This is a genomic window from Nitrosopumilus maritimus SCM1 (assembly GCF_000018465.1).
GTDB classification, from domain to species: Archaea; Thermoproteota; Nitrososphaeria; order Nitrososphaerales; family Nitrosopumilaceae; genus Nitrosopumilus; species Nitrosopumilus maritimus.
This window is the reverse complement of sequence record NC_010085.1, coordinates 681,146-734,127: the sequence shown is the minus strand read 5'-3', so window position 1 is coordinate 734,127 and position 52,982 is coordinate 681,146. Positions and strand designations below refer to the sequence as shown.

At 34.0% G+C, this 52,982-nt stretch carries 85 protein-coding genes and 1 tRNA gene (2 of these 86 running past the window's edge); 55 read left to right on the top strand and 31 right to left on the bottom strand.

Annotated elements, in window-relative coordinates; genetic code table 11:
* Positions 1-28, bottom strand: the start of a protein-coding gene (locus NMAR_RS04440; RefSeq protein WP_012215214.1) for a type II glyceraldehyde-3-phosphate dehydrogenase. It extends 1,025 nt beyond the left edge of the window; 28 of the gene's 1,053 nt are visible here — the first part of the coding sequence; its start codon is at positions 26-28; the stop codon falls past the left edge of the window.
* Between the two features lie 151 nt (positions 29-179).
* Here NMAR_RS04440 and NMAR_RS04435 point away from each other — a divergent pair, with 151 nt between their 5' ends.
* The 5 genes from NMAR_RS04435 (at position 180) to NMAR_RS04415 (ending at position 4,041) form a co-directional block, all read left to right on the top strand.
* Entirely contained in the window at positions 180-911 is a 732-nt protein-coding gene (locus NMAR_RS04435) for a hypothetical protein (RefSeq protein WP_012215213.1), read from the top strand.
* A 37-nt stretch (positions 912-948) separates the two neighbouring features.
* Positions 949-1,659, top strand: coding sequence for a DsbA family protein (locus NMAR_RS04430; RefSeq protein WP_012215212.1), 711 nt, complete (start codon positions 949-951; stop codon positions 1,657-1,659).
* 105 nt (positions 1,660-1,764) lie between these two features.
* Positions 1,765-3,159 carry a hydroxymethylglutaryl-CoA synthase family protein gene (locus NMAR_RS04425; RefSeq protein ID WP_012215211.1) on the top strand — a complete coding sequence of 465 codons (1,395 nt, stop codon included), beginning with the start codon at positions 1,765-1,767 and terminating at the stop codon, positions 3,157-3,159.
* The gene (locus NMAR_RS04420; RefSeq protein WP_012215210.1) at positions 3,159-3,707 is read left to right on the top strand and encodes a hypothetical protein; all 549 of its coding nucleotides are present in this window, start codon (positions 3,159-3,161) and stop codon (positions 3,705-3,707) included. The genes NMAR_RS04425 and NMAR_RS04420 overlap by 1 nt, the downstream gene beginning before the upstream one ends.
* 40 nt (positions 3,708-3,747) lie before the next feature.
* Entirely contained in the window at positions 3,748-4,041 is a 294-nt protein-coding gene (locus tag NMAR_RS04415; RefSeq protein ID WP_012215209.1) for a hypothetical protein, read from the top strand.
* Between the two features lie 15 nt (positions 4,042-4,056).
* Here the strand turns inward: NMAR_RS04415 and NMAR_RS04410 are convergent, their stop codons facing one another.
* Positions 4,057-4,920 carry a prohibitin family protein gene (locus NMAR_RS04410; protein ID WP_012215208.1) on the bottom strand — a complete coding sequence of 288 codons (864 nt, stop codon included), beginning with the start codon at positions 4,918-4,920 and terminating at the stop codon, positions 4,057-4,059.
* Positions 4,921-5,028: 108 nt separating this feature from the next.
* Here NMAR_RS04410 and NMAR_RS04405 point away from each other — a divergent pair, with 108 nt between their 5' ends.
* Complete coding sequence (locus NMAR_RS04405) at positions 5,029-5,430, top strand: hypothetical protein (protein ID WP_148680097.1); 402 nt, start codon at positions 5,029-5,031, stop codon at positions 5,428-5,430.
* On the opposite strand, the gene bioD is transcribed toward NMAR_RS04405, so the two are convergent.
* Complete coding sequence (bioD, locus tag NMAR_RS04400) at positions 5,431-6,117, bottom strand: dethiobiotin synthase (RefSeq protein ID WP_012215206.1); 687 nt, start codon at positions 6,115-6,117, stop codon at positions 5,431-5,433. It lies immediately after the preceding gene.
* Positions 6,118-6,197: 80 nt separating this feature from the next.
* On the opposite strand from bioD, the gene NMAR_RS04395 reads away from it, so the two are divergent.
* From NMAR_RS04395 to bioB, 3 genes are all read left to right on the top strand, one after another.
* Positions 6,198-6,383, top strand: coding sequence for a hypothetical protein (locus NMAR_RS04395; RefSeq protein WP_187146567.1), 186 nt, complete (start codon positions 6,198-6,200; stop codon positions 6,381-6,383).
* Positions 6,384-6,434: 51 nt separating this feature from the next.
* Entirely contained in the window at positions 6,435-7,748 is a 1,314-nt protein-coding gene (gene bioA, locus NMAR_RS04390; protein ID WP_148680095.1) for an adenosylmethionine--8-amino-7-oxononanoate transaminase, read from the top strand.
* Positions 7,749-7,821: 73 nt separating this feature from the next.
* Entirely contained in the window at positions 7,822-8,802 is a 981-nt protein-coding gene (gene bioB, locus NMAR_RS04385; protein ID WP_012215204.1) for a biotin synthase BioB, read from the top strand.
* A 40-nt stretch (positions 8,803-8,842) separates the two neighbouring features.
* Here bioB and NMAR_RS04380 read toward each other — a convergent pair whose 3' ends face one another.
* A complete protein-coding gene (locus tag NMAR_RS04380) occupies positions 8,843-9,523 on the bottom strand; it encodes a matrixin family metalloprotease (protein ID WP_238523215.1) in 681 nt (226 codons plus the stop codon).
* 221 nt (positions 9,524-9,744) lie between these two features.
* Here NMAR_RS04380 and NMAR_RS04375 point away from each other — a divergent pair, with 221 nt between their 5' ends.
* The 6 genes from NMAR_RS04375 (at position 9,745) to NMAR_RS04350 (ending at position 15,811) form a co-directional block, all read left to right on the top strand.
* Positions 9,745-10,869 carry an aminotransferase class I/II-fold pyridoxal phosphate-dependent enzyme gene (locus tag NMAR_RS04375; RefSeq protein ID WP_012215202.1) on the top strand — a complete coding sequence of 375 codons (1,125 nt, stop codon included), beginning with the start codon at positions 9,745-9,747 and terminating at the stop codon, positions 10,867-10,869.
* A 201-nt stretch (positions 10,870-11,070) separates the two neighbouring features.
* A complete protein-coding gene (locus NMAR_RS04370) occupies positions 11,071-11,805 on the top strand; it encodes a cytochrome c biogenesis CcdA family protein (protein ID WP_012215201.1) in 735 nt (244 codons plus the stop codon).
* A 4-nt stretch (positions 11,806-11,809) separates the two neighbouring features.
* Positions 11,810-12,919 carry a redoxin family protein gene (locus tag NMAR_RS04365; protein WP_012215200.1) on the top strand — a complete coding sequence of 370 codons (1,110 nt, stop codon included), beginning with the start codon at positions 11,810-11,812 and terminating at the stop codon, positions 12,917-12,919.
* Positions 12,920-13,010: 91 nt separating this feature from the next.
* Positions 13,011-13,661 carry a Snf7 family protein gene (locus NMAR_RS04360; protein ID WP_012215199.1) on the top strand — a complete coding sequence of 217 codons (651 nt, stop codon included), beginning with the start codon at positions 13,011-13,013 and terminating at the stop codon, positions 13,659-13,661.
* Between the two features lie 86 nt (positions 13,662-13,747).
* Positions 13,748-15,367 (top strand): cupredoxin domain-containing protein, encoded by a 1,620-nt coding sequence (locus tag NMAR_RS04355; RefSeq protein WP_012215198.1) that lies wholly within the window; start codon positions 13,748-13,750, stop codon positions 15,365-15,367.
* Positions 15,368-15,448: 81 nt separating this feature from the next.
* Complete coding sequence (locus tag NMAR_RS04350; protein ID WP_148680094.1) at positions 15,449-15,811, top strand: hypothetical protein; 363 nt, start codon at positions 15,449-15,451, stop codon at positions 15,809-15,811.
* Positions 15,812-15,967: 156 nt separating this feature from the next.
* On the opposite strand, the gene NMAR_RS04345 is transcribed toward NMAR_RS04350, so the two are convergent.
* Entirely contained in the window at positions 15,968-16,309 is a 342-nt protein-coding gene (locus NMAR_RS04345) for a hypothetical protein (protein WP_012215196.1), read from the bottom strand.
* 227 nt (positions 16,310-16,536) lie between these two features.
* Positions 16,537-16,953, bottom strand: a complete 417-nt coding sequence (locus NMAR_RS04340) for a DUF371 domain-containing protein (protein WP_012215195.1) — start codon at positions 16,951-16,953, stop codon at positions 16,537-16,539.
* A 52-nt stretch (positions 16,954-17,005) separates the two neighbouring features.
* Between NMAR_RS04340 and NMAR_RS04335 the strand changes: the two genes are divergently transcribed.
* From NMAR_RS04335 to NMAR_RS09715, 24 genes are all read left to right on the top strand, one after another.
* Positions 17,006-17,743, top strand: coding sequence for an archaeal proteasome endopeptidase complex subunit alpha (locus NMAR_RS04335; RefSeq protein ID WP_012215194.1), 738 nt, complete (start codon positions 17,006-17,008; stop codon positions 17,741-17,743).
* A gap of 31 nt (positions 17,744-17,774) precedes the next feature.
* Positions 17,775-18,587, top strand: coding sequence for a putative RNA uridine N3 methyltransferase (locus NMAR_RS04330; RefSeq protein WP_012215193.1), 813 nt, complete (start codon positions 17,775-17,777; stop codon positions 18,585-18,587).
* Between the two features lie 205 nt (positions 18,588-18,792).
* Positions 18,793-19,788, top strand: a complete 996-nt coding sequence (locus NMAR_RS04325; protein ID WP_012215192.1) for a 50S ribosomal protein L3 — start codon at positions 18,793-18,795, stop codon at positions 19,786-19,788.
* Positions 19,785-20,600 carry a 50S ribosomal protein L4 gene (rpl4p, locus tag NMAR_RS04320; RefSeq protein ID WP_012215191.1) on the top strand — a complete coding sequence of 272 codons (816 nt, stop codon included), beginning with the start codon at positions 19,785-19,787 and terminating at the stop codon, positions 20,598-20,600. Before NMAR_RS04325 ends, rpl4p begins: the two co-directional genes overlap by 4 nt.
* The gene (locus NMAR_RS04315; RefSeq protein ID WP_012215190.1) at positions 20,597-20,863 is read left to right on the top strand and encodes a 50S ribosomal protein L23; all 267 of its coding nucleotides are present in this window, start codon (positions 20,597-20,599) and stop codon (positions 20,861-20,863) included. The genes rpl4p and NMAR_RS04315 overlap by 4 nt, the downstream gene beginning before the upstream one ends.
* A 27-nt stretch (positions 20,864-20,890) precedes the next feature.
* Positions 20,891-21,286 (top strand): 30S ribosomal protein S19, encoded by a 396-nt coding sequence (locus NMAR_RS04310; protein ID WP_012215189.1) that lies wholly within the window; start codon positions 20,891-20,893, stop codon positions 21,284-21,286.
* A 5-nt stretch (positions 21,287-21,291) separates the two neighbouring features.
* Positions 21,292-21,750 carry a 50S ribosomal protein L22 gene (locus NMAR_RS04305; protein ID WP_012215188.1) on the top strand — a complete coding sequence of 153 codons (459 nt, stop codon included), beginning with the start codon at positions 21,292-21,294 and terminating at the stop codon, positions 21,748-21,750.
* 2 nt (positions 21,751-21,752) lie between these two features.
* A complete protein-coding gene (locus NMAR_RS04300; protein ID WP_012215187.1) occupies positions 21,753-22,508 on the top strand; it encodes a 30S ribosomal protein S3 in 756 nt (251 codons plus the stop codon).
* Entirely contained in the window at positions 22,505-22,711 is a 207-nt protein-coding gene (rpmC, locus tag NMAR_RS04295; RefSeq protein WP_012215186.1) for a 50S ribosomal protein L29, read from the top strand. The genes NMAR_RS04300 and rpmC overlap by 4 nt, the downstream gene beginning before the upstream one ends.
* Positions 22,708-22,974, top strand: a complete 267-nt coding sequence (locus NMAR_RS04290; RefSeq protein ID WP_012215185.1) for a ribonuclease P protein component 1 — start codon at positions 22,708-22,710, stop codon at positions 22,972-22,974. The genes rpmC and NMAR_RS04290 overlap by 4 nt, the downstream gene beginning before the upstream one ends.
* The gene (locus NMAR_RS04285; RefSeq protein WP_012215184.1) at positions 22,971-23,294 is read left to right on the top strand and encodes a 30S ribosomal protein S17; all 324 of its coding nucleotides are present in this window, start codon (positions 22,971-22,973) and stop codon (positions 23,292-23,294) included. The genes NMAR_RS04290 and NMAR_RS04285 overlap by 4 nt, the downstream gene beginning before the upstream one ends.
* Complete coding sequence (locus NMAR_RS04280; protein ID WP_012215183.1) at positions 23,294-23,716, top strand: 50S ribosomal protein L14; 423 nt, start codon at positions 23,294-23,296, stop codon at positions 23,714-23,716. The genes NMAR_RS04285 and NMAR_RS04280 overlap by 1 nt, the downstream gene beginning before the upstream one ends.
* Before the next feature lie 4 nt (positions 23,717-23,720).
* Positions 23,721-24,227 carry a 50S ribosomal protein L24 gene (rplX, locus tag NMAR_RS04275; RefSeq protein ID WP_012215182.1) on the top strand — a complete coding sequence of 169 codons (507 nt, stop codon included), beginning with the start codon at positions 23,721-23,723 and terminating at the stop codon, positions 24,225-24,227.
* Positions 24,227-24,943, top strand: coding sequence for a 30S ribosomal protein S4e (locus tag NMAR_RS04270; protein ID WP_012215181.1), 717 nt, complete (start codon positions 24,227-24,229; stop codon positions 24,941-24,943). Before rplX ends, NMAR_RS04270 begins: the two co-directional genes overlap by 1 nt.
* Positions 24,944-24,947: 4 nt before the next feature.
* Positions 24,948-25,469 (top strand): 50S ribosomal protein L5, encoded by a 522-nt coding sequence (locus NMAR_RS04265; RefSeq protein ID WP_012215180.1) that lies wholly within the window; start codon positions 24,948-24,950, stop codon positions 25,467-25,469.
* On the top strand, positions 25,469-25,648 hold the full coding sequence (locus NMAR_RS04260; RefSeq protein WP_012215179.1) for a 30S ribosomal protein S14: 180 nt from the start codon (positions 25,469-25,471) through the stop codon (positions 25,646-25,648). The genes NMAR_RS04265 and NMAR_RS04260 overlap by 1 nt, the downstream gene beginning before the upstream one ends.
* Positions 25,649-25,654: 6 nt before the next feature.
* Entirely contained in the window at positions 25,655-26,047 is a 393-nt protein-coding gene (locus NMAR_RS04255) for a 30S ribosomal protein S8 (RefSeq protein WP_012215178.1), read from the top strand.
* Entirely contained in the window at positions 26,037-26,594 is a 558-nt protein-coding gene (locus NMAR_RS04250) for a 50S ribosomal protein L6 (RefSeq protein ID WP_012215177.1), read from the top strand. Before NMAR_RS04255 ends, NMAR_RS04250 begins: the two co-directional genes overlap by 11 nt.
* A gap of 15 nt (positions 26,595-26,609) precedes the next feature.
* Positions 26,610-26,897 carry a hypothetical protein gene (locus NMAR_RS04245; RefSeq protein ID WP_012215176.1) on the top strand — a complete coding sequence of 96 codons (288 nt, stop codon included), beginning with the start codon at positions 26,610-26,612 and terminating at the stop codon, positions 26,895-26,897.
* Positions 26,898-26,969: 72 nt separating this feature from the next.
* A tRNA-Asn gene (locus NMAR_RS04240) sits at positions 26,970-27,046 on the top strand.
* A gap of 188 nt (positions 27,047-27,234) precedes the next feature.
* Positions 27,235-27,483 carry a hypothetical protein gene (locus NMAR_RS04235; protein WP_012215175.1) on the top strand — a complete coding sequence of 83 codons (249 nt, stop codon included), beginning with the start codon at positions 27,235-27,237 and terminating at the stop codon, positions 27,481-27,483.
* A 10-nt stretch (positions 27,484-27,493) separates the two neighbouring features.
* Positions 27,494-27,721, top strand: coding sequence for a hypothetical protein (locus NMAR_RS04230; RefSeq protein WP_148680093.1), 228 nt, complete (start codon positions 27,494-27,496; stop codon positions 27,719-27,721).
* Between the two features lie 125 nt (positions 27,722-27,846).
* Entirely contained in the window at positions 27,847-28,296 is a 450-nt protein-coding gene (locus NMAR_RS04225) for a DUF2299 family protein (RefSeq protein WP_012215174.1), read from the top strand.
* A gap of 60 nt (positions 28,297-28,356) precedes the next feature.
* Positions 28,357-28,509, top strand: a complete 153-nt coding sequence (locus NMAR_RS09715) for a hypothetical protein (RefSeq protein WP_187146565.1) — start codon at positions 28,357-28,359, stop codon at positions 28,507-28,509.
* A 505-nt stretch (positions 28,510-29,014) separates the two neighbouring features.
* Here the strand turns inward: NMAR_RS09715 and NMAR_RS04220 are convergent.
* Positions 29,015-29,608, bottom strand: a complete 594-nt coding sequence (locus NMAR_RS04220; RefSeq protein WP_012215173.1) for a hypothetical protein — start codon at positions 29,606-29,608, stop codon at positions 29,015-29,017.
* A gap of 149 nt (positions 29,609-29,757) precedes the next feature.
* Between NMAR_RS04220 and NMAR_RS04215 the strand changes: the two genes are divergently transcribed.
* Positions 29,758-30,246, top strand: a complete 489-nt coding sequence (locus tag NMAR_RS04215; protein ID WP_012215172.1) for a DUF4352 domain-containing protein — start codon at positions 29,758-29,760, stop codon at positions 30,244-30,246.
* 101 nt (positions 30,247-30,347) lie between these two features.
* The gene (locus NMAR_RS04210; protein ID WP_012215171.1) at positions 30,348-30,746 is read left to right on the top strand and encodes a hypothetical protein; all 399 of its coding nucleotides are present in this window, start codon (positions 30,348-30,350) and stop codon (positions 30,744-30,746) included.
* A gap of 76 nt (positions 30,747-30,822) precedes the next feature.
* Here NMAR_RS04210 and NMAR_RS04205 read toward each other — a convergent pair whose 3' ends face one another.
* The 9 genes from NMAR_RS04205 to purQ form a co-directional block, all read right to left on the bottom strand.
* Positions 30,823-31,227: a PPOX class F420-dependent oxidoreductase gene (locus NMAR_RS04205; RefSeq protein ID WP_012215170.1), complete on the bottom strand. Its 405-nt coding sequence runs from the start codon at positions 31,225-31,227 to the stop codon at positions 30,823-30,825.
* Positions 31,220-31,540, bottom strand: a complete 321-nt coding sequence (locus NMAR_RS04200) for a hypothetical protein (protein ID WP_012215169.1) — start codon at positions 31,538-31,540, stop codon at positions 31,220-31,222. The genes NMAR_RS04205 and NMAR_RS04200 overlap by 8 nt, the downstream gene beginning before the upstream one ends.
* A 37-nt stretch (positions 31,541-31,577) precedes the next feature.
* Positions 31,578-32,081: a winged helix-turn-helix domain-containing protein gene (locus NMAR_RS04195; protein WP_012215168.1), complete on the bottom strand. Its 504-nt coding sequence runs from the start codon at positions 32,079-32,081 to the stop codon at positions 31,578-31,580.
* A gap of 348 nt (positions 32,082-32,429) precedes the next feature.
* Positions 32,430-33,254, bottom strand: a complete 825-nt coding sequence (gene purC, locus NMAR_RS04190) for a phosphoribosylaminoimidazolesuccinocarboxamide synthase (protein WP_012215167.1) — start codon at positions 33,252-33,254, stop codon at positions 32,430-32,432.
* A gap of 33 nt (positions 33,255-33,287) precedes the next feature.
* The gene (locus NMAR_RS04185) at positions 33,288-33,674 is read right to left on the bottom strand and encodes a hypothetical protein (protein ID WP_012215166.1); all 387 of its coding nucleotides are present in this window, start codon (positions 33,672-33,674) and stop codon (positions 33,288-33,290) included.
* A gap of 34 nt (positions 33,675-33,708) precedes the next feature.
* A complete protein-coding gene (locus NMAR_RS04180) occupies positions 33,709-33,987 on the bottom strand; it encodes a DUF427 domain-containing protein (protein ID WP_012215165.1) in 279 nt (92 codons plus the stop codon).
* 2 nt (positions 33,988-33,989) lie between these two features.
* A complete protein-coding gene (locus tag NMAR_RS04175) occupies positions 33,990-35,459 on the bottom strand; it encodes an amidophosphoribosyltransferase (protein ID WP_012215164.1) in 1,470 nt (489 codons plus the stop codon).
* Positions 35,452-37,617 (bottom strand): phosphoribosylformylglycinamidine synthase subunit PurL, encoded by a 2,166-nt coding sequence (gene purL, locus NMAR_RS04170; RefSeq protein WP_012215163.1) that lies wholly within the window; start codon positions 37,615-37,617, stop codon positions 35,452-35,454. The genes NMAR_RS04175 and purL overlap by 8 nt, the downstream gene beginning before the upstream one ends.
* Positions 37,614-38,294, bottom strand: a complete 681-nt coding sequence (gene purQ, locus NMAR_RS04165) for a phosphoribosylformylglycinamidine synthase subunit PurQ (RefSeq protein ID WP_148680304.1) — start codon at positions 38,292-38,294, stop codon at positions 37,614-37,616. Before purQ ends, purL begins: the two co-directional genes overlap by 4 nt.
* A 77-nt stretch (positions 38,295-38,371) precedes the next feature.
* On the opposite strand from purQ, the gene NMAR_RS04160 reads away from it, so the two are divergent.
* Complete coding sequence (locus NMAR_RS04160; RefSeq protein ID WP_012215161.1) at positions 38,372-38,794, top strand: CBS domain-containing protein; 423 nt, start codon at positions 38,372-38,374, stop codon at positions 38,792-38,794.
* Here the strand turns inward: NMAR_RS04160 and purS are convergent.
* Entirely contained in the window at positions 38,791-39,051 is a 261-nt protein-coding gene (purS, locus tag NMAR_RS04155; protein ID WP_012215160.1) for a phosphoribosylformylglycinamidine synthase subunit PurS, read from the bottom strand. The genes NMAR_RS04160 and purS overlap by 4 nt on opposite strands.
* A 136-nt stretch (positions 39,052-39,187) precedes the next feature.
* On the bottom strand, positions 39,188-39,574 hold the full coding sequence (locus NMAR_RS04150) for a hypothetical protein (RefSeq protein WP_012215159.1): 387 nt from the start codon (positions 39,572-39,574) through the stop codon (positions 39,188-39,190).
* A gap of 317 nt (positions 39,575-39,891) precedes the next feature.
* Here NMAR_RS04150 and NMAR_RS04145 point away from each other — a divergent pair, with 317 nt between their 5' ends.
* From NMAR_RS04145 to NMAR_RS04135, 3 genes are read left to right on the top strand one after another with little or no spacing between them, the layout of a single operon-like run.
* On the top strand, positions 39,892-40,356 hold the full coding sequence (locus NMAR_RS04145; protein WP_012215158.1) for a hypothetical protein: 465 nt from the start codon (positions 39,892-39,894) through the stop codon (positions 40,354-40,356).
* 27 nt (positions 40,357-40,383) lie between these two features.
* Positions 40,384-41,175, top strand: coding sequence for a twin-arginine translocase subunit TatC (gene tatC / locus NMAR_RS04140; protein ID WP_012215157.1), 792 nt, complete (start codon positions 40,384-40,386; stop codon positions 41,173-41,175).
* A 28-nt stretch (positions 41,176-41,203) separates the two neighbouring features.
* Entirely contained in the window at positions 41,204-41,410 is a 207-nt protein-coding gene (locus tag NMAR_RS04135; protein WP_012215156.1) for a Sec-independent protein translocase subunit TatA/TatB, read from the top strand.
* Here NMAR_RS04135 and NMAR_RS04130 read toward each other — a convergent pair.
* The 3 genes from NMAR_RS04130 to NMAR_RS09710 are packed head-to-tail and all read right to left on the bottom strand — an operon-like array spanning position 41,407 to position 42,601.
* On the bottom strand, positions 41,407-41,835 hold the full coding sequence (locus tag NMAR_RS04130) for a type II toxin-antitoxin system RatA family toxin (RefSeq protein WP_012215155.1): 429 nt from the start codon (positions 41,833-41,835) through the stop codon (positions 41,407-41,409). The two genes, NMAR_RS04135 and NMAR_RS04130, sit on opposite strands and share 4 nt — an antisense overlap.
* Positions 41,836-41,842: 7 nt before the next feature.
* Complete coding sequence (locus tag NMAR_RS04125) at positions 41,843-42,400, bottom strand: UbiX family flavin prenyltransferase (protein ID WP_012215154.1); 558 nt, start codon at positions 42,398-42,400, stop codon at positions 41,843-41,845.
* Positions 42,401-42,457: 57 nt separating this feature from the next.
* Complete coding sequence (locus NMAR_RS09710) at positions 42,458-42,601, bottom strand: hypothetical protein (protein ID WP_187146587.1); 144 nt, start codon at positions 42,599-42,601, stop codon at positions 42,458-42,460.
* A gap of 97 nt (positions 42,602-42,698) precedes the next feature.
* On the opposite strand from NMAR_RS09710, the gene NMAR_RS04120 reads away from it, so the two are divergent.
* Complete coding sequence (locus NMAR_RS04120) at positions 42,699-43,790, top strand: formate--phosphoribosylaminoimidazolecarboxamide ligase family protein (protein ID WP_012215153.1); 1,092 nt, start codon at positions 42,699-42,701, stop codon at positions 43,788-43,790.
* 437 nt (positions 43,791-44,227) lie between these two features.
* The gene (locus NMAR_RS04115; protein WP_012215152.1) at positions 44,228-44,488 is read left to right on the top strand and encodes a hypothetical protein; all 261 of its coding nucleotides are present in this window, start codon (positions 44,228-44,230) and stop codon (positions 44,486-44,488) included.
* Here the strand turns inward: NMAR_RS04115 and NMAR_RS04110 are convergent.
* Positions 44,485-44,733, bottom strand: coding sequence for a hypothetical protein (locus NMAR_RS04110; protein WP_012215151.1), 249 nt, complete (start codon positions 44,731-44,733; stop codon positions 44,485-44,487). The genes NMAR_RS04115 and NMAR_RS04110 overlap by 4 nt on opposite strands.
* A 148-nt stretch (positions 44,734-44,881) precedes the next feature.
* Positions 44,882-45,274 (bottom strand): hypothetical protein, encoded by a 393-nt coding sequence (locus NMAR_RS04105; protein ID WP_012215150.1) that lies wholly within the window; start codon positions 45,272-45,274, stop codon positions 44,882-44,884.
* A 36-nt stretch (positions 45,275-45,310) separates the two neighbouring features.
* On the opposite strand from NMAR_RS04105, the gene NMAR_RS04100 reads away from it, so the two are divergent.
* Positions 45,311-45,502: a hypothetical protein gene (locus NMAR_RS04100; RefSeq protein WP_148680092.1), complete on the top strand. Its 192-nt coding sequence runs from the start codon at positions 45,311-45,313 to the stop codon at positions 45,500-45,502.
* Here the strand turns inward: NMAR_RS04100 and NMAR_RS04095 are convergent, their stop codons facing one another.
* Together NMAR_RS04095 and NMAR_RS04090 are read right to left on the bottom strand one after the other, a co-directional pair.
* Entirely contained in the window at positions 45,503-45,721 is a 219-nt protein-coding gene (locus NMAR_RS04095; RefSeq protein ID WP_012215149.1) for a hypothetical protein, read from the bottom strand. It abuts the gene before it with no gap.
* 40 nt (positions 45,722-45,761) lie between these two features.
* The gene (locus NMAR_RS04090; RefSeq protein WP_148680091.1) at positions 45,762-46,196 is read right to left on the bottom strand and encodes a bifunctional nuclease family protein; all 435 of its coding nucleotides are present in this window, start codon (positions 46,194-46,196) and stop codon (positions 45,762-45,764) included.
* Between the two features lie 149 nt (positions 46,197-46,345).
* On the opposite strand from NMAR_RS04090, the gene NMAR_RS04085 reads away from it, so the two are divergent.
* Both NMAR_RS04085 and NMAR_RS04080 read left to right on the top strand, forming a co-directional pair.
* Entirely contained in the window at positions 46,346-48,163 is a 1,818-nt protein-coding gene (locus NMAR_RS04085) for a potassium transporter TrkG (protein WP_012215147.1), read from the top strand.
* A gap of 36 nt (positions 48,164-48,199) precedes the next feature.
* Positions 48,200-49,012 carry a hypothetical protein gene (locus NMAR_RS04080; protein ID WP_012215146.1) on the top strand — a complete coding sequence of 271 codons (813 nt, stop codon included), beginning with the start codon at positions 48,200-48,202 and terminating at the stop codon, positions 49,010-49,012.
* A gap of 4 nt (positions 49,013-49,016) precedes the next feature.
* Here NMAR_RS04080 and NMAR_RS04075 read toward each other — a convergent pair whose 3' ends face one another.
* The gene (locus NMAR_RS04075) at positions 49,017-49,280 is read right to left on the bottom strand and encodes a hypothetical protein (protein ID WP_012215145.1); all 264 of its coding nucleotides are present in this window, start codon (positions 49,278-49,280) and stop codon (positions 49,017-49,019) included.
* A 75-nt stretch (positions 49,281-49,355) separates the two neighbouring features.
* Between NMAR_RS04075 and NMAR_RS04070 the strand changes: the two genes are divergently transcribed.
* Both NMAR_RS04070 and NMAR_RS04065 read left to right on the top strand, forming a co-directional pair.
* Entirely contained in the window at positions 49,356-49,589 is a 234-nt protein-coding gene (locus NMAR_RS04070; protein WP_012215144.1) for a hypothetical protein, read from the top strand.
* Between the two features lie 9 nt (positions 49,590-49,598).
* On the top strand, positions 49,599-50,165 hold the full coding sequence (locus NMAR_RS04065) for a hypothetical protein (protein ID WP_012215143.1): 567 nt from the start codon (positions 49,599-49,601) through the stop codon (positions 50,163-50,165).
* On the opposite strand, the gene NMAR_RS04060 is transcribed toward NMAR_RS04065, so the two are convergent.
* Both NMAR_RS04060 and NMAR_RS04055 read right to left on the bottom strand, forming a co-directional pair.
* Positions 50,162-50,434 (bottom strand): DUF5615 family PIN-like protein, encoded by a 273-nt coding sequence (locus NMAR_RS04060; RefSeq protein WP_012215142.1) that lies wholly within the window; start codon positions 50,432-50,434, stop codon positions 50,162-50,164. The two genes, NMAR_RS04065 and NMAR_RS04060, sit on opposite strands and share 4 nt — an antisense overlap.
* Positions 50,435-50,629: 195 nt before the next feature.
* Complete coding sequence (locus tag NMAR_RS04055) at positions 50,630-50,806, bottom strand: DUF1059 domain-containing protein (RefSeq protein ID WP_148680090.1); 177 nt, start codon at positions 50,804-50,806, stop codon at positions 50,630-50,632.
* Between the two features lie 144 nt (positions 50,807-50,950).
* On the opposite strand from NMAR_RS04055, the gene NMAR_RS04050 reads away from it, so the two are divergent.
* Together NMAR_RS04050 and NMAR_RS04045 are read left to right on the top strand one after the other, a co-directional pair.
* Positions 50,951-51,163 carry a hypothetical protein gene (locus NMAR_RS04050; RefSeq protein WP_012215141.1) on the top strand — a complete coding sequence of 71 codons (213 nt, stop codon included), beginning with the start codon at positions 50,951-50,953 and terminating at the stop codon, positions 51,161-51,163.
* Positions 51,164-51,165: 2 nt separating this feature from the next.
* Positions 51,166-51,372 (top strand): hypothetical protein, encoded by a 207-nt coding sequence (locus tag NMAR_RS04045; RefSeq protein ID WP_148680089.1) that lies wholly within the window; start codon positions 51,166-51,168, stop codon positions 51,370-51,372.
* On the opposite strand, the gene NMAR_RS04040 is transcribed toward NMAR_RS04045, so the two are convergent.
* Together NMAR_RS04040 and NMAR_RS04035 are read right to left on the bottom strand one after the other, a co-directional pair.
* A complete protein-coding gene (locus NMAR_RS04040; RefSeq protein WP_148680088.1) occupies positions 51,358-51,714 on the bottom strand; it encodes a hypothetical protein in 357 nt (118 codons plus the stop codon). The genes NMAR_RS04045 and NMAR_RS04040 overlap by 15 nt on opposite strands.
* Before the next feature lie 30 nt (positions 51,715-51,744).
* Positions 51,745-52,122 (bottom strand): DUF6659 family protein, encoded by a 378-nt coding sequence (locus NMAR_RS04035; protein WP_012215139.1) that lies wholly within the window; start codon positions 52,120-52,122, stop codon positions 51,745-51,747.
* Between the two features lie 95 nt (positions 52,123-52,217).
* On the opposite strand from NMAR_RS04035, the gene NMAR_RS04030 reads away from it, so the two are divergent.
* Complete coding sequence (locus NMAR_RS04030) at positions 52,218-52,835, top strand: O-methyltransferase (RefSeq protein ID WP_012215138.1); 618 nt, start codon at positions 52,218-52,220, stop codon at positions 52,833-52,835.
* Here the strand turns inward: NMAR_RS04030 and NMAR_RS04025 are convergent.
* On the bottom strand, positions 52,827-52,982 hold the 3' portion of the coding sequence (locus NMAR_RS04025) for a coiled-coil domain-containing protein (protein WP_012215137.1). Its footprint extends 1,326 nt past the window's final position; the window shows 156 of its 1,482 coding nt (coding positions 1,327-1,482); its start codon lies off the right edge, out of view — the gene reads right to left on this strand; its stop codon occupies positions 52,827-52,829. The genes NMAR_RS04030 and NMAR_RS04025 overlap by 9 nt on opposite strands.

The window sequence follows — 52,982 nt, the reverse complement described above, 5'->3', positions numbered from 1 at the left end:
CATACCCATTAACAAAAACTTGCTTCATATCATTTCACAATATATCCCGTTTTTTTAGTTATTGATACCAGCATTAACTCCAAATAAACATCCAGTCATAAATCCAAGATTTTTTTGAAAATAATCAACAGGATCATTCCATAAAAATTCTTTAAAGTAAGATTCGGTGTAGAAAAAATATGAAAAGGGAGATCATAGCAGGAATTTTCATTTTATCTTTTGGATTGTTTTTCAGTACCAATACATACGCTGAAGTAGACCCACTTACAGAAATTCCATTTTTGCAAACTGGCGCGATAAACACGGATGAAAATCAATTTCAAATAAGCAATGATATTCAGATAAGAGAATTCTCTAATGGGAAGATCATTAGAATGTCTGGACATACAATTGAAGGATTTCCATATATCACATATTCAAAAATTATAGACGACGAGATTAAAACACACGGAATAATCTATGTTGGAGGAGAGTTTATGCCATTATCATTTGAGGAAAAAACTACACAAGAAAATATTACAGAAGAAGATACAATGGAAAAAGAAGACGATTTACAGATTTTAGTTCAATATACACAACGAGTTTATTCAAAGCAATACGCTTCAATTGAGATTAAAACATATGACCCACAACAAAACAAATTAAATGATTTTAATCTAAACTATGGACATCTGTCAAACATCAACATCAATGTAATGGTTTTAGATGAAAACAATGAAGAATTTCATTCTGCAAACGGAATTACAAATGACAGGGGACTCTTTGAAACAGAATTTTACATTCCTGAAAGATACCCACGGGAAAACCTAACAGTTACAATTACTGCAGAAGATAATGATTCAAGATCATCAAAATTATTGCAAATGTTCACTTTAGGAGAAACACCTAGTGATGGAAGTTCATCACCATAACACAAAGACTAAATGAGCTAAAAAAATTTTAAAACTAGTGATACATGGTCCATCTTTGGCAATAGGTGCAGGAATTTCTGCAGTTGTTTTAGTCATTGTTTTTTTGGGTTTTGATGGAATATCTAATGAATCAGAACTAGTAATGCAACCTACCCCTACAATTCAACCAGAAGGACCAGCAAGAGTGACTATGGAGACATTTTTGGCCAATGGTTCTCCAATATTGGGAGATTCCAACGCTCCAATCACACTAGTTGAATTTGGTGATTATCAATGTCATTTTTGTAATGTCTTTTTCCATTCAACCGAAGGAGACATTTTAGAGAATTATGTTGAAACTGGTAAAGTGAGAATGATCTTCAAAGATTACAACATAATTGGTCCTGATTCCATTAATGCATCTCATGGAGCACATTGTGCAAATGATCAGGGAATGTTTTGGGAATATCACGATATTTTGTATAACAACTGGACTGGAGAGAATAATGGATGGGCATCTTCAGAAAACTTACTACGATTTGCACAAGAAATTGGATTGGATGTAGATACATGGTCTGAATGTATGATTGATAGAATTCATTCAAAGACAATTGTTGCAAGCAATGAAGATGCAAGATCACTAGAATTAACTGGAACTCCAGCATTTTTTGTAATAGGGCCGGATGGAGAAGTTACAAGTTTGTTTGGTGCCAAACCATATTCAACATTTCAAATGACATTTGATTCAGAGTTAGAAAAACTCAGTTAGCGATCAGATCAGGCGTGACAAGTTGAAAATAATTGTCAAAATTCCCTTCCTAGTTATCTAGAATTTACCCGCTAACCTTATTAGTGAATTCCCGGAGGCAAGCTTATGGCAGCTGGAATTGATGACATTTCCATATACATCCCTAGATTATACATTGATGCAGCAGATTTTGCTGAAGCAAGAGGATTAGACCCCGTAAAATTACAAAAGGGCTTGGGAGTTTCTCAAATGGCAATAGTTGATGCCAATCAAGACCCAGCAATACTGGCTGCAAACGCTTGTTTGAAAATTATGCAAAAAAACAAGCTATCTCCAGAAGATATTGGTAGATTATACGTTTCAACAGAATCATCATTTGATGAATCAAAGGCAATGAATTCTTTTGTGATTGGCATGTTAGAGCAAGTCTATGGTCAAGGTGCATTTGAGCACTGTGGTGGCGTTGAGACCAAATTTGCATGTGTTAGTGGCTCTTATGCTCTTTATGACAATACAAATTGGATTAGAGCTGGAGAAGCAGAGGGAAAACATGCCCTGGTAGTGGTATCAGATATTGCAAAATATGATATGGGTTCTAGTGGAGAAATGACACAGGGTGCAGGAGCTGTAGTGATGCTTCTCAATGATAATCCAAGATTATTAGCATTTGATCCTAAAGTAACATCAACATCAATTAAAGATGAATATGACTTTTACAGACCATTTGGAAAAGAGACCCCAATCGTTCATGGTCAATATTCCAACATGTTATACATGATTCAAGTAAGAAAAGCACTAGAAGCATACAAGAAAAAAGTAATCTCAACTAAATTAATCAACATAGAGCAAGGGGAAACAATACTAGACCACATGGATTACATCAACATGCACTTGCCATACAGCAACATGGGAAAGAAGGCATTAGCATATTTGGTAAGACATGAATGGCGTCAACTTCCAAGATGGAAAAAAGTTCTACAAGAAATTGGAATGGATGAACCAATTCCAAAAGATCCTCGAGGAACTATAGAATCAGTATTGGGAGATGAAGAGTTTATGGCAAAAGATCACGAGTTTACAAAATTATTTACAAAGACTCCAGAATATCAAGAAGTCTATGAATCAAAACTTGCAAGTTCACTTATTGCATCTAGTATGATTGGTAACTTGTATACTGCATCACTTTACTTGGGATTCAGAAGTAGTTTAGAATTTGAATATCAAAAAGGAATTCAATTAGAAGGTAAAAGAATTGGGTTTGGTTCCTATGGAAGTGGCAGTAGTGCAATGGTGTTTAGTGGCGTTATTCAACCAGAGTTTGAAGAGATTGTAAAGAATATGAATTTGGAAGCTGAAATTGGTGAAAGACGAAGACTAACTTGGGAAGAATATGAAGAATTACATGAAAACAAGTTGTCTCCAGAAGAATCCATGCTCAAATCCAAAAAAGAATTCAGTCTAGTGGATGTAAAAACTGAAACTGAATCTAGAGGCGAAAGACGTTACATCTATAACGAATAATGGATGAAGAGGCAAATCCAATCAAGGATTATCTATTTGATTATATCAAAAACTCACAAACAATTCCGCAATTAATCTCTCAAAAAAAATTTGATGTTGTCATTGATGAAATTATTGAGAATTGTTATGACAAAATCATAGCTATGGATGAAAAAGATATGGCCGTAGGAATTTTGGCCACAGGAATTCTTCATTATTTACTAACTAATGCACTATTGAATAGTCAAAGAAAAATCGATTATCAAGGAATAGAGTTAGACATTGTAGTTCCGGACATCAAAACATTAGAGAAAGATCCTAAAATGACATTATTGATTTGTATTCCAAAATCTTCAGATAAGCAAGTTATTGAAGAAAAAATTACTCAGTTAGAGAAAATTCAACCAAACAAAGAAAACATTTGGGTGGTTTTATCAGAAGACATGTCATTAGATACAAAGAGTTTTGTGTTATCAAAAGAAAGATCCACATTTTCAAAGATTATTTTTGAGATTGCACAGTTTAGTAATGTTGGCGGTGCAAACAAGTTCAAAATTTTACGAATATAGAACAAAAAGAGAATAAATATCAAAAATACATACAAAAATCATGGCATCAGTAATCATAATTCCAATAATCATAGTTGCAGTAGTTGGATTGACAGGTTATTTGGTGTACAAATATGCCATGTATGATTTCATGTGTAAAAGATCAGTGAATCAAACATTACAGAAATACAACATCCAAAAAACACCATCTCAAATCATCAAAGAATACTATGAAGAGAAAGGAGAAAAGAAATCAGATAAAGAAATTCAAAACTTAGAAAAACACTACCGCCAAAAAGAACCAGATCAATTTTTAGCAATGTATGATGTGATTAGAGAGAAACAAAATAACTAAAATATTTAGAAATGATTAAGGTGTAACCGGGATTTGAATGAATGGTGTACCACCTTCACCTACTACTAGAGGCAATTTTCCATCCCAAGCTTGTGTCTTTAGCCATTCTAAATAATTTGGATTTTCAGCAAGGGCTTTGTTGATAATTGCAATTGCTTCGGCCTCACCTTTTGCTTCTGCAATGTTGGCATTGGCAATACCTATTGCATTGGCTTCTCGTTGTTTGGCTTCTACCTCTATTCTTAGCAAATCATTTTCTGCTTTGAGTGCCTTTTGCTCAGCCTCCACTTTGGACTCAATTGCTTGTGCAAACAATGGGGAGAATTCAAAATCAGTAATAGAAATTACTTCAGTCACTACTTCAAATTGATTTAATCTTTCTCTAATTGATGATTCGATGTCTTGTTTTACTAGAGGTCTTTTTGTGATTAATTCTTCTGCATTATAATTTGCAGTTACTTGTTTTACAGTCTCCTCAATTGCTGGTTGAATTACTCTATTTTCATAATCTAATCCGAGATTCTTGTATAGTCTATGTACTGCTTCTTTATCAGGATGATAGTTTACAGTAACAGTTGTTTCTACCGTTTGAAGATCTTTAGATGCACTTCTAGTATTTTTTTCATATTTTAGCGTACGAACTTCAATATCTACAACTTCATCTTGAAATGGAATTACAAAATGTAGACCTTCTTCAAGTGGAGGTTGTGTCAAATCAACTGCATTCCAGTGTAACAAAACGCCACGATGACCTGCATCTACAATCTTTACTGACGCAAATGCAACAACTCCAATTATGATTAAAATAATGATTCCAATTGCAACACCTTTGGCTGCATTCATGTTGACACTCATTGGTGGAGAACGGTATTTTGACATCTACTCCATTATGCATTTACCACTATTATACCATCTGTAATATTGCTGATTTAGGCACCACAAATACATGAAATGAACAAATTTATCTCAAGAATATCAAGTTAGATTATGGCAGACCCAAACTTTTCATGGATTTATTTGATAATTTTTCTAGCAATTCCATTAGCTCGAATTATTCCAAGAGTGATTGCAAAAAGAAGACAGAAAACTGAAGATTATTACAGGCAAGAAAGACCGTTCCAAGAATCACAAAACACGAGAGAAAGTCCAAAAGAAGAACCATTGACCCCACAAACTAAAGACATGCAAGTTTTGGGGATTATGCATCAAGGTGCAAACACATTTGATAAAATTCAAAGAAATTTGAAAATTGATTCAAAAGAACTTGATTCAATTCTGCAACAATTAGAAAAACGGGATCTTATCAAAGTAATACAAAAACAAGGAATGTTTGGACCAAAAATTGAGATTTATTCTACAGATAAAGGATTCAAAGAGTACTATTCATAATTACTTTAACAAAGATTTCAAATCAATGTTTTTCTTAAAGATTCTATTTAGTGATGCATTACTCATATCTTTGATAAATGGAATAGAACCCAAAACTTTGACTCCTGTTAAACTCTCCAAATCTCTTTTGAGATTTTTTATAGGATAACCATCATCATCAAAATCATTAATGATTATTCCTTTAATTGGAATTTTGTATTTCTGACACATCTGAATTGTCATTATGGTATGATTAACAGTGCCAACTTTACTTCTAGTAACAATTACAGATGGAATTTTCATTTCTTTTATCAAATTTGTAATGTAATAGTCTTTGAGAATAGGCGTCATTATTCCACCCATTCCTTCTACAAGAATCATTTCATGTAGTTTTGATAATTTTTTGAAACTAGATAGAATAGTAGAAACTTTGGGTTTTGTTTTTAGATTTTTCCAAGCAGTGTAAGGAGATGCAGGAATTGGGAAAAATTGAGGGTTTATCAAATTTTCAGGATCAGCTACCTGTGCAGCTTTGGCCAAAATTTCAACGTCTTCTGATTTGAAACCTTTTTTTTGAGCAGTGCCTGCAGCAAAAGGTTTCATCACACCAACATCTACATTCATTTTTCGTAATGCAACTGCCAATCCTGCAGTGATGTAGGTTTTACCGACATCAGTATCAGTTCCAGCAACAAAGATAGATTTCATCAGAGATATTTTCAGAATAATCCATTGATTAACTCATCGGTTGGACTATATTGTTAAAAATACCCATGAGAAATCATCCCATGAGCGAAAACTTTCAAGATTCTGACAAGTATGAGACAATAACAATAGAATCCAAAGTCAGAGAAGGTGTTTTTCACAAAGTCATTAAAGATTTGGAAAGTGGTAAAGCAGTATCTTGTTCATGCAAATGTTGGAGTAAAGGTGGAAAAGCTTGTGCTGCAATGAGAAGCATAGGTGTTGAGTAATTTTCAAGAATAATCGGATAATTATTAAGATCTGATACCAGAGTAAATCAGTTGAAAAGTTCTGTTTGGCACCCAAATACCCAAATGAAAGAATGGAATTCATTTGATAAAATTACCAAGGCCAAAGGAATGTGGCTTGTAGATTCTAAAGGTCATAAAATGATTGATGCAGTTGCCTCTATGTGGTGTAACGTTTGGGGACATTCTAATCCTCAATTGGTGAGGACAATCACAAATCAAAGCAAAAAACTACAGCATTCTTCTATGTTCAACATTACAAACGAGCCTGCAGAACAACTTGCAGATAGTCTTATCAAGATGTCACCAGGAATGCACAAGGTATTCTATTCAGATAATGGCTCATCGGCAATGGAAATTGCAATCAAAATTGCATTACAATACTGGAAAAATATTGGAGAGAAAAAGACAGAGATTGCAACTGTAGAAAACGGATATCATGGGGACACATTTGGTGCCATGGCAGTAGGATATGTTCCACAATTTTTTGGAAAATTCAAAAAACAACTATTTCAGACATTGCAATTTCCAGTTCCAAATAATTATCGATTACCAAAAGGATACACATTATCTGATTATCAAAATGAATGTTTAGAAAAAATAGAAAAAAAGTTTTCAAAAAATAACAACATTGCAGCATTTGTAATGGAAAGCGGAGCACAAGTTGCAGGAGGAGTGATTATTTATCCAAAAGGATTTCAAAGAAAGATTAGTCAGTTATGTAAAAAATACGATGTATTATTTGTCTTAGATGAAATTGCAACAGGATTTGGAAGATTAGGATCAATGACACAATACCAAGAACAAAAATCAATTCCAGACATTGTAGCATATGGAAAAATGTTAACTGGAGGGTATCTTACAATGGCAGCCACTCTTGCAAATAAAAAAGTCTATGATTCATTTTCAGGTGAATTCAATGATTGGAAACATCTTTTCCACGGACACACATACACTGGAAACCCACTTGCAGCATCAGTTGCTAATGAAAATATCGACATGTACAAGAAAAACAATCTCATCAAAAAAGTCCAAAAAACATCCAAAGTGTTTGAGAAATATTATGATGAAATTTCGGAAATAGACATTGTCGGAGACATCAGACACAAAGGAATGCTTATGGGAATAGAGCTAGTCACAGATAGAAAGAAAAAAACTCCAATTCATCCCAAAAAATCCATCAATAAAATATTCTATGAAATAGGAAAGAAAAATGGAATCTATCTTAGAACCCTAGGCAACATAGTCATGCTAGTGCCCCCACTGGCAATATCAGAAAAAGAACTAAACTCTCTCCTAACACGCACGATAAAGACAATTCAGGATGCAAAATCACAAGTAATCTAACTGTTAACCCCCTATAGGCTCAAAGGTTAACCTTTCCATTATTGTTATAAATGGAAAATATCTGTATTAGACCATGAGTACTCTAGAGTTCATCAAAGAGTGTCAAGAAAAAGTATTTTCAGGAAATCACATTACTGCTGAAGATGCTGAAAAATTACTAAACATTCCAGAGGAGAATCTGAAGGATTTGGCAAGATGTGCAAATGAGATAACTCGAGATTTTAATGGAGAAAAAGTAGACGTTGAACAACTAAACAACATAAAGAAAAATGCATGTAGTGAAGACTGTACATTTTGCGGACAGTCTGCATTCTTTGATACAGGTATAGAGACATACCAACTACCATCACCTGAAGAAGTAGTGTCAAAGGCTCAAAAAGCAAAAGAAGAAGGTGCAGAGTCATATTGTCTAGTTGCAGCATGGAGAGAACCATCAAGAACAGATTTTGAAAAAGTTTGCAAAATTATTACTGAAATTAATGATAAAGTTGGAATAAGTGTTGAATGTAGTCTAGGATTCCTTACACAAGAACAAGCAAAAAAACTCAAAGATCTCAAAGTAAAAAGATACAACCATAATTTAGAGACAGCAAAATCAAAATTTCCAGAAATATGTACAACTCACACATATGAAGACAGACTAGAAACACTAGGAATAGCAAGAGATGCAGGATTGGAGTTATGTACTGGTGGAATTATCGGATTAGGTGAAACAAGAGAACAGAGATTAGAATTAACATTAGAGTTAGCAAGATTGTACCCTGAAGAAGTAACAATCAACATTTTGGTACCAGTACCAGGAACTCCATTGGAATTACAAACAGATTTGCCAAATTCTGAAATTGTCAGAATGTTTTCAGTTATCCGATTTTTACTTCCAGAGTCAGTCATTAAAATCTCAGGAGGAAGAGAAACCAACCTAGAGGATTCAGGCGAGGAATTACTTCAAAGTGGAGCAAATGGAATCATTACCTCAGGATACCTTACTATGGGGGGCAATGAAGCTCAAAAAGACCATGCAATGATTGAAAAGATTGGTCTTAAATCACAATAAAAAAACTAGCTATAGTTGTAGTTGAGAAGAATGTTTGAAATTAATTACACACTGTAAAGTTTTCATCATTATTATCATACAAATCTCTAACAGCATCTATGTGACATTGTGAGATGTATGGAGTTTCAGTAAGAATCATGTTTGACATTAAATCATTTGAATCAATAGAATGTCCTAGACCTAGAGCATGTCCAAATTCATGTCTGATAATAGTTGTCAAATCTTCAGCAGACAGTTTTTCTACATCATAAATCATAATATGAGATTGTAGAATTTCACGATCATGTGTGAATATTCGTGCATACCCAGAATATCCGTCAGATTCTCTATAATTTGAAAATTGAATTACAATGTTATTTTTATCACTCAATGTTGAGACAATATTGAATTTTGTAGGAATTGTATTCTCCGTATCAATATTTTGTGCAGCAGTTAATGCACCTTCCCATCCCAAATAATAGGTAGATTTAGAATTTACCAAGTTATCATTAGCAGAATCATCTAATTCAATTGTGTCATGAGATGTTAATGCATAAACAACTGCATCAAGTTGTTTATCAGTTAACAAATGACTTCCTAAAAATACAACATCTAATTCTTCATGAGGCAAAATATTCCAAAATGCAGAAGTTATGATTCCATTTTTTTCAAGAGAAAGGAACTTGGATGTTAATGGAGCAACTGCATCAGTATCTTGAATAAAACCAGGTATTGATAACATCAAAAATCCTGCAAGGATACAAGAAAAAATCTTTGAATTTAGTGTGATTTTCATATTTTTGACCCAATTCCCATAGATGGGAATAAGGTATAAAGATGCCTATTTCCCAAAGTTGGGAACTACATTTAGGCACAAAATTTTACGCCTGTAAGAAATTTTCAGAAAAAATTGGAAAGATCGGCCCTATAGGCATATAAGATTTCAACAGTCAAAAATAGACCTTGAAGAAAAAATTAAGATTTGTTGATGAAGAATTACACGAAATTAAACAAAACAATCTGTATAGAAAATTAAGATTTGGAAAAATTCAAAATGAATTCATTACAATTAATGGTAAAAAATTATTAAATTTATGTTCAAATGATTATCTTGGATTACCAATAACTAAACTACAAACGGATCAACTTCAATCAAGTTCAAGATTGGTTTCAGGAAATGACGAATCATACATTAAACTAGAAAAAGAACTTGCAAAACATAAATCTCAACAAAACAGTTTGATTTATCCTACAGGATACATGGCAAACTTGGGTTCAATTTCTGCAATTGCAAAAAAAGGAGATTTAATTTTAAGTGATGAATTAAATCATGCAAGTATTATAGAGTCATGTAAATTAACTGATGCCAAAATTTCAATTTACAAACATAATGACATGCAAGATTTACATTCTAAATCAAAACAAAAAGCACAAAACAAGTTTATCATAACTGAAGGGATATTTAGTATGGATGGAGATTTATCATCACTAAAACAAATTACAGAGATTGCAGAGAAAACCAATGCCATAACAATTGTTGATGATGCGCATGGGGATTTTGTAATAGGAAAAGATGGGAAAGGAACACCCAATCATTTTAGCGTTGGGAAAAAAATTGATTTGTATATTAGCAGTCTAAGTAAAGGACTAGGATCATTTGGAGGATATATTGCTGCACAAAATAATGTAATTGATTTGTGTGTAAATAAATCAAAATCATTTATCTACACATCAGCACTGCCATCACTTTTGGTAAAACATTCTCTAAAACGATTCAAATCAAATAGAGAAAAACAGAGAAAGATACTAGAAAAAAATACAAAGTCATTATCAAAAGGCCTCAAAGAGATAGGATTTGAGATTAACTCAAAATCTCAGATAATTCCAATAATCATAGGAAATGAAAAATCAGCCATGGACTTTGGAAAATTTCTGTTTGATAATGGGGTATTTGCACAGCCAATAAGATACCCAACCGTGCCAAAAAATCAAGCAAGATTGAGAATTTCAGTTACAGCTTGGCTAAATGACAAAGATATTGAGAGAACCTTGGAGATTTTTGAAAAAGCATACGTAAAATTCTGCTAATTATCTCATAGCGTCAAAACCGCCAAACATTGGAGACCCAATTAAAACAGCAGCCACAACAACGATGCCCAAAACAATACCAACTATCACAAATCGTTTATTCATATCAAAATTAGGCAAAACCCAGTTAAAAACGGATTGTCTGAGTATTTGGTAAAAATCTGGAAGAATGCTTTAAAGTAAAAATTGTAAATTTGAATCATGGCTGAAATAACTCTGGCAATTGCAGCTCTTGCTGGACTTGGATCGTTTGTAGCTCCTTGTATTTTACCCATGATTCCAGCATTTCTTGCATATATTTCTGGAACTACACTTTCAGAATTAAATCAAAATGGAAATCAAACTACAAAAGTAATCAGTAGATCAAATATCATTTTCAATACAATTTTCTTTGTGTTAGGATTTACAACAGTATTTGCAATTTACAGTGTAATAATTAACAGTATTTTTTCAAATGTGGGTGAAGAATTTACATCCACATTCAACATGATAGGAGGAACAATAATTATTTCATTTGGAGTGTTTTTGATGCTTTCAATAAAAATCAGAAAATTGAACGTAGAGAGAAAAATTATTCCAAAAGGAATGAAAGTTAGTTATCCATTTTCATTTATTTTTGGATTAGCATTTGCAGCTGCATGGACTCCTTGTGTCGGTCCAGTATTAGGGACAATTTTGACTTTAGCAGCAGCAACTCCAGCTCATGCACTAAACATAATGTTGATGTATTCTCTAGGATTAGGAATTCCATTTATTCTGATGGGAGTGTTTCTTTCAAGAGGAACAAGACTCATTAAAAAAATGAATAAACATCTAAAATATTATAACATAATTTTAGGAGGATTCATTATTGTGTTAGGAGTTTTAGTTTTTACAAATCAATTAGCATATATTGCAAACTTTCCTCTTCTCAACGAACTGGTGTTACTAGGGTGATCAAATGAAATCAGAAATTAAAACCGCATTAATTTTAGGAATTGTGATTGCCGTGGGAATAGGAATTACAAGTATTGTTTTTTCTACAATTGAAAACAATATTCAAACAGCCAATAACTTTGATAGTGCAAATTCTGCTAGTAAAATAGACAAATCAGGCTTCAAAAAAGCACCTGATTTAGTAGGAATTGCCCACTATCTGAATACAACTCCTGAAGAATTAGCACAAGAGATTGAAGGCAAAGTAGTGCTATATGACATTTGGACATATAGTTGCATTAATTGTATCAGAACTTTACCATACATCACAGCTTGGGATGACAAATATTCTGATCAAGGATTGTTAATTGTTGGAGTACATTCTCCAGAATTTGAATTTGAAAAAGTCCCTGAAAATGTACAAATGTCAATTGAAAAACACGGAATCAACTATCCAGTTGTAATGGATAACGATATGGAAACTTGGAAAGCGTTTGAAAACAGATACTGGCCAAGAAAATACATTGCAGATCATGAAGGTTACATTAGATATGATCACATAGGAGAAGGAGGATATCAAGAAACTGAAAAAATTATTCAACAATTAATCAAAGAAAGATCTGATTCATTAGGAATTCAAATGGCATCTGCTTTATCATTAGTTGACATTGAAGAGTTTGAACATACATTGTTTAGAACACCAGAGTTATACTTTGGATATTACTTTGCACAAAACAGAAATCAATTAGGTAGTGAAGAAGGATTCCAGCCAGAAAAAACAGTTGTGTATGAAGAGTCAGATAAAATAGAATTACACAAATTCTACCCAATTGGAACATGGAAAAACCATGAAGACAGTATGGAATTGATTTCTGAGGAAGGAGAAATTAAATTGTTGTATAATGCAAAAGAGGTAAACATTGTGACTGCAAATAATGCAGAACTAGAGATTTATCTTGATGGAGAAGCATTACCAGTGCAATACTCTGGCAATGACATTATATCTGGAAATACTCTAAGTGTTTCTGAACCAGGACTATACAACATCATTACCAATGAAGAGAGTGCATCCCATGTATTGGAGTTAAAAGTCAAGGGTAAGGGATTCCAGATATTCACATTTACCTTTGGGTAGTGTAACTACAACTATCTGTCACTCCAGTTACACTAGCTAGGGTGACAAATCTCTTTAAAACAAAATTTTTGACCAATATCGAGAATCAGACATGCTAAGTAACTCTTGGAACAACACAGGGGGAGAAAGTATTTCCCAAAAAGTCATGGGAAAAGTAAAGCCTGATGAGCCACTAAAGAACAAAATCGACTTTGCACAAAAAAAATTACAATTTCAAATAACAAAATTAGAAGGAATTAATGAAAAATTACGAGTAAAACATGATCAAATTTTTGAAAAAATAGTCAGTGCTCATAAAAGTAACAAAAATGCCTATGCTCAAGCATACGCAAATGAATTAGCCCAAGTAAGAAAGATGAAAAACATGGTAAGTGGTGCCAAACTTTCAATGGAGCAAGTCAAACTTAGACTAGATACAGTATCAGAACTAGGAGATGTAGTAGTCACACTCAGTCCATGTATGTCAATAATCAAGGGATTAGCTCCATCACTTAATGGAATCATGCCAGAGGCAAATGCGTCAATGCAAGACTTGTCATCAGTACTTGGAGATGTAATGTCAGGCTCATCAGTAGACTTAGGAGATTCAATGAGCGTCGGTCCAGAAACCAACGCAGATACATTGGCAATCTTAGAAGAAGCACAAGGAGTTATTGCTGGTCAAACAAAAGCATCAATTCCAGACGTTCCAGATTCTCTCAAACAACAAATTGTTGAGAAGAAAACAGACATTTTCATCTAAACAGAAAATTTTTTGATTCTACATTATTAGAATAAAGATTCAGAAATAGACACAAGATTAAGTACACTTTATCATTTGTACCATTCATGTCTAAAACAAGTATGGTTGTTTTCATAACAGCAATCATGATTGTTGGTATAGTTGGAACAAATGTTATTCCAAATGCTGAAGCTCTAAAAGGAAAAGGCGTAGGAACATCACAATATGGTTCTAGTACCGACATTTGTGGATTGGTGTTATGTTCAGATTATCCAGGTGGAAAAGAAGCATATCAAACAAATTGGTTCAAAACATTTTTGAATCCTTCAGTTGTTTCAGAAAAAACTCATTCAGATGATCATGATGAACATGAGGTAAGTAAGATTGTACCTTCTGCAAATAATGCAGATGAAGAGTTTCCAGCACAGTTAGACGAAGTCATTCACATGTTCGAGAAGGGCAAGATTTCAGCTGATGAAGCTATTGATGGAATCAAAGAAGTACATGATGCATATGTTGATGCTAAAATCTCAAATGACATCATTGACGGTGTAGGAGAAAAACTTGCTCTACATGACAATGGTTCTTTGAATACTGCAGATGCAGTTGAGTCAGTTCACTTGACAGCTGAACCACAAAATGTCAATCCTGAGTATCAAGGTGCATTGGACGAAGTCATTCACATGTTCGAGAAGGGCAAGATTTCAGCTGATGAAGCTATTGATGGAATCAAAGAAGTACATGATGGTTTTGTTGGACTATACATCACATCTGATCTTATTGAAGGAGTAGATGTAATCATTGGTCACATCGATTCAGGTAAACTATCAGGAGCAGATGCAGTTGAGTCAGTTCACTTGACAGCTGAACCACAAAATGTCAATCCTGAGTATCAAGGTGCATTGGACGAAGTCATTCACATGTTCGAGAAGGGCAAGATTTCAGCTGATGAAGCTATTGATGGAATCAAAGAAGTACATGATGGTTTTGTTGGACTATACATCACATCTGATCTTATTGAAGGAGTAGATGTAATCATTGGTCACATCGATTCAGGTAAACTATCAGGAGCAGATGCAGTTGAGTCAGTTCACTTGACAGCGGAACCACAAAATGTCAATCCTGAGTTCATAGGAGCACTTGATGAATATCTTCACAAATTTGAATTGAATGAACTATCTGCTGAAGACACTATAGCAGGAGTGATTGCAGTTCACAGTGGTTTGACATCACTTTACATTTCATCAGAACTTGTAGAAGATGTTGGAAATCAAATCAATGTCTACAATTCAGGCAATGATTCAGCAGAACATGTTTTACACGAAATTCATGAAGTGATTGAAGATGCAGAACTTGCTGCAGTAGCTGCAATGTCTGACAGTGGTATTCCAGTAATGAAAGAATTACCACCAAATCATGTTGACATACCAAAAGGTTCTGGAGTACCAGGATGTGAGGTAGATGATTGGTGTTACATGTCAGCTAATCTACATGTTCATCTAGGAGACACTGTAACATGGGTTAATTCCGACACATTACCACACACAGTAACTTCAGTTAGTTCCACAGGGGCAGAAACACCAACACCTAATGATGAAGACGGATTATTTGATAGTGGTTTCATGTCTGGTGGCGATGAATGGTCTTACACATTTAATGCCAAAGGAGAATACTACTACTATTGTCAATTGCATCCATGGATGCAAGGCGAAATAAACGTCGAGTAGGAATCATTTCCACTTTTTCTTTTCTTTTTGTACAAACAATTCTTTCGTAAAGCTAAATAGCAATCATAATTTCAAAAATTCATGCCAGCCAAAGGACCTGTAAGTATGACATGGCAAACAATTTTCTGTTTTATTCCAATAGCAGACATTGTTGCATCATACAGAGTCAAAAGATTTCGATGGTATATGGCAATAATGCTTGCATGGGCAGGAATTTCAACAGTAATTCAAATGGTAGTATATCCGTTTGAAGAAGATTCTATCTATTCAGCAAAAGTCTTCTCGGAAGAAACCGGGTTTAATTGGGGATATGCACTTTTGGGAGAAAACACGGAGTTGGGAATTTCATTGATAATAGTACATAGTGCAATCACATACGCAATTGCAGTTTATATGATTAGAAGATGGTCAAAGAGATGGAATCTTCAATTCAATGGTCAATAGTGACAAAAATGGGAATATTTGATCAGTTAAGAAATATGAAAACACGGACGTATTTTCTAATTTTTACACCTCCAGTAATTATTGGATTTGTGTTGTTGTTTACTTATTGTCTTAATGTGTATGGAGAGATTTGTTTTAGAACACCAATGATTTGAATCACTTTGATTTCTTTTTACTTTTTTGAACTAGAATTTTCTTTATTCTAGAAATTGTAGGATAACTGTATCCTCTTCTTCTATAGTTTGCAATCATCATCTTCCAGTTTTTTAATCTCCATTGAGCTTGTTCAGTGGTAACAGAATGAACTTCTTTTTGGATAATGCTCTTTCTTCCGACCTTTAGAGTTCCGGCATCTTTGGCAGACCATCTATTTTTAGCAAATTTGAGTCCAGTAAGAATTTCATCAACAGGCATTTCTTTGAAATAATCTTTGAGTTTTTTTAGTTCAGCATCTGTTGGTTTTTTAGAAATAGGTAATTCAACAGTCGGTTTTGCCATAAAAGATCGTATTTGTTATGTCTTAAGAAAATCATGATAAATCAGAATTAACTAAAGATGGAAATTATTCAGCAAGGAAGAGGGACAAGAGCGTTTTTGCACAATGTCATATACATTCCTGACCCAAGAATTATTGCAGCAAATGCAGCTAGAGGTATTAAAATAAACAGATTAGTTTTCGTGCCCATGATCAAAATACAATTAATCACTATAAAATTGTCACAGTTTTAATCAACAGTAATTGTAAAGGTGCCTTTAGTTTTAGGATCTTGTAACATAGAAACCATTTCTCGGGGTAACAAATCAGATGCTTTGTCACATTTAACAGCCAAAGTTCTAGGACAAACAAAGTCGCTTTTTCGAATCACGATATCTTCATCATGTGTAAGAATAAGATCAGGATGACCCTTTCCTTCAATGGTGAAATTATGTTCTCCCACATCAATAGAAAATGTAATTTTTGAATCAGGGTTTTTTAATTTCTCTTTAAGATCTTGTGGTAAATCCGCGCATGCGTGATTTGCATTTACACCAACAATACAATCACCCTGAGGTGTCAAATGAGACTCTTTTGTAATCTCTATGGTTTTTTGGTGATTTGATCTAATATTTTCATGTCCTGAAAATTCAATTTTGAATTTCACGGTAAAACAGATAGGCTAGACTTAAATTAAACTTTCAAAGCATTGGAATCAAATGCTTCCTGCACAACAAGGTTACGATAGAGCAATTACAGTGTTCTCACCAGACGGCAGATTATACCAAGTCGAATATGCAATTGAGACTGTAAGAAGAGGAACAATTGCAGTAGGTGTAAAGTGTAAAGATGGTATCGTAATTGCAGTTGAAGAAAAACCAAGAAAATTACAAATTTCTAAAACAGCACAAAAGATTTTCCAAATTGATGATCATGTTGGAGTTGCTGCAGCAGGATACATTCCAGATGCAAGAAGTCAAGTTGACAATGCACGATTCTTTTCTCAAAGTAACAAAATGATTTACGATGAACCAGTAGAAGTTGAAACAATTGCTAAACACTTAGCTGATCAATCTCAACAATATACCCAATATGCAGGTGTAAGACCATTTGGTGTTGCACTAATTCTTGGAGGAGTTGTTGGAGGTAAGCCACAATTGTATTTGACTGACCCAAGTGGAACATACATCTCATATGATGCAATTGCAATTGGTTCAGGTTCTGATGAAGTAACTGACTTTTTAGAAAAAACATACAAGAATGATCTTTCATTAGATGATGCATCTGCATTAGCAGCTGCAGGAATTTATCTATCAAGTGAAGACAAAGATGGAACTGGTCATATCAGAATGGCACATATCAAAACAGATAGCGGGTTGTATGAAATAGTTTCAGAAGAGCAGGTTGCAAATTATGCAAATGCTGCAAAACAAAACTATCCACACGACAAGAACTAATTATTTTATCTGTTTGTGAGACTCGATTATATTGAAATTATCTGTTGCAATTCCAGAATCTTCACTATCAGATGAATCATTAAAGATAGACAAGACTAGAAAAATTTCAGTTCTAGCAAGAGCATGTGCAATTTTCAAAATTGAGACAATCTATGTCTACCAAGAAGGAAACAACAAACAAGATGGAAATCTCATGGTAATGATTCTGAAATATTTAGAAACTCCACAATTTTTGAGACGAAGATTATTTTCAAAAGTAAATGATTTGAAGTTTGCAGGAGTTTTACAACCACTGAGAATACCAAGTCACGCTACACCAGCAAATCCAAAGAAGATAAACAAAGGAGATGTAAGAGAGGGAATAGTAGTAAGTGTCAAAGGAAAACGATTTGTTGATGTTGGAATCAACCAATTGATTCCATTTTTTGGCAAAACACTAATGGGAAAAAGAGTGACAGTACAATTCAAGGAAGGACATCCAAACTTTTCAATTAAAGAAATCAACAGAAATGAAGCACCCGATTATTGGGGATATACCGTCAAAGAACGTTCAAACCTGTTTTCATTGTTATCAGAATGGAAAGGGAACATAATTCTTACATCAAGAAAGGGTAAAACTGCAACAAAAGAACAAATTGCAAAATATACAAAGTCAGATCAGCCAACACTTGTAGTATTTGGTTCTCCTGAGAAAGGAATTCATGAAATTCTAGGTGGAAAGATGAAAAATGTACAAAATGCAAAGTCACTAAACTTTTTTCCAAACCAAGCTACACAAACAGTACGACTAGAAGAAGCATTACTTGGAACATTATCAATAATTAATGCACAAAGTGTATCATAATCATGGCAGAAAGAAAAAATTTTTTGTTATTAGCAATTGGAGTGGGAGCTGCAGGTATTGTTATCGGTACAATTACAATTTGGAATATGTTAAATGAAGTTCTAAATCCTTGATTTTTAGGCACAGTTGGTTAACTAGTATTTTTTTAGTGGTTAACCAGGTCTCACATGGTTTAATAGAGGGCAATCGATGATGCGATTTAGTCATGGGTGCTAGAAAAAGACATTCACCACGTAGAGGAAGCCTTGCGTATTCACCTAGAGTACGTGCTAAAAGCATGGAGGCAAGAATCAGAGCATGGCCAAAGTTAGATTCAGAAGAGCCAAAAATATTAGCTCATTGTGGTTTCAAAGCAGGATGCGTTCAGATTGTCAGTATTGATGATCGTGAAAAAGTGCCCAATGCAGGAAAACAACTAGTAAGTCTTGGAACAGTTCTAGTTACACCACCAGTATTGATTTTAGGAATTAGAGGTTATTCAAAAGATCATGACGGATTACATGCAGAGTTTGATGTTTATGCAGAAGATATTCCAAAAAGCATCGCCAAAGAAATTTCATTAAAGAACAAACAAGAAAATGCATTAGATAATGCAGAAAAAAGTTTGAAAAAGATTAAAGAGATTTTTGCAATTGTTGCAATATCTCCAAGTGCTGCAGGACTTGAGCAAAAGAAACCATACATCTTTGAAGCTTCAGTAAGCGGAGGAGACATTCCAAAACAATTTGCACATGTCAAAGAATTACTTGGAAAAGAAATTAAGATTGATCAGATTTTCGAAACCGGCGCAAGTGTTGACGTTGCAGCAATAACAAAAGGTAAGGGATGGCAAGGTGTTTTGAAAAGATGGAACGTAAAAAAGAAACAACACAAATCAAGAAAGACAGTTAGAGAAGTTGGTTCACTAGGTCCAATCTCACCACAAAGTGTCATGTATACAGTTCCAAGAGCAGGACAGTTCGGATTCCATCAAAGAGTAGAATATGACAAAAGAATTATGATTATGGGTAACACTGATGATGATAAATTAAAAATCAATCCAGATGGAGGGTTCAAACATTTTGGTTTAGTTAAAGGAGACTTTATTGTTCTAAAAGGTTCAGTTCCTGGAGCATATAGAAGACTAATCAAACTAAGAAGTCAAATCAGAAATGTTCCAGACAAAGTCAACAAACCAAATATCTTGGAGGTAGTAGTATGACCAAGACAGCAGTATATACAACAACTGGAACAAAAGATGGCGAAGTAGAGTTACCAGCAGTATTTTCTACACCATTTAGAAGAGAATTAATTCACAAAGCTTTCACTAATCTTACATCACACAAATTCCAACCACAAGGAAGACACCCAACTGCAGGACAAGATGTAGTTGCAGACTCTAACGATCCACCAACAGGTCAAGGTGTATCTCGTGTTGCTAGAGCACAAGGTGGAGGTGGTGGAAGACAAGGACAAGGTGCAGAAGTTGCATCAACTAGAGGAGGAAGACAAGCACACCCACCTATTGTTGAGAAAGTAATCTACAAAAAATTAAACAAAAAAGAAAAGAAACTAGCATTATGTTCTGCAATTGCTGCAACTGCATCAAAAGATAGAGTTGAATCAAGAGGACATAAAGTAGAAGGAATAGAATCATTCCCAATTGTAGTTTCAGATGATATTGAATCAGTATCTAAAACAAGCGAAGTATCCAAAATACTTGATTCATTAAAACTAACACAAGATGTACAAAGATTAGAAACAAGAAAAGCACGTTCTGGACAATCAAGACTTAGAGGAAGAAGTAAGAAAGTTGGAAAAAGTGTATTGTTTGTAACAAAAGATGCATCAAATATTTCAAAAGCAATTGGTGCACTACCAGGTGTAGAGGCAACAAGTGTCAAAGATTTGAGCGTATTAGACTTAGCTCCGGGTTCAGACCCAATTAGATTAACCGTTTATTCCAAATCTGCAATTGAAGAGATTGGAAAAATAAAATCAACACATCTAGAGGTAATGGCGAAAGTACAATGAATGTAGATCAAGCAAGTAAAATCATACTCAAACCATACATTACTGAAAAGACATTTGCAATGGTAGAAAATGAAAGTAAGATTTGTTTCATAGTAGAGAGATCAGCAAGCAAACCAGAAATTTCTGAAGCAGTTAACACATTATACAATGAAAAAGTCCTGAACGTCAACACAGCAAGAACCATTTACGGTAAGAAAGCATTTGTCCAGTTCGAAAATACAGAAAAAGCAAGAGACCTCGCAACAAAGATAGGAATGCTATAATAGGGAGCTAGAAGGTGAAGAACAAAAATGGTTAAAGAATTTGCATATAGAGGAATTCCAAAAGAAGAACTTGACAACATGTCATTAGAAAAATTATTCCAATTATTCAATGCAAGACAAAGAAGATCTCTTACTAGAGGAATTACCGATGGTAAAAGAAAACTAATTGAAGAGATCAAAGCAGCAAAAGCAGGCAAATTAAAAAACCCAATCAAGACTCATGTTAGAGATTTAATTATCCTACCATACATGGTAGATGTTACAGTAAATGTTTTCTCAGGAAAAGAATTCAGACCAGTTACAATCAGAACAGAAATGATTGGTCATTACTTGGGAGAATATGTCATAACAAACAGAAAGGTTTCACACGGTGCACCTGGTGTAGGTGCATCAAGATCCAGCCTTTACGTGCCATTGAAGTGATTATTATGGGTAGATTCGGTTACGCTTTCCAAAATTATGATGCAACAAGACATGTACGTTCTTCAGTTAGAGAAAAAGACATGTCTCATAAACATGCAAGAGAAGTTGCAGTTGCAATCAAAGGACTATCAATTGAGAAAGCAAGAGATTACTTACAAGCAGTAGTAAACAAAGACAGAGCAGTTGCATTTAGAAGATACAAAAACCAAGTAGGACACAAAGCAGACCCAGGAATGATGTCAGGACGTTACCCACAAAAAACAGCAAGAGAATTCATCAAAGTTTTAGATAATTTAGAATCAAATGCAGAATACAAAGGAATGGATTTAGATAGATTAAAGATTGTAAATGCAACAGTTCACAAAGGAGTGATTGTAAAAAGATTCATCCCAAGAGCAATGGGAAGAGCAACTCCAAAGAACAATGTATTAACACATGTAGAGTTGGTGGCTCAGGAGATTTAGAAATGTCATCTGTGAAAAACGTAATCAAAGACAACTACAACATGATGCTACTCAAAGATTATCTTAGAGACGCAATCAAAGAAGCAGGATTTTCACATGCAGAAATCTCAAAGACGCCAACAGGTACTAGAGTTGCATTACATGTTACAAGACCAGGAATAGTTATCGGAAGAAAAGGTTCAGGAATTAGAGACCTTACTGACAAATTAGCAACAGACTTTGGATTAAAGAACCCACAAATTTCAGTGGTAGAGATTGAGAAACCAGAATTATCACCAAGCGTGATGTGTAACAGAATGGCTTCACATCTTGAAAGAGGTACCGCGTTTAGAAGAGCAACCATGTGGACTCTAAAACAAATTATGGAAAATGGTGCAATGGGAGTTCAAATTACAATTTCAGGTAAACTAAGAGGAGACCGTTCTGCATTTGAAAAACACACAGCAGGAATTTTACCAAGAGCAGGTCATCACGCAGAAGTAATTGTTGCAGAAGATATTGCACATGTAGGAACTGCAATGGGATTAATCGGAATTAGAATTAGAATAGCAAGAAAAGAAAAATTTGTTCCAGAGTTTGAAATGAAGGCAGAGAAACCAAAGAAAGCAAAACAAGTCAAAGATGCAGAGACAGGCAAGATGAGAGATGAAACCGCAGCAGAAAAGAAAGCAAGAACAGAATCTGAACAAATTGCAATAGAAGAAGAGAAGATGAAAGATCTTGAAACATTAGAAGAAGAGGAGGCCAAACTCAAATGACCAGAATCAGCATGAAGACAATTAAACAACTAAATGAAAAAGATCTAAAAAGCAAGATCCAAGAATCAAGAAGCGAACTTGGAAAACTTAGAGTAGATGCAGCTAAAGGAACACTCAGAAAAGAAAGTGGAAAACTAAAGCCAATACGACACGACATTGCAAGAATGCTGACTAGACTAAACGAGATGAAGAAAGAGAAATGATTACAGCAGATAACATCACATCACATGAATTTATCGGATTAAACACAGAGATTGTACAATCAACTAATCCACAAGTTATAGGATTAAATGGAAGAATTGAAAATGAAACAAAATCAATGTTTACAATTAACACAGAAAATGGAATGAAATCAATTGCAAAATCAACAAGCAATTGGAAATTCTCAATTGATAGTAACGATGTTATTGTTGAAGGGTCCAGAATTGCAAAAAGACCATTTGATAGAATTGGAGGAAAGGCATGACTAGAAACATCGGATTAAAAGTAAAAGAACCAAAAAGAGAATGTGAAGATAAAAACTGTCCATTCCACGGAGAATTAGCAATTAGAGGCAAACTCTTTGATGGTAAAGTAACAGGAAGTAAAGCAAAACAAACTATCACTTTGCAAAAAGATGCACCAGTTTACTTTAACAAATTCAAGAGATATGCAAGAGGTAAGAGCAGTATTCATGCTCATGTTCCTGGATGTATTGATGTTGAATCAGGAGACAATGTATTGACTGCAGAATGCAGACCAATATCAAAATCAGTATCATATGTTGTTGTGGAGGTTAGATCATAATGGCAAAACAAGCAGGTAAAGGAGTAGAAGAATTCCGCCCATATGTAACTAAAGTAATTCCAGTAGGGGCAAATATTGTGTGTGCAGATAATTCTGGTGCAAAAATTTTAGAAGTAATTAATGTTCCAAGACATAGAACAAGAGCATCAAGATTGCCTTCAGCATCAGTTGGTGACTTTTGTAATGTTGTTGTAAAGAAGGGACCAGCTGAATTAAGAAAACAAGTGTATGGTGCAGTTATAATTAGACAAAAGTATCCAGTTCGCAGATTAAACGGTGTAAGAGTTTGTTTTGAAGACAACGCAGCAGTGTTGATCACTCCAGAAGGAGAAACAAAAGGAACAGACATCAAAGGACCAGTAGCAGCAGAAGCTTCAGAAAAATGGCCAAGAGTAGCTAACTTGGCATCAATGGTGGTATAAGAAAATGAAACCAACTAAAATGCGTAACAAGATGATTTATCGTGCATCTTACCAAACAAAAAGTAAACAACTTGGTAGTGCACTATCAAAAGATCTTCAGAAAAAATATGGAAAGAGAAGTGTCAGAGTAAATGAAGGAGACAGTGTTACAATTCTTAGAGGAGAATTCAAAGGAGTAGATGGTAAAGTTGCAGAAGTATCTACAGCGAAAAGTAGTGTTGCAATTGAAGGAGTAAAGAAAGAAAAAACAAAAGGAGACAAATTTGATGTATTCATTCACACTTCAAACTTACTAGTCACATCATTAAACACAGAAGACAAATGGAGAATAGCAAAACTCGAGGGTAAAGACCCAAGAAAGCAGCCTAAAGAAGCACCAAAAGCAGCTGAAAAACCAGCAAAAGAGGAACCAAAGAAAGAGACTCCAAAAGCAGAAGAAAAACCGGCCAAAGAAGAGCCTAAAGAAACAAAAGTAGAGAAAAAATCCGAAGAAAAGGAAGATGAGAATTAATGGTAAGTATTTCAGGTAGTAAAAAACTCAAACGTCAAATGGCACCTCAATTCTGGGGCATTGCCAGAAAAGACAAGAGATTTGTAATCACAACAAGACCAGGACCACACAAAAAACATCATGCAGTTCCAACAGCAGTGTTCCTAAGAGACATGTTAAAAATTGTAACAAGTCTTAGAGAAGCAAAGACTTCAATCTATACTGGAAAGGTAAAGATTGACGGTGTTGTTAGAAAATCATTACATCATGCAATTGGATTAATGGACGTAGTTGAACTAGAAAATGTTTCAGATATTTATCGTCTTGTCCCAACAGATGGTAAATTACTAAAACCAATCAAAATTAACGAATCAGAAAAAACAAAGAAGCTTGTAAGAGTTACAAGTAAAACTACAATTAGTAAAGGAAAAATGCAAATTGGATTCCATGATGGACGTTCAACAATTTCAGATACCAAAGTAAGTGTTGGTGATGTGTGTTTAATACAAGTACCAGATCAAAAAATTCTTGAAGTAATCAAATTAGAATCAGGTAATCACGGATTAGTAACACGTGGAATTAACGCAGGACAAATCGGAAAGATTGAAAGTATTGAAGAAGGTACATTCATTCTTCCAAAAAGAGTCATTCTATCTTTAGGAGATAGAAAAATCGAAATTCCAGCAGACATCATTATGCCAATTGGAAAAGAGGAACCAGTAATTCAATTAAAGTGATAATATGTCTCAAACAACAGAATCCCCAATGAAAAAAATCTCCTTAGAGAAAGTTGTTCTCAACATGGGAGTTGGAAAATCAGGAGATGTGATTGAGATTGCAAGTAGAGCTTTAGAGCAAATTTCAGGTAAAAAACCATCAGCACGTAATGCAAAAGAGACACAAAGGGATTGGGGAGTTAGAAAAGGCGAACCAATTGGTGTTGCAGTAACAATTAGAGGCGATGATGCTAAAGCATTATTGAAAAGATTGCTTGAAGCAAAGGGAAATACAGTAAATGGAAGAGCTTTTGATAACTTTGGAAATTATTCATTTGGAATTAGAGAACATATCGATATTCCAGGTGTAAAATACGAACCATCAATAGGAATTCTAGGTCTTGGAATTTCAGTCACACTAACTAGACCAGGTTATGGAATTAGAACAAGAAGTAAACACAAAGCAAGTGTTGGAAAATCTCACATTATCACAAGTCAAGAAGCAAAGGATTATCTAGTAAAAGAGTTTGGAGTGACGGTAGCATAATGGCAAAAGATAGATCATACGAATTTACTGGAAGAAAAAAGCATGACTTTGGCAGAGGATCAAGATGGTGCAAAAGATGCGGAGATTATACAGCAGTTATCCAAAAATATGATTTAATGATATGTAGACGATGCTTCAGAGAAGTAGCAACATCTTTAGGATTTAGGAAAAATCGGTGATAGAATATGCCAGCAACTAACATTTTAGCAAATCTATTCGTTACATTATACAATAATGAAACAAGAAGAAAAGGTGAATGTACAATTCTTCCAACTTCAAAATTAGGAATTGAAGTTCTCAAAACACTTCAAAAAGACGGATACATTGGAGAGTTTGAGCACATTGATGATAAAAGAGGGGGAAAATTCAAAATCAAATTATTGGCAAAAATTACAAAGTGTGGAGCAATTTCACCAAGATTCAAAGTAAAGACAGACGAATTTAACAATTGGGAACAACAGTATTTGCCAGCATATGATAGAGGAATGCTTCTAGTTACTACTAATCAAGGAGTAATGTCTCATCATGAAGCAACACAAAAAGGAATTGGAGGATTTTTGATAGGATATGTCTACTAGTCAACTTGAAAAAATGCAAGATCAGGTAGAAATTCCTGAAGGAGTAACAGTCACACAAAACAAAAACATGTTATTATTTGAAGGACCACTAGGTAAAACTCACAAAAATTTCAGAAACATTCCAGTAAAAATTGAAATTGCAGATGGCAAAGTAAATCTCAAAACAATTGGTGAGAGAAAAAGAGACTATGCAATATTACACACTGCAAGATCAATTATTAGAAATATTTGCGAAGGTCTAGTAGAAGGATATACAATAAAAATGAAAGTAGTCTTTGCACACTTTCCAATTACAGTGAAAGTAGAAGGTAAAAAAATTCTAATTGAGAATTTCCAAGGTGAAAGAGCACCAAGAAGTACTCACATTATGGGAAATACAAAAGTAATTCCAAAAGGAGAAGACGTACTTCTTACTGGCGAAGTTTGGACAGACATTACACAAACTGCTGCAAATATTGAATTAACAACTAAAGTAAAAAATAAAGATCATAGAGTTTTCCTAGACGGCATCTACGTCTATGAAAAGAAAAAAGGTATAGAAAAATAGATTCTAGTTTTTCTAATGACCCTAGATCCTGAATTTTCTAAACAAACAACAGACCTAATTCTGCAGACTTTGGAATTATACAAAAAATCAGGAGCATCTCCAAGAGTTGGTGAGATTTGGAATTGTGAAAAAATTGGAGATTTCTTGTGCGGTTTTTTTGTTGGAGAAATGGTGGGTTCAGCACTTAGTGCATTTCAAGTTGTGCATCAAAGAGAACCTACTGCAGATGAACACCTGGAAATAATCGAATTGGTAGAAAGTCATTCAAAAGAAATTAAAGAATTTTTTGCAAAATTTAACTAAACTACTAACAACTTTGGTCTAAATTGTATAGTCGCAAGGATTAAATCACTTTTGTCAAGGTACAAACATGTTGCCGCCCTAGCTCAGCGTGGTAGAGCATCCGACTGTTAATCGGACGGTCGTCAGTTCAAGTCTGATGGGCGGCGCCACTTATTTCTAAACTCGAGTTTTGAAACATTTTATTTTGACACTAGTAACATAACCACAAGTATAGAAAAATAATATTTCTAAATTCGAATTTAGAAATATTGATCGGTTGACAGTAATTGGTTTACACTATTAGACAACATAGATCTAATAGATGATCGCATATTTAGAATAATGCAGGAGGTTTACATTGGTCAGAACTAGAAGGGCCAACAGATATTGTGTTGATTGTAGCGCAAGACTAGTGTATTACCCAAGATTATCAAACCCAAAAGCACCAAACGAACACAGAGTACTTGTTTATGCATGTCCAGATTGTACAGATGACTTTGAGAAACCAAAAATGTTCTCAATTAAACGAAATCAAGTAGAAGATCCGTTAGAAACTGTGGAAATAGAGATTACACAGTTACAGAAAAAAGCAGCTACTGCAAAATAATTTTAAGAAAATGTCCCATCCTGAAAGACCTAGAAGTAATCTATGGTTTTTGTTGCCGATTTTTTTTGGAATACTTGGAGGAATCGTTGCATATTTCATCATACGTAAAGATGATCCAAAAAAAGCAAAAAATTGTTTGTATGTAGGACTTGCTTTAATGGTTGCAGGGTTAGTTTTCAATGCAATTATTGCATCACTCATACCTGAGTTTGGTCCTGGTTTCAGAGTAAATGTTTAGCATAAAATGCATGTTTTACAAGTAAAGATTTACAATGTTTCAAAATTCGAGTTTAGAAATATTATAAATTCAGTACTGTGATCAAATGATTTAGAATCATATAGAACCACTTTGAATAATTTGTAATGAACGCGTCAAGAATGAGAGATAATGTGGAAAGATGGTTAATTCATGAAGGATTAAAATTTGAAGATATTAAAAATCCAGAAAATACTTTTCAAATTCTAGTAAAACACGCAGGTCCAGCAGGGGTACCTGTAGAAATTTTTGAACCAAAGGCGCAACAAGGTGTTTTGGTAATCGGTTCTAAAGTAAATATGAAAAATAATCAGATTGCAAGATATTTGGGGTTTAGTGAAGATGAGAAAGCGAAATTTGAGAAAAAAGTAGCAGATTATTGCTATACTATTCAAGCTATCAACAAAAATACAACCGAAGATGGTAAGCGAAAGATAGGGGTTTATGTCGTACTAGACAAGGAAGGGAATATCAATCAACAAGAGTTGTTTGATGCAATGGACAGAGTATCAGAAATGCATGAAAAAACTGCAAGATTTTTGATGAAGACTTTCTAGAGTATAGACGATTTATCAGTTATACGCGGGCCTTATATCAAAAATTACCTTATTCTAATCATGAAAAGAAAAACATCAAAATCAAAACCAAGAGAACTTACAATTTCTACAACAGAATTGTCAAGATTTGGAATGGGGGTAATGAATAGAGCCCTCAGAGTAGTAAACACTGCAAAACAAGGTAAAATTACAATTAGACTAGAAAAGCAGTAAATCTAGAACCTTGTTTCATCAAAAGGGCATTGTCCCCTTTTTCCAATTTTTAGAACATATTTCTCAGATAAACCAGGGTTTTAGGTAATATTTCTGTCCAAAAACCCCCCTATTTTGGCATACAATGTATTCTTTCATAGGAAATATTCATTCAAGTTTTAGAAGAATTGAAGAGTTTAGAAAAAATCCCTAAAACCACATATTTCATAGAATTATGCCTAGGCGTTAAACCCCCCTCTAATTTTACCCCAATTAGGCACAATACCATTTTTTCAAAATCAGGCGTTTTGTGGGGGGGTTGAACACTTGTGCCTAGATATGAAATGCAACCCTCAAACCACCCTGATGTCCCAGCTAAACAGGTATGATCTTTTATTGTTAGGCGTGAAAGCTAAACCCCTGTTTTTTGTTGAAAAAATCCAGAAAAAAACCCAAAATTATTGGGGATTTTATGCCACAAAATATCACAATGAAAAATTAAGACTTGATAAAATATCAAAAAGGATTATCTTATTGGATACAATCCATTAACATCTACACAGACGTTTGTGAGTTCACCATCATTAAAGACAGGAGTAAGGTCAAATGAGATTATTGCAACAATGTTTTCACCACCATCGAAAGTATTACTTTCTCCAGTCATAGGATTAACACTGTCTAGTGTTTTTACACCATCAAATACAATATTTTCACCGTAAATTTTTACCTCACCAGGAGCATGATATGAAATATCTGCAATTTCTAAACCGGAACATGCATTATTCACATCACCATCATCAGTAAGAGTCACATAATGACTATGCCATTTTGGATCTTCTGGTCCATTTTGTACTGCACTTTCCAAAAATCCACCGTGTGTAGCAGTCACCAAAATTGTATCAAAGAAGTTTTCTTCAGTAACAACACCATAACCATATGAAACACCAGTACCATCTTGTGGAATTTCAGTAGTTGCAGTAATTCTGACTTTGAATTCATCACTAAAAGACAATGCAATTGCCGTAAATTCATGGATAGAGGCAGCTACTGCAGGAGACATCATCAAACTAGACACTACAAATACTGCTAGTATTGATCCCAAAACTACAGTTTTATCCATAATGTATTTACCACTTTTGGGAATTTAACCCTTTCTAGTTCCCAGATCTGGGAACTACATTATTTATTCCTAATTTACCAAAAATTAGGCATAAAATTACCGACTTTGCAAAAGTATGCAACTATATATCAAAAAAACCACGTCTTTTTGTGGCAGGAATAGGCGTAGTGATCGTAATTGGAGGAATATTGGTCTCAATGGGGGCTGCAATGTTCATGTACACACAATATCAGACTAATTTTATTGAGACTTATGCAGGAGAAACAGTTACTGTAGGTCCAGTTGAATATGTGATAACATTTGAAGGTACACATGAGGGAGATAAAGAAACACAACCAGAAAACACATTTGTAATGATAGGAATTGCTGCAAAATACATTGGAGATGAAGAAAGAACACTATTATCAGGAGGGCAATTTTACATTGTTGATGAAAAAGAACAAAAACATGAGGCAGTTTATGGGGAATTTTCATCAAAAGATCTACTGTTAGAGTGGTTAGAACCTAACAAACCAGTAGAAAAAACAACTCAGTTTGATATCCCATTTGATGAAGAAAAAATGTACAAAATAATTATCAGACCACAAAAAGAACAGTCAACAGTTGATACTGCATTAATTTGCATAACAAATTGTTGATCGGAAAAATAAAAACCAGAAATAATTGTCAAGTTTTTCTATTATTTACATAATATTGTGTGACTTTTACCATATAACACACATCATTTTTGAAAAAAATCATGGCAATGTCTAGAGCCAAAAGAGCCGAAGCAGCTAAGAAAGCAGCAAGAACTCGCAAGAGAAATGCAGCTAAGAAAGCAGCTGAAGCCGCAAAAGCAGCAGCATCTCGTAAGAGAAAGGCAGCACGTAAAAGAAATGCAGCTAAGAAAGCAGCTCCAAAAAGGAGAACTGCAGCTAAGAAAGCAGCTCCAAAAAGGAGAACTGCAGCTAAACGTAAGGCCGCTCCAAAGAGAAAAACTGCAGCTAAAAGAAAAGCAGCTCCAAAGAGAAAAGCCGCAAAACGAAAGGCAGCTCCAAAGAGAAAAACTGCAGCTAAAAGAAAAGCCGCTCCAAAGAGAAAGGCAGCTACTAAACGTAGAGCCGCTCCAAAGAGAAAGGCAGCTAAACGTCGACGTTAAGCTGTCTAGGCAACCTTTTTTCTACATTCTAAATTTATTATGTTTCTAAATTCGAATTTTGAAATATTCTAAATTGTCAGTCTGACATTTTTAATTCAGGCAAAACAAAAACTTTGTTTGGTTTTATTTTTAGTATGATTCTTTTTTCATCATCACGTTTGAATGGATAATGTTCACGGTCCATGTATTGCTGTGTAAGTTTGTCTGCATGTTTGTAATCATAATCAGGAATCAATTCTTCAACAACACCACGTATTGTTGTCATATCAAGAGGATTATTTTTTGAAACAACAGAAACTGCAACTCTAGGATCACGTAAAACATTTTTGTGTTTTATTCTTCCTTCAGCAGTATTTACCAAAACATAACCGTCTTCATAATTTGCCCAAACAGGTGAAACCTGTGGAGACCCATCTTTCATCACAGTTGCAATGTATACAAGATTTTTTTCAGAAAATAATTTTACAGCTTTTTCATCCATTAATTTCATTTCTCCATATTGTTGGAAGTTGTTCAATTTTTGTAATGATTTCTAATGCTTTTTCGTTGTCTTTTTCTTGCATTGCAACTGAAAACTCATATCCAAGTCGGATCGCTTCAGGTGAAAGATCTTTTATTGATTCAAGATCTTTACCTTCAATTTTGATTCTCTCACCAATTGCACACATTTTCCAATTATCAGACATGTCTTGGTGTTCTTGACCAAGTTGTTGTTGAACGTGTTGACGCCAATTTGTAAGAGTCATCTTTTCTATGAGATCTTCAGTTTTCTGGCTGTAAAATACGCGAACCATGCAAGAATTTCTTGTAAGAAATACTTAGGTGTAACGATTATTTTTTGCCAGAATTTTCAAGTACATTTGTCATGGCACGGTTCATTATCTCCATAACCAAATACTGAGAATATTCTTCAGATTTTTTGCCTTTTGTTTTTCCAGTTTTCGGAGTTAGTCCTTTGAGAATTTTCTCAATTTTTGTGGATGTATTGTCTATGATTTTAGAATATTTTGATTCAAAATCTTCAGGGGTTTCAAAATCAAGTAACTTTGTAGAGGTACTGTAAAATTTTGTAATTGCACCACGAGATTCTTCAATTTTGACAATTTCAATCAATCCTGATTCTTTTAGAATTTCTAAATGATGACGGATTGTGGTTAATGCTTTTTTGAATCCAGATTTTTTTAATGCAGTCGTAATCTGTTCAGCGGAGAGAGCTTGACGATATAATATCTCAACAATTTTTGCACGTGCAGGGTCTTCAATTGCTCGAGCGTGTTCAACACTTGTCGTAACAATACGATTAACTTTGATTTGTTTTTCTAGTAACGTAGACATACTGAGATTACGTTTGTTTCTGATCTAAAAGATCCTTGTATCATATTTTTTTGTCTAATCGCATCAATTTTTTTTCACTTTTAAAAAAATCATAATAGTACTAAATTTATCATTATTACTACGATAATTATTGTAATGCAATCAATAATAATTAGACCACTACAATAGATATTGTATTGGATAAAGAATTCTTATAATGGTATGATTTTTTTTGTAAAATCTCAAAAAACCGATGATCAGGGAAGATATGTCCAGAAATACGTTTTTGGGACGGGATTTTGGATATTTCTAAAAATAGAATTCGAGTTGAAAGTTAGCTATTAGTCAACATTGAACACAAAAATGCATTTACAATGATTTACCAGAAATTTTTTCATATGCAGTAACATAACGTTCTGTCATTTTTGAAATAATTTCAGATGGAATGTTAGGTGGAATTGGTTCTTGTCCATTATCACGTGCATCATCAAATTGTTTTTGATATCCATTTGCAGTCAACCAGTCACGCAAAAGTTGTTTATCATATGCTTCTTGAATTTTACCAACTTCAAAGGAGTCTTTTGGCCACAGACGATACTCATCAGGGCCAATAGAGTCACCCAAAGTTATTTGATCATCCAGAATTCCAAACTCTAATTTCAAATCAGCCAAGATAAAACCAACATCATCAGTAATCTTAGCCATTTTTTTGTAAATTTCAATCGAGGTTTTTTCTAACCAATTGTATTGTTCTTCAGAAACTAGATTCATTTCAATTGCTTTGTTTTTATCAATTGGAATGTCATGCTCAGATTTCGTGGTAGGATCAAAAATTGGTTCAGGGAGTTGGGCTGCAAGAGTAGTGTTGGTTCCCTCAGGGACTTGGACTTCTCCCTTTTTCCACCTGCTTACTAAACTGCCATAAAAATAGCCACGAACTACACATTCTATTGGAAGCATTTTCATTTTCTTGACAAGAATTTCATTTTCAGATTCACGTTTTATGAAATGATTTGGAACATCTAGTTCATTGAACCAAAATTCAGCAAATTTGCACAAGACTTCACCTTTTCTAGGAATATCTTGTTTGAATTTTACATCATATGCAGAAACACGATCAGAGAATTTGAAGAGAAGGGTAGATTCATCAACATCATAAAGATCCTTTACCTTTCCACTAGTTAGAAATTCCAAGTAAAATTACTGAGTCATTAGAGGATTTAACTGCTAAGACCCCATCATACCTACCATTTTTGGCATTTCACGGTAAGCCTTGTTAACAAATATGTCATTATCAGCACTAATCATCACAAATTCCATTGAATTTTCAGGAGGGGGAGAAACTATGATCTTTTGTCCAACACTAAGAGTTTGGATATCCAAAATATCACCATCTCCAAAATTAATGTGAAGGTTTGTTATTGGTTTAGCACCAATGTTTTGAATTGTAACTCTGCCCATGGTAAACATTCCTTGTTCATCCAAAAGAGGATCTACAAAGATTTCATAGTCTTGAGTAGCAACAGAAAATTTGAAAAAATCTGCACCAAAAAATATTCCCATTACCACAATTACCCCAACAGCAATACAAATCAATGCCGTGTACTGTTTCACAAAATCCCTATAGTTTTTCTAATAATTAAATGGGTTACTTTACTTCAACGCCATTCCAAAATGCAACCATGTCTTTGATTTTCATAGCAGCATCATTTGGTTCTGCATAATACCATGCACAATCTTTGTTTGTTTTTCCATTTACTGTTACAGAATAGTAATTTGCCATTCCTTTCCAACCACAAAAACTAGTCATGTCAGTTTTCTCAAAGTATTCTTTTTTGATTGAATCAATGGGAAAGTAATGATTACCTTCAACTACAACAGTGTCATCACTTTCTGCAATTACTGTGTCATTCCAAATTGCTTGCATGACTAACTTGCTTCTCCTTTGATTTCTTCCCGACTCTTAAACTCAGGAGTAATCCCAAGAGAATCATAATTTCCAGATGCACATGTGAAGCACATAGAGTCTGCAGGAATTCCAACTGCGGCTGCAAGATTTTCAGCATCATTGTATCCCAAAAAGTCAGCACCAATGTCCTTTCTTACCATATCAATGGTTTCTTCATCATTCAGGTCTTTCCCATTAGAAAATGTTGCAAGTTCTTCTTGAGAAGGGAAATCAATTCCAGCATAACATGGGAATTTGATTGGAGGATAAGTAATCACCATACTAATTTTTCTTGCACCAGCTCGTCTTAGTGCTTTGATAATAGCCTTGGAACTTGTACCTCTAACTAGGCTATCATCAATTACAACAACATGTTTTCCATCAATAATTTCTCTGATTGGAATAATCCAACGATTAATTTCTACTCTATCTGTTTGGTGAGGTTCAATGAAACTTCGCAGTGGTCCTTTCTTACTGTATCTGTCTTTGAGTAATCCTTCATCAAAAGATACACCAAGTTCTTGAGCATATCCCAAGGCTGCAGGTCTTGCTGAATCAGGTACTGGAATAACTAAATCAGCATCTTTAATTGGGAATTTTTTTGCAAGATACCTGCCAATGTTTTTTCTTGCAACATAGATGTTGGTGCCTTCCATGTTGCTAGTTGGGTGAGCAAAGTAAGTAAATTCAAAAGAACAGTGCGCACGTTTAGGATCATCAGAAAACATTTCAGTGTCAATACCATCTTTGCTCATTCTGATAAGTTCACCAGGAGTTACATTGCGTTGCATCTTAGCTCCCACTGCAGAAACTGCAGATGATTCTGATGCAACAATGTAAGTATCATCAGATTCTTTGTGACCTAGAACCATTGGACGAAATCCTTTAGGATCACGTGCAGCAAAAACAGAATTATCATCAGAGATAAATGTAAAACAATACGAGCCAACCATCTCGTTTTTGAGAACAGACAATGCCTTTCCCATTTGTCCATTTTCAGAAATTAATGAAACAAGTCTTTGAGCAGCAACCAAAGTGTCACTAGCATTTTGAGGAGTAAATGAACATCCACCCACCAAGTTTGAGAGTTCTTGAACATTAGCAATTGTTCCGTTATGAGCGACACAAAGATCCTTTACTTTTAGAGGCTGTGCGTTTTCTAGTGAGCTTCTACCCATAGTAGAATATCGAACATGTCCAATTACGCAAGGAGAAGAATATTCTTGTGCGATTGATTTGAATTCAGATGATGCAGCTGAAACAAGACCTAATCTTTTGAGAGGAGGCTTGTTTGGAATTGCAAGACCCCATGCTTCTTGACCACGATGTTGTAAAGCACGCAAGGCATCAATTGCCATGGGAATAACATTAGCTCCACTTAGACTATAGATTCCAATAACACCACAATTTTCTTTTGGCTTGTCATCAAGAGTATGCTGAGGTTTATCCATGTAGCACCAAGTCCTTTAACGAATTTAACCAAGTTTTTTGCGCTTTATCAACTCTTAGATCAATGATCGATTTTTTGCCCTTTGTGAATTGGATTTTTTCGCCACCAAATTGACCTATAATGTTGTAAGACGTCTTGTTCTTTTTGAGAATTTTTTCAACTTTTGAGAGGTTTTTCTTATCAAATGTTAAAAGATAACGAGAATGGCTTTCTGAAAACAAAATTCTATCAACATCTAGTTTTTTGGCAGGAACTTTATCTAAATCCACTTTACAGCCAATCTGATTATTCATAGATAATTCAGATACTGCAACTGCCAATCCACCTTTAGAGCAATCATGTACAGATTTCAAGAGTTTCTTTGGAATTATTTCTAAAACAGATTTCATGTTTTTCTTTGACTCAGTAAAATCAACTGCAGGACATTTTCCTCCAATAAATTTATGGATGTATTCAAAGTATTCTGAACCCCCAAGTTCATCTTTAGTTTCTCCAACAATTATCAAACAATCATCTTTACTGATTCTTTGAGGGATTTGAGGAGTTTTATCAATTAATCCCAAGACACCGATTAGAGGAGTAGGTTTGATAGGGCCATCAGGAGTTTCATTGTATAGGCTCACTTTACCTCCAACACAAGGGATTTTGAAGTCTTTTGCAAAGTCAGTTAATCCTTTTAGGGATTCTAAAAATGTCCAAAATATTTCAGGGTCTTTCGGACTGCCAAATTGAAGATGGTCTAACATTCCAATTGGTTTTGCACCAGTGCATACAACATTTCTGCATGCTTCTTCAAAGCATCCAATTGCACCTTCTCTAGGATTAATGTAACATTGTTTTGGATTACCATCTATTTTCACTGAAAGGAATTTTCCATTATCTAATCTTAACACAGATGCATCTCTGCCAGGTTTTACTACGGTTCTAATTCCAACTTCATGATCATATTGTCCATACACCCAAATTTTACTTGCAATGTTTGGGGATGAAAGCAGTTTCATCATAGTTTTAGAATAATCTGAAATTGGTTTGAGTTTCTTTTCTTTTTCAATAGTTTTGAGATATGTAGGTTCTTTTGAGGGTAAATCAAGCAATGTTGCATTTGCAACTACATCAGTAGGAAGATTCGCAAAAGTCTTTTTGCCTTTTTTGACATGCATTTGGTTATCAGACTTTACGGTACCAATAACAGAACAACCAATTCTAAATTTTTTACAGATTGCTTGTAGTTTTTTGAATTTAGTTTTACTAGTTACAATTAACATTCTTTCTTGAGATTCTGAAACCATAATCTCATCAGGATGCATGCCAGATTCACGGGTGTGTACTTTGTCTACATCCATTTCAATTCCTATCTCTAATGCATCAGCAGTTTCAGAGATAGCACAGGACAATCCACCTCCACCCAAGTCTTTCATTGCATGAATGAGTTTGTCATTTCTTGCCTCCAAAATTGCTTCAATAATTAATTTCTCAATGAAGGGGTCAGGAATTTGAACAGCAGAACGATCTTCAGATTCTAGTGAATCAGATGCAAATTGTGAACCTCCAATTCCATCTCTTCCTGTAGAACCACCCATCAATACAACAATGTCACCTTTTTTGGCATGGTTTTTGATCAAATTCTCTTTTTTGCCAAAACCAACAGCAGCAACATCTACTAGTGCATAGTTTTCATAGCACTTGTCAAATTCAACCTCACCACCAATTGTTGGAATTCCTAAACAGTTTCCATAATCAGCAATTCCAGTAACAGCATTTTTGAACAACCATCTTGCTTGTTGGTCTTTTTCAATATCTCCAAATCGCAATCCATCAAATATTGCAATAGGACGTGTTCCTGCAGACAAGATATCACGAATCACACCACCGACTCCTGTTGCAGCTCCACCATAGGGTTCTACTGCAGAAGGATGGTTATGGCTTTCAATATGAGCAGTAACGACATATCCATCACCAACATCCAAAACACCAGAATCATATCCTTTCTCAGTGATAACAAGAGGTCCTTTCATTGGAAGCATTTTGAGATGTCGTTTTGATGATTTGTATGAACAGTGTTCAGACCATTCTGCGGCAATAATTTGTAATTCAGTAGAAGTAGGTTCTCTTCCAATTTTGGATTTTAGTTCGGTTAGTTCTTGGGGCTCTAAACTCAATTACTAACACCCATTTTAGATAATAGAGATTCAAAGATTAGAGAAGATGGTTTGTTATCAATTGGATTAATTTCTGATTCAACAGCTCGCTCAGGATGAGGCATCATACCAACAACATTTCCATCCTCATTACAAACGCCTGCTATTCTGTTTGAAGAACCATTTACCACTTCATCATACCTAAACACGATTTGATTTTTCTTCTTTAATTCTTTCAAAGTATTATCATCAACATAATACCTTCCTTCACCATTTGCTATGGGAATTGGAATTTTTTGTTGTAGTTTGAATTGGTTTGTAAATGGAGTCTTGTTGTTTTCAACAACCAGATTTGTCCATTCGCACATAAAGTTCAAAGATTCATTTTTGAGTAAAACACCAGGTAAGAGACCAGATTCAACTAGAATTTGAAATCCATTACACACTCCTAAAACAGGAATTCCTTTTTTTGCCATTTTTTGAACATCTTTAATGATAGGGCTATGAGCAGCAATCACTCCTGCACGAAGTCTATCACCATACGAAAACCCACCTGGAAGAATTACGGCATCAATATTTTTTGGGAGAGATTTTTCATGCCAATAGTACTGTGCATCTAGATTAAAGACATCAGTTAAAACATGATACATATCACGATCACAATTACTGCCAGGAAAAACTACAACTCCAACTTTCACATTCATAATTAGATCTCGCGATATTTAATTTGAGTCTAGTCAGAAAAAATTATTAGCGGAAATACAATCGTGATCGCATGGCTCATGTACGAGACATCATGCAAAAAAATGTCATAACTATTGAATATGATAAAACAGCACATGATGCAGCAAGTATTCTAAAAGAAAAAGAGATCAGTTTTTTGGTAATAATTAAAGATGAAAAGCCAATAGGAGTTATTTCAGAAAGAGACATTGTTCAAAAAGTAACAGCTGAAGATCAAAAAGCATCATCAGTTTTAATTGAAGATATCATGTCAAAGAAATTTCGATGGGTCAGTCCAGACACACCAATTGAAGACGCTGTTCAAAAGATGTTAAATAACAATATTCGCAGACTAATCATTCTTGAAGATGAAAAACTAGTAGGAGTCATCACTCAAACAAATTTGGCAGAGTTTTTACGCAGTAAACTCTTGATTAATGGAATGTTAGATAACATAGATTCTGAAAAATCCTAGGCGTCAAAAACATCAATCGTGACTTTGCTTACCATAGGATTGTAGATACGTAAATCATCACAGATTTCTTGAACTTTGGATTGAGCAGTTTTTTTGTCTTTTTCTTTGATTGTGAATTTTAACATTTTAGCTGTTTTAATTTTGGACACAGTTTTGTGAGTTCCTTTTAGGACTAAATCATTAAGAATGGTGTCGCCTTCAGGATCACTAATTCCAGGCTTGTTTTCAATAGTTACATGGACATTGTATGTTGCCATAATAATTTGCAGAATTGAATCGAGGTTAATCTATCTTCCGAATAATTTTGTGCTTTTATACTTATTTTGAAATAAGCAGTAAAGTTTCCGATTCTGAGGACTTGTGTTGTGCAGATATTACCCGGCCCAGAATCGGTTACTTTGAATTCATATTGTTTTTTACAAATTCAGTGTATTTTCGATATAAACCTGAGACATAGTATGGATTTTCAGTTATGAGTTGTTGTTTTTTCAAATCTTCTTTTGATTGATACATCTCCTTTTCAATAATTCCTTGATTGTCAAGAGTCACACAAAGATCTTGCCACGCAAATACTTCAGATGTATTTCGATTTGCAGTAGCATAATAGACATACAATAAGCGAAGTTTATTGTATTCATCCTGAGTCAAGGTTTTTCCTAAAACATAATTTCTTTTCAAAGACTGAAAGTGAATCAACCCATCAGCAGTTAAAACATAATCAAAGAGTTTTGGATAATCATCAATATCTATTGGATAAAGAGGGTTTTCTTGTTTTGTCATGTTTAATTGAGATTAGAGATAGTAAATGAACAATTGCATTGTTGTAATTATGCTTTGTATTTTTTTAATCCTTCACTTAGAACCAAATTCAAAACATGTGAGAAGCTGACTGATTTTGATGAGGTTCTAATCATCTTAGCTTGAATATTACGAAGTTTTTCAGTATACTCAGTTTTCAGTACAACAGTGATTCGGTCTCCCAACGCATGTTATGCTTGTTTTACGTATAAAAGAAGGGTGATGAATTGCCGCAATTAGAAATTAGCCACGGTTAGGCAATATTGGAATTTATATCAGATGAATTTTGATAAATCAACATGGCAAGATCAAGATATTGGAAGATCACATCTGAAGAGATGGAGGGATTCAATTACAAAGAAGAGAACTTGCTAAATTGGGAGATAAAATGCGTAAGAGAACCAGAAGATGAAGCACATTTTATCGGAGTTTTCATGTATCGAAATGGCACAGCATATGATTACGAATCAGTAAAAGGAATTTGCTATTTTCATAACAACATAGACAGAAAAGAACTACCTGAGATAACCAGTTTCCTTCAAGGTAAATTTGGTGGAAAAGAGATGGAAAAAGGAGAAAGGATTTTCTTAAAGGATTCACAAGAAATCTACTCAAGTAAGGACATTGCAAATTTGGCAAAAGAGATGGAATCCAAATTCAACACAAAGGCCATAATTTCCTTAGAATTTGACAATATTACCATAGAACAACTAAAAGAAGATGGATTGCCTGAAGCAAAACTATTGCCAATTCCCGGCAAATAGATATAGCTTAAAGCATGAAGTGATCAAATGTCAGAGTTGGATGGCATCAATCAGCATTTTGAGGAATTAAGAAAGAGATTACTAAGAATTGTCTTAGTGATTGGAGTAATCACAGCATTCATTCTAACATTCCATGCTGAACCAATTCAAGTGGGCCAAACCACACTGTACTATCCAACACCTGAACCACTAAACAACATTGCAGCTCAAATCACAAATCACATGAAAGTGAATTTGGTACCAGAAGATGTTCAGTTAATTCAAACAGCTCCAGGTCAAGCATTCTTTGCTCAAGTTTACATTGCAGCACTAGTTGGAATTGTAGTTGGGATGCCAGTAATCATCAAAGAATTAGTTGGATTCATCAAACCAGCTCTCAAAGAAAATGAAATCAATGTTAGTCGTAGTATTACAATTCCAGCACTAGGGTTGTTCATTACAGGGTGTGCATTCTCTTACAATCTAGTAATCCCATACATCTTAGAATTTTTGTACAGATATGGTGAATCTGCAGGGCTGGTCACATTTCTTAATGTGATAGAATTTGTCACATTCGTATTACAATTTTTGTTAGCATTTGGATTTTCATTTCAACTTCCTCTTGTAATGTATGCAATATCTGCATCAGGCATGGTTGATGCAGATTTTTGGCGAAAAAACATCAGATATGCAATTGTCATAATTGTGATCTTTGGCGCAATTATTACTCCTGATGGCAGTGGTGTAACTATGTGGTTTATTGCAGGACCTATGATTGCATTGTATGTTACAGGCATGATGCTCATTGAGCGTAAAGAACGCAAAAAGTTGAACACTTAAATCCGAATTTGGTTAAAGAGACACAGAAATGTTTGGAATGAATCTAGCCAATTTCATTGCTGGCCAAGAATGGATATTCATTATCGTTATTGCAGTAGTGTTAATTTTTGGTGCAAAGAAAATTCCAGAACTAGCAAAAACCTTCGGTAAAGCCAAAGGAGAATTTGAGAAAGGCAAGATTGAAGGTGAAAAAGAGCTTAAAGATTTCAAAGACAAAGAAGCAAAATCTGATTAATTTTCAGCAATTTTGATAAAATTATCTAAAATCTCTTCATAATTTTCTTGATATCGATTTTTTGAAAACATTCCACCAAGTTTCATCTTTCCCTTTAATTTCAAATCAACATCAACTAGTATTTTTGTCCCTTCAGGAGTTTCAATGAATTGTTCTTGAATGTGAGAGCCCTTTGCATCACCCCCAATGACATAAACATCATGTAGTACTGGCTCATCAGTAACGTGTTTTGCCATGATTACAAACTCTTCATCTCCCAAATTCATATGCTCTTCAACTACTGCAACGTTATTTCTAACAGAACGAATTCGAATTGATGGAAAAAACTCTGGAGATGTTCTTTGATAGTTCTCATAATCTGAAAAAACTCTATAGACAGCATCTCTACTAGCAGTACTGGTTTTTTCAAAAGAGAATTGTGGCAATTATGATTTAGGATGAACCCCATCTAGGGTATAAATTGTGTTCAATATCAAATTGGTCTAGACATTTTCCAACACCATGATTTACAATATCATCAATAGATTTTGGTTTAGTGTAAAATTCAGTTACAGGAGGTAAAATGACAATACCTAATCTTGAAAGTTTTAGCATGTTTTCTAGATGAATTGCAGACAAGGGAGTTTCCCTTACCATCAAAATTAATTTTCTAGACTCTTTGATTGTAACTCCTGCTGCACGAGCTACAAGAGTATCATCATATCCGTTAGCAATTGCAGCTAATGTCTTCATACTACAGGGCGCAACAATCATCCCATCAATTCTATGTGTACCACTCGAAATACTAGCAGCCATGTTTTTTTCATCAGAGACTTCGGTTGCAAGAGATTTTACATAATCAACCGTAAATTCAGTTTCCATTGGAATACATTTTGCTCCCCACTCTGACATTATCAAATGAGTATCGATGTTTAGTTTTTTCAGAGTCTCAAGCATTCGGATTCCATAGATTACTCCAGTGCTACCAGTAATTCCAATGATTAGTTTCAATAAAGAACATTACAATACAGAGTATTTTATGTATTAGATGAAATGACGTTCTTAGCACTAGATAGAAGGCTCATCATTTTTGAAAGATTCCTCAAACTCTTTTCTCTCTCTTCGTCGTTTAAACCAAAGACTGATTCCTCCAATAGCCATAGCAGTTAGTAGTATTACACCTGCCATTTGCAATTCAAAATGATACAGCACAGTTATTTTCTAATGACAATTCAGAAAAATCTTGTGATTCTATGCGATCCTGAAAAATGGAAATTAGCTATATTAGATCCTAATTTCAAGGAATCATGTGATTAAGAGTTCTGAGATCAAGAAAATTGTTAACGAGTACTCAGATGTGAGAATAGGCGTTCTTGGGAGCCACTCTGCACTTGAGATTATGGATGGTGCAAAAGATGAGGATTTTCAGACCAGAGTATTTTGTCAAAAAGGTAGAGAAGGACCATACCAGAGATTCAACAGAATTGCTGACGAGATTACAGTATTAAACAAATTCAAGGATATGGCTTCAGCCAAAATTCAAAAAGAATTAAGAGAATCAAATACAATTATTGTTCCACATCGCTCCCTTACAGTCTATCTAGGTTACAAGACAATTGAAAATTCCTTCAAAGTACCAATTTTTGGAAATAGAAAGTTGTTCCAAGCTGAAGAAAGAACTGCAAAGAAAGGACAATACTATCTTTTAGAAAAAGCCAGAATAAAGTATCCAAAATTATTCAAAGACCCTAAAAGAATCAACAAACCATGTATCGTCAAAGTACAAGAAAAAAACAGACCATTAGAAAGAGCATTTTTCACAGTATCATCTTACAAAGATTATGTTAAGACATCTGAAGAGAAAATCAAACAAGGAGTAATTGCAAGAAAAGATCTAGAAAAAGCAAGTATTGAAGAATTGGCAATTGGAACATACATGAATTTTAATTTCTTCCACACTCCAATTTCAGACCAAGTTGACTTTATTGGAATTGAGAGAAGGCTTCAAACAAACCTCATGGACTTTAATGCATTACCTGCAAAACAACAACTTGACATTGATGTAGATTTGCAAAATATTGAGGTAGGCCATACACCTGCAAGTATTAGAGAGTCATTACTAGAAAAAGTACTCAAAATGGGAGACAAGTTTGTCAATGCAGTAAAAAGAGAATACGCTCCAGGAATTATTGGTCCATTCTCACTTCAAAGTGTAATCACAAAAGATTTGGAATTAATCGTATATGATGTATCATTACGTGTTCCAGGAAATCCAATTGTTGCAACAACTAGTCCATATACAAAATACCAATACGGACAAACATTCGGAGTTGGCAGAAGAATTGCCATGGAAATCAAACGAGCTCAAGAAGAAGACAGACTAGATGAGATAGTTACATAGAAAAATTTTCGAGTAACCAAGATTTTTGAGAAATTAAAAAGGCGCAACCCCCTAATTGCAGAACTATGAGAGATTCCCTCTCGTGGTCAAACATCACAATGTTTGAGTGCCTTTATCGTTCTGCGGGGCTACGCAGTTTATTCGTTAGATTTTGTAACTAACGACATCAATTCTTATAGGAAATTTTAGTATTTAACATTTAGTATGAAAAATTACAATAATGATCTAAAAATATTGTAAAATTTAATTTTCATAGATCAACAAACAAAAACATATTTTCAAAACATTTCATAAAATTTTGTTAATTGGTTAGATTGGAATACATTGAATACCATTCATTCTGATTTCAGGTGATTAAAACGGTTTGACACTTGAAATTGAATTGCTGATGCCAATTAACAATCAACTCTTATTCAACAAACCAAAAACATCACAACATGAGTAGAACCATCTTTGTCAAAGAGATAATTACAATTCTAAATGAACCAAAACTTTGCCCAACCTGTGAGAAAGAAGACAGACTAGAAAGAGACATCATCAGAGAAGAAAGGTCTGATGGAAAGACAATACTTTGTACTCGTTGTGAGGCACTAATTGTAGTAACAAATCTGAATCTCAGGCAAGTGGAATTGTCTTCTAGAAAAGATGACACCATTATGCTCAAAGAGCCGCACCTGATTAGAAAAGTAGCATACTAGTCATCAGGGCGAGATAGAAGTTCTTCAATGATATGCCTTCTAACATGTGCAATTTCCCAATCTCGAAGATTAGCAAGTTTACACTCTTCTTTAATTACTAATCCTACCAATCCGTCACTCCAGATGTGACGTTTTGGATCATAAACCTGAATAACTCTACCATGTCTTTTTATCCGAATCCCACCATGACATCTATCAATTACTTGTAATGCAACTCTTTTGTAGAGTTTTTCAAAATTGACCATATGATTTCAAAATGATTACTTGTATCAAAAAGGTTCTGATACATGAATGATAATATACTATTAGAGACCAATACAGTTTGCTGATGATTAACCGACAACTAAGCTATCACTGAGAGATGATGAGTTTGCCGAATTATGAAGCAGAATTCTATGTACTTCTTTGCTCCACATGCACAGACATTGCAAGTGGAGGAGACAAAGCTTCAGGATTATCAATACTCTCCCAAACAAAAACCTGAATGTAGTATACTCCAGGTTCATCAGGAGTCCATGATTGAGCTGGAGAAAATGATTGTCTTGGAGATAATGAACCAGTTAACCAAGATAATGAAATTACAACATCTTGATCATTTCTTACTTGTGTCAAGTATGCAAAGTTCTGAGGAACATCTTGATTATTTGTAATATCAGCCATGATCATTATTTGTTCATCAACATAGTGAGTTTTTGCATCAGGTGGAATTTCAGTTGTAACTTGATCAGCAAAAGCAAAACTGGCACCCAACGTAATCAAGAATACAAGAAATATTGCAATCTTCATAACGAGTATTAGTAGGCACGATATTTAATCTAGCTAATGGGAGAATTGCCTGAAAAATTTCCAGAGTACTCTATAATGTATAGAACTATTTCAAACCAGATTAAATCATTACAAAAACAAAAAGAAGATGTTCAAGACACTACAGAAATAGATTCTAAAATCACAAAGTATCAAGAAGAGTTAAACAGAATAAAGAAAATGTTTCCAGATAATTTCTTTGAAAACTAGTTACTCGTGATGATGATCATGACCACAATCGCATTGAGTATTAGTACCAGTTGCTGCCATTAATTTTTGAACCATCTCATCTCGAATTTGTAGTAAATCACCAACTTGTTTTTTATGAGAATCAGATTCCCAATTTCCTTGTTGAAGTTCCCTTACAACATCAATAATTTCAAGATCAACATTTAGTAGATTATCCATTAATTGTTCTTGTTCATTCATAATAATCCACAATCATACTAGGAGAAAAACTGTTCTAATTTTAGGTTTCAGCTTCCATACTTTCCTTTAACAGAGTCTTTCTAACAAGAATTGGAATGTTATAGTATGCAGCAAGTGCCAGGGCATCAGATGCACGATAATTTCTCAATACAAGGTCTTTTTTACCTGTAAAGTACAAATTTGCTCGCAAAACCTCACCACTTTCATAGATTTTGACTTTGACTAGAACCAATTCATTCTCTTCACAAATATCTTCAATCATTTTGTAGATGGAAGGTGCAGATTCGCCAGATGTATCATCACCAAAGCTTGAGATGTGTTTTGCAACCTCACCAGAAAAGGCGCGCATGTGAAACTCTTTTCCATTATCAGACTTTAGAATAACCATACCTTCTACAGCATAAGGGTCAACAAATCCAACATAATCAATTTTCACTGATTCGTAATCAGGCTCTTGTGCTTGATTGATATCCATTGTACGCATAAACTTCACGCCCAGAGCTTATAAAGATAGCAAAATTTTGAGATCATTACTGATCATTTTGACAAGGTTAATTTTTTTTAGACGATCAATGCTAGAGCGTAACCCCAAATTATTTAAAATCCCTAACTAAGGGTAGCTTAATGTCGACAAATCCAGAACGCGCCGTCTCATATGTGTTAAACAAATCTGTAACTGAATACATGGACAAAGATGTCCTGATTCTAAGTCAGAACACACTAACAAGAGAAGCAACAAGAATGTTGCAACATTATGAAACAGACGACATTATTGTTACAAATGAAGACAGAGTGCCAGTAGGAATTGTTACAGATGAAGATATTCTAAGTAAAGTAAGTGATGTTACAGTATATGCGGAAGCTACAAAATTAAAAGACATCATGACGACTCCGCTTGTCACAATTAATGAAAAAGCAACACTGCAAGATGCATTACACAAAATGAGAGATAACAGTATTAGAAAATTACCAGTATTGTCAAAAAAGAATCAAGTCATTGGGATGATTTTCCAAACGACTATTGCAAATGTAATCAGAGATGCAACTGCATCTGAACCTCGATTATTGAGTCCTCCAGTAAAAGCAGTACTTGGTAATTTAGGATTTGTTTTGCAGTTTGCAGGGGTCCTGTTACTGGTCCCAGCAATTATTTCTACAATTTTAGAGAATACACTTACTGCTACAGGGATTTATCTTACAACGGTTCTATTGTTAGTTACAGGATTCTTTTTGAATTCATATGGTGAAAAATCAAGTCTGAATTTGCAGCAAGCGTCGATATTGGTGTTTTCAAGCCTGTTTTTGTTGTCTTTGTTTGGAACTGTACCGTATCTGTACGTGTTTCCAAGTGAAGAGACCAATGTAGAGGTATTTGGAAATGCATTCTTTTCAAGTGCAGCAGGGTTTACCACAGGAGGAATATCCCTATTTGATACCCCTGAAGAACAACTTACTCAAAGTTTTACATTCTATCGTAGCTACACGCAACTCGTAGGAGGAATGAGTTTCATTTACCTCGTAATTACAGCGTTTTATCCAGAATCAAAATTACAATCAATGAGAGGTTTTATTTCAGGAAGGACGCTTCACATGAAAGAACTCTTCTCAACAATTACAGTCATCTTTGCAGTATACATTGTCATTGTTGCAATATTGTTGTATTTCTTTGGACAAGAGAATCTATTAGACGACTTTTCGCTAGCAATGAGTACACTTGCAACAGGAGGATTTGTCCCGTCTTCAACAATCATTGAGAATTTAGGATGGCAAGAAGAAGTAATTTTGATGGGAGCCATGATACTTGGTGCATTACCATTTACATTCCACTATGCATTTGTAAGAAAGAAATTCCTTGCACCAAAATTAGGAAAAGAAGTTCTCACATACTTTGCAATTTTAGGTGGCGCAACAATATTGTTTATCTCAATTAGCGGATTAGACCCATTGGATAGTGCATTTTATTCTGTTTCTGCAAGTACCACAGCAGGTCTTCAACTACAAAGTTTAGCAGGATTAGGAGGATTTGCACATGCAATTTTGATAACTTTGATGTTCATTGGAGGGTGTGGATTTTCAACTGCAGGAGGATTGAAAATTTTCAGATTATTCCATCTCAGAAATTGTAGATCATTTTTCAGCAGTGTAAGAAGAAAAGAACTCTCAACACAAACAAAAAAAGAGATTACATCAACATTAATCATCATAGCATTATTCCCAGTAATCTCAGCAATAACAGGATTGCATCTTGCTGAGACTGAAGATGTGTCATATCAGGATGCATTCTTTGAGGCTGCAGGAGTGATTACCACAGGAGGATTGTCAGCAGGGGTAATTGATTCAGATACAGATCCTGCAACAAAAATTGTCTTGGGATTTTTAATGATATTTGGAAGGCTTGAGATAATTGCAATTATCTATATTTTTGTGCCCAGATTAAGTTAAGATAGAATTTAATCTCATGGCAAAAACAGAGACATTATGGAGCAATCAAATTCGATTAGCAAAGGCAAAAAACTAATTGTCATAGGATTTGTTGCGATTGCAATATTATTCATTATTTATGCAAGATATCAAGATTCAGAGTTACTAACACCTAGCGCAATTGAGGCAATTCAAAGAATTGCATACCTGTTTTATGTAGCATTAATTGCATCATTTGGAGCAATTGCACTTGGAATGTATAGATATCATAAAGGAAAAATTGAAAGAAATGAAAAAGATCTTTCAACGATAATTGCACTAATTACATGGAATAAAAAATCAAGGAAAATTTTTGTTGCAACATTTGTAGGGTATGGAATATTTTTTGCACTAGTATCAGGAACACTAGTGTATCAACCAGAAGTTACATTTTCAATACATTATGGAGCAGAAATCCCTTCAGGGTTTATCGCACCGTGTTGTGGTGAGTTAGGATACATGCCAAAAGTAATCATCTATCTTACTGAGCATATCGGATTACAAATAATTCCAATCAATTTGGTACTACAAATTATTGTGTCATATTTAGTTGGATTAAATACATCAATTGCAGTTAGTGCATACACGTTTTCTAAACAAGGAAGCGGAATGAGTGGAATAGGTGCAGTTGTAGGTGCATTCATTGCATGCCCAACCTGTGCAGGCACGTTTTTCTCATTATTTATTGGAACAGCAAGTGGAATTGCACTATCACTTGCATTAGCGCAATTACAGACATTACTAATTGCAGTATCTATACCAATATTGTTAGCAACACCATACATTATGGCAAAAAAATTACGTAACCCAGATGGAAGCTGTAAAATCTAAGTTTTTAGGTAAACCAATGATTAAATTTTTTCACATGAGGACGTTTATGATTGCCAATATCATATCCATCTCTTCTCAAAAATTTCAGGGTAAATTTGTAGATTAATTCATCATGATCAACTTGTTCTAAAATTTGAGACCAAAGAAGTCTTCCATTTTGTTCAATATGATCTTTGAATTTAGGATTCAGAGATTCAGCTATTTCTTTGCATTGTTCAAGAGTTTTGCCATTTTTGTATGCTCGAACACGTCGATCACAAGAATCCATGAAATAGGGTAATCTTCAAAATTATTTTAATCTAATTCAGAGTGCAAACAAATACCAGATAAGAAATCCTCTAGTATGGGTATTGGTACGGCAGAAGAATACATTGATTTTTTCATCAATCTAAACATGGGAGAAAATGTTCCTTTGATTAGTTTTGTAAATAATGAAAAAATGGTCCTAAAACAAAAATTAGAAAACAAAAACATCCCAAAAGAACCAATCAAAAAAGGAATAGATATTCTAGAACAACTGGCAAAAGAAATTAGTGAGATGGGTCAAGACAAAGTTATAGCAAAATATCAAAAATAGGAGAAAACATTGGATAAAAATTCAGAAATTATCAGAATCGAAATTATTAGAATTCTAAACGAGAATGGAAGGATTAGAGGCACAGAATTAGCCAAAAGAGTCATGGAAAAAGTTGGAAATGAAAAAACAGTGTATAGAGAGATTAGTGCTCTTGTAGAGTCTGGAGATATCGAAAAAAGAGTTCACAGTAGAGCCCACATTGAATATGAATTAGTGAATTTGTATGAATCAGTAAATAATCAATTAAAGAACCTTCATAGTGAAATCAAAACGATTTTTGAAGAAATAGAAAATTTTGATAACATTAGTAAAGCAGAAAATCTTTCATTTCATGAAAGATTAAGATCAATTATTCATTTAATCCAAATTGTTCAGTCAACTGATGGAATCATGAAGTTATTGTCATTTTATCCCACATTTAGAAAAGACAAAATGTTTCCACAAATTAATAGAAAGATTGATGATTGTTGGCAAGCAATCATGACAAACATTTCACATCAACCCGAAGATGTGTTTCTAAATGAAATTTTAGCAAACTTGAGAATATCTCATAGGGATGCAAAAAATGTCAATTAGAATTTTTTTAGTTTTTCAATAATTACTTTGAGTATTTCTTCATCATCTAAAAGAATTAATGGAAAATCATTTTCTTCGCTTGCTTTACGAAATTCTTTGTCTTTTGTGACAATTATCAAGTGATTTTTTTGAGCATATTGTATTATTGAAAAATCAGAACCAAGTTTTTCTCCAGCCATGTTAAGTTTTCTCACACTTAATGCATCATAACCATGTTCTTTGAGACGATCATCCATACCATCTAGATTTTCATCTACAAGAATTTTCATAATAGAACTGAATTTGATTTCAATATTAGTGTAAAATTATCAGGACAAATCATGACCACATGCAGGGCAAACTTTGAGTTTACAGTATTCACAGCCGCATTTGGGGCATGACTTTACAGAATCCAATGGAAATGTCATGATATACATTACAAAATTTATTTTTAAGCTTAATTCTATTTTTAAAACTGGTTAATTCTAGGAAGAGATTGCCAAAATCTTCTTTTTGACATATCTGCCTAATGTTTCAGGAGAATATTCTATTCCGTGTTCTTTTGCCATATGATTCCAATATGCAAAAACTACCTGCTCCATTTCCCCCTCTACAAAATAATCGCAGTCAAAGCCACATTCATCACATCTAATGTTGACCATAAAAAATTATTAAAATAGGGAAATAAAAGCAAGAATGGAATAAATCTGAAAATTTGTTTAAAATTGAGAGTAATTTTGGATAATCATTAGTTAGAAAATAGTCAAGAGCATCAAGTACATATTTTGCAAAAATTTAACCACTTTGTGGATGTAAAAGAAGAAGACAAATCAGAAGAATCTAAGAGAAATCATATCAAATACTATAGATCACTAGCAAAAACAATTTCAGATATCAGAGAAGAAGAAAAACAAGAACAAAATCCAGTTATTAAGAATCACCTTGAAAAAAGAATAGAGGCTATGGAAAAAGACAAGATACGAATTAAAGAGATGTTTCCTGATATTACAGATGAGTAAAAATGCCAACACCTACAGAAAAAAACCACAACAAGCATTTGGATTTGTTACATGATTACAAAATCCATCTTGTAAAATACATTCAAGAATTAGAAAAGTTAGACCAAAAATCAGAATTTGTAAAAAAATGGAATGAAACAACAATTAAAGAAAGAAAAGAAGAACTCAAAGTGATAGACAAGATACTAAAAAATTTAATTCGATTTTGAATTCTGAGTTAAATCATAAAGAGCATTACAAAAAGAATCAAGATTTTTCAAAGATACACCGTCAAACCATGCAAGTTCAGAAGTAATACTAAACCCTTCTAATTTTGACTCAGAATTTAATTCTAAAAAATCATTTTCATTATTAGCCATTTTTTTTAATTCTTCTTCATCATTTTTTGAGAATTTGTAATTACAAGTCATCAAATCAATTTGTACAAAATAATTTCCATGGTGAGGATTAATTTTTGCCTTAATGAATGGTTTATCAAACTGTTGACAATTTCTATAATGTTTGTCATATTCAAACATCTTTGAGTCACCAAGATATTTTTGAAAGGTCATTAGGATAAGAAATCCAAAGTCAAAATTAACTTAAAGACCTGCAGTAAGTTTTTTGATTTTTGTGATTAGTCTGATTTTGGTGTTAATTGGCATCTCAGGTTCCATTGTAAAATAGATGATGTTTCTTTTTGCATAAACTACCATTTGAGATACTTTTTCTCTTTCAACATGAACATAACGAACTTTACCTAAAGATCTATCAAATTCTTTTCTCATAGCACGTCTTTGGGCAACTTGTTTGCAGAAATGCTCTTCTTCTTTTTGAGATTTGAGGTTTGTTTTTCCTGTCTTCATAATTGCCTCTCGGATGTTTCCTTTAGGGTCAATTATTGCAGCAAATCTCATTTTAGAATCCAAATTAATGATTTTTTGAACAATATCAAGCAGATCGATTTTCTTTGCTGCCATATTAGAAGAAAAATTAGGGGCAAATATAATCTAATAAAGATGAAATTAGATCTTAGAATACTAATACAAGGATAAGATATCACAAACACAGAAAAATGAATAAAGCAATTTTCGAAGTTTTAGAAAAATTAGAAAAACAATCATCATTAGAAAAATCAAGACAAGTAAATGTTTCATCTGATGAAAGAATGTTAGCAATAACAAAAGAAACGGGAGAATTACTCAATATGCTAATACGTCTAAAAAATGCAAAAAATATGCTAGAGGTTGGAATGTCGGTAGGATATTCAACAATATGGTGTGCTGAAGCAATTATTGAGAATAATGGAAAAATAATAACAATAGAACAAAATGCAAAAAAAATTCAAAGAGCAAAAGAGAACTTTCAAAATGCAAATGTTTCAGAACACATAGCAATTCAAGAAGGATTGGCAATGCAAATTTTACAAGAACTCAGTTTGAATGAAGATTACAAAGTATTTTTTGATTTTGTATTAATTGATGCAGATAAAGAAAATGTTATTGAATATTTTGATATGATATTACCCATGGTATCAGTAGGCGGAGTAATTGTTACAGACAACATGTTATATCCTGAAAAATATAGAGAAAGTATGAAAGAATATTCATCACACATACAAGCAATTCAAAATGTTAGAACTATAACTTCACCAATAGGAAATGGTGAAGAAATTACAATAAAGTTAAGATGATTTTTTCTTTACAGATTTTTTAGTTTTGGTCACTGCTTTTTTTGTAGTTTTTTTAGCAGGTTTTTTGGCAGTAGTCTTTTTTGAATTTAATGATTTGAGTTTTTTGTCTTTTTCAGAGATTTGTTTTTTTAGCTTTTGTTGTTTTTC

Coding starts and splice junctions, on each gene's coding strand:
- NMAR_RS04435 (WP_012215213.1), top strand. CDS start 180: ATGAAAAGGGAGATCATAGCAGGAATTTTCATTTTATCTTTTGGATTG.
- NMAR_RS04425 (WP_012215211.1), top strand. CDS start 1,765: ATGGCAGCTGGAATTGATGACATTTCCATATACATCCCTAGATTATAC.
- NMAR_RS04420 (WP_012215210.1), top strand. CDS start 3,159: ATGGATGAAGAGGCAAATCCAATCAAGGATTATCTATTTGATTATATC.
- NMAR_RS04415 (WP_012215209.1), top strand. CDS start 3,748: ATGGCATCAGTAATCATAATTCCAATAATCATAGTTGCAGTAGTTGGA.
- NMAR_RS04410 (WP_012215208.1), bottom strand. CDS start 4,920: ATGTCAAAATACCGTTCTCCACCAATGAGTGTCAACATGAATGCAGCC.
- NMAR_RS04405 (WP_148680097.1), top strand. CDS start 5,029: ATGGCAGACCCAAACTTTTCATGGATTTATTTGATAATTTTTCTAGCA.
- bioD (WP_012215206.1), bottom strand. CDS start 6,117: ATGAAATCTATCTTTGTTGCTGGAACTGATACTGATGTCGGTAAAACC.
- NMAR_RS04395 (WP_187146567.1), top strand. CDS start 6,198: ATGAGCGAAAACTTTCAAGATTCTGACAAGTATGAGACAATAACAATA.
- bioB (WP_012215204.1), top strand. CDS start 7,822: ATGAGTACTCTAGAGTTCATCAAAGAGTGTCAAGAAAAAGTATTTTCA.
- NMAR_RS04380 (WP_238523215.1), bottom strand. CDS start 9,523: ATGTTATCAATACCTGGTTTTATTCAAGATACTGATGCAGTTGCTCCA.
- NMAR_RS04370 (WP_012215201.1), top strand. CDS start 11,071: ATGGCTGAAATAACTCTGGCAATTGCAGCTCTTGCTGGACTTGGATCG.
- NMAR_RS04365 (WP_012215200.1), top strand. CDS start 11,810: ATGAAATCAGAAATTAAAACCGCATTAATTTTAGGAATTGTGATTGCC.
- NMAR_RS04360 (WP_012215199.1), top strand. CDS start 13,011: ATGCTAAGTAACTCTTGGAACAACACAGGGGGAGAAAGTATTTCCCAA.
- NMAR_RS04355 (WP_012215198.1), top strand. CDS start 13,748: ATGTCTAAAACAAGTATGGTTGTTTTCATAACAGCAATCATGATTGTT.
- NMAR_RS04350 (WP_148680094.1), top strand. CDS start 15,449: ATGCCAGCCAAAGGACCTGTAAGTATGACATGGCAAACAATTTTCTGT.
- NMAR_RS04345 (WP_012215196.1), bottom strand. CDS start 16,309: ATGGCAAAACCGACTGTTGAATTACCTATTTCTAAAAAACCAACAGAT.
- NMAR_RS04335 (WP_012215194.1), top strand. CDS start 17,006: ATGCTTCCTGCACAACAAGGTTACGATAGAGCAATTACAGTGTTCTCA.
- NMAR_RS04325 (WP_012215192.1), top strand. CDS start 18,793: ATGGGTGCTAGAAAAAGACATTCACCACGTAGAGGAAGCCTTGCGTAT.
- rpl4p (WP_012215191.1), top strand. CDS start 19,785: ATGACCAAGACAGCAGTATATACAACAACTGGAACAAAAGATGGCGAA.
- NMAR_RS04315 (WP_012215190.1), top strand. CDS start 20,597: ATGAATGTAGATCAAGCAAGTAAAATCATACTCAAACCATACATTACT.
- NMAR_RS04310 (WP_012215189.1), top strand. CDS start 20,891: ATGGTTAAAGAATTTGCATATAGAGGAATTCCAAAAGAAGAACTTGAC.
- NMAR_RS04305 (WP_012215188.1), top strand. CDS start 21,292: ATGGGTAGATTCGGTTACGCTTTCCAAAATTATGATGCAACAAGACAT.
- NMAR_RS04300 (WP_012215187.1), top strand. CDS start 21,753: ATGTCATCTGTGAAAAACGTAATCAAAGACAACTACAACATGATGCTA.
- rpmC (WP_012215186.1), top strand. CDS start 22,505: ATGACCAGAATCAGCATGAAGACAATTAAACAACTAAATGAAAAAGAT.
- NMAR_RS04290 (WP_012215185.1), top strand. CDS start 22,708: ATGATTACAGCAGATAACATCACATCACATGAATTTATCGGATTAAAC.
- NMAR_RS04285 (WP_012215184.1), top strand. CDS start 22,971: ATGACTAGAAACATCGGATTAAAAGTAAAAGAACCAAAAAGAGAATGT.
- NMAR_RS04280 (WP_012215183.1), top strand. CDS start 23,294: ATGGCAAAACAAGCAGGTAAAGGAGTAGAAGAATTCCGCCCATATGTA.
- rplX (WP_012215182.1), top strand. CDS start 23,721: ATGAAACCAACTAAAATGCGTAACAAGATGATTTATCGTGCATCTTAC.
- NMAR_RS04270 (WP_012215181.1), top strand. CDS start 24,227: ATGGTAAGTATTTCAGGTAGTAAAAAACTCAAACGTCAAATGGCACCT.
- NMAR_RS04265 (WP_012215180.1), top strand. CDS start 24,948: ATGTCTCAAACAACAGAATCCCCAATGAAAAAAATCTCCTTAGAGAAA.
- NMAR_RS04260 (WP_012215179.1), top strand. CDS start 25,469: ATGGCAAAAGATAGATCATACGAATTTACTGGAAGAAAAAAGCATGAC.
- NMAR_RS04255 (WP_012215178.1), top strand. CDS start 25,655: ATGCCAGCAACTAACATTTTAGCAAATCTATTCGTTACATTATACAAT.
- NMAR_RS04250 (WP_012215177.1), top strand. CDS start 26,037: ATGTCTACTAGTCAACTTGAAAAAATGCAAGATCAGGTAGAAATTCCT.
- NMAR_RS04245 (WP_012215176.1), top strand. CDS start 26,610: ATGACCCTAGATCCTGAATTTTCTAAACAAACAACAGACCTAATTCTG.
- NMAR_RS04230 (WP_148680093.1), top strand. CDS start 27,494: ATGTCCCATCCTGAAAGACCTAGAAGTAATCTATGGTTTTTGTTGCCG.
- NMAR_RS04225 (WP_012215174.1), top strand. CDS start 27,847: ATGAACGCGTCAAGAATGAGAGATAATGTGGAAAGATGGTTAATTCAT.
- NMAR_RS09715 (WP_187146565.1), top strand. CDS start 28,357: ATGAAAAGAAAAACATCAAAATCAAAACCAAGAGAACTTACAATTTCT.
- NMAR_RS04220 (WP_012215173.1), bottom strand. CDS start 29,608: ATGGATAAAACTGTAGTTTTGGGATCAATACTAGCAGTATTTGTAGTG.
- NMAR_RS04210 (WP_012215171.1), top strand. CDS start 30,348: ATGGCAATGTCTAGAGCCAAAAGAGCCGAAGCAGCTAAGAAAGCAGCA.
- NMAR_RS04205 (WP_012215170.1), bottom strand. CDS start 31,227: ATGGATGAAAAAGCTGTAAAATTATTTTCTGAAAAAAATCTTGTATAC.
- NMAR_RS04200 (WP_012215169.1), bottom strand. CDS start 31,540: ATGGTTCGCGTATTTTACAGCCAGAAAACTGAAGATCTCATAGAAAAG.
- NMAR_RS04195 (WP_012215168.1), bottom strand. CDS start 32,081: ATGTCTACGTTACTAGAAAAACAAATCAAAGTTAATCGTATTGTTACG.
- NMAR_RS04180 (WP_012215165.1), bottom strand. CDS start 33,987: ATGCAAGCAATTTGGAATGACACAGTAATTGCAGAAAGTGATGACACT.
- NMAR_RS04175 (WP_012215164.1), bottom strand. CDS start 35,459: ATGGATAAACCTCAGCATACTCTTGATGACAAGCCAAAAGAAAATTGT.
- NMAR_RS04160 (WP_012215161.1), top strand. CDS start 38,372: ATGGCTCATGTACGAGACATCATGCAAAAAAATGTCATAACTATTGAA.
- purS (WP_012215160.1), bottom strand. CDS start 39,051: ATGGCAACATACAATGTCCATGTAACTATTGAAAACAAGCCTGGAATT.
- NMAR_RS04150 (WP_012215159.1), bottom strand. CDS start 39,574: ATGACAAAACAAGAAAACCCTCTTTATCCAATAGATATTGATGATTAT.
- NMAR_RS04145 (WP_012215158.1), top strand. CDS start 39,892: ATGGCAAGATCAAGATATTGGAAGATCACATCTGAAGAGATGGAGGGA.
- tatC (WP_012215157.1), top strand. CDS start 40,384: ATGTCAGAGTTGGATGGCATCAATCAGCATTTTGAGGAATTAAGAAAG.
- NMAR_RS04135 (WP_012215156.1), top strand. CDS start 41,204: ATGTTTGGAATGAATCTAGCCAATTTCATTGCTGGCCAAGAATGGATA.
- NMAR_RS04115 (WP_012215152.1), top strand. CDS start 44,228: ATGAGTAGAACCATCTTTGTCAAAGAGATAATTACAATTCTAAATGAA.
- NMAR_RS04110 (WP_012215151.1), bottom strand. CDS start 44,733: ATGGTCAATTTTGAAAAACTCTACAAAAGAGTTGCATTACAAGTAATT.
- NMAR_RS04105 (WP_012215150.1), bottom strand. CDS start 45,274: ATGAAGATTGCAATATTTCTTGTATTCTTGATTACGTTGGGTGCCAGT.
- NMAR_RS04100 (WP_148680092.1), top strand. CDS start 45,311: ATGGGAGAATTGCCTGAAAAATTTCCAGAGTACTCTATAATGTATAGA.
- NMAR_RS04095 (WP_012215149.1), bottom strand. CDS start 45,721: ATGAATGAACAAGAACAATTAATGGATAATCTACTAAATGTTGATCTT.
- NMAR_RS04090 (WP_148680091.1), bottom strand. CDS start 46,196: ATGGATATCAATCAAGCACAAGAGCCTGATTACGAATCAGTGAAAATT.
- NMAR_RS04085 (WP_012215147.1), top strand. CDS start 46,346: ATGTCGACAAATCCAGAACGCGCCGTCTCATATGTGTTAAACAAATCT.
- NMAR_RS04080 (WP_012215146.1), top strand. CDS start 48,200: ATGGAGCAATCAAATTCGATTAGCAAAGGCAAAAAACTAATTGTCATA.
- NMAR_RS04075 (WP_012215145.1), bottom strand. CDS start 49,280: ATGGATTCTTGTGATCGACGTGTTCGAGCATACAAAAATGGCAAAACT.
- NMAR_RS04070 (WP_012215144.1), top strand. CDS start 49,356: ATGGGTATTGGTACGGCAGAAGAATACATTGATTTTTTCATCAATCTA.
- NMAR_RS04060 (WP_012215142.1), bottom strand. CDS start 50,434: ATGAAAATTCTTGTAGATGAAAATCTAGATGGTATGGATGATCGTCTC.
- NMAR_RS04055 (WP_148680090.1), bottom strand. CDS start 50,806: ATGGTCAACATTAGATGTGATGAATGTGGCTTTGACTGCGATTATTTT.
- NMAR_RS04045 (WP_148680089.1), top strand. CDS start 51,166: ATGCCAACACCTACAGAAAAAAACCACAACAAGCATTTGGATTTGTTA.
- NMAR_RS04040 (WP_148680088.1), bottom strand. CDS start 51,714: ATGACCTTTCAAAAATATCTTGGTGACTCAAAGATGTTTGAATATGAC.
- NMAR_RS04035 (WP_012215139.1), bottom strand. CDS start 52,122: ATGGCAGCAAAGAAAATCGATCTGCTTGATATTGTTCAAAAAATCATT.
- NMAR_RS04030 (WP_012215138.1), top strand. CDS start 52,218: ATGAATAAAGCAATTTTCGAAGTTTTAGAAAAATTAGAAAAACAATCA.